Annotated in this window: 59 protein-coding genes (2 of these 59 running past the window's edge); 24 read left to right on the top strand and 35 right to left on the bottom strand. The window is 69.9% G+C overall.

The window, feature by feature from the left end:
• Window positions 1-115 carry the final stretch of a flagellar hook-associated protein FlgK gene (flgK, locus tag ACK41C_RS19060; protein WP_409657763.1) on the top strand. Its footprint begins 1982 nt before the window's first position, so the window shows 115 of its 2097 coding nt (coding positions 1983-2097); the start codon falls outside the window, past its left edge; its stop codon occupies window positions 113-115.
• An 11-nt stretch (window positions 116-126) separates the two neighbouring features.
• Window positions 127-1056: a flagellin gene (locus ACK41C_RS19065; RefSeq protein WP_409657766.1), complete on the top strand. Its 930-nt coding sequence runs from the start codon at window positions 127-129 to the stop codon at window positions 1054-1056.
• Window positions 1057-1065: 9 nt separating this feature from the next.
• Here ACK41C_RS19065 and ACK41C_RS19070 read toward each other — a convergent pair whose 3' ends face one another.
• On the bottom strand, window positions 1066-1251 hold the full coding sequence (locus ACK41C_RS19070; protein ID WP_409657769.1) for a hypothetical protein: 186 nt from the start codon (window positions 1249-1251) through the stop codon (window positions 1066-1068).
• A gap of 208 nt (window positions 1252-1459) precedes the next feature.
• On the opposite strand from ACK41C_RS19070, the gene mnmA reads away from it, so the two are divergent.
• Together mnmA and ACK41C_RS19080 are read left to right on the top strand one after the other, a co-directional pair.
• Window positions 1460-2620, top strand: a complete 1161-nt coding sequence (gene mnmA / locus ACK41C_RS19075; RefSeq protein WP_409657772.1) for a tRNA 2-thiouridine(34) synthase MnmA — start codon at window positions 1460-1462, stop codon at window positions 2618-2620.
• A gap of 75 nt (window positions 2621-2695) precedes the next feature.
• Window positions 2696-3880: an acetyl-CoA C-acyltransferase gene (locus ACK41C_RS19080; RefSeq protein WP_409657775.1), complete on the top strand. Its 1185-nt coding sequence runs from the start codon at window positions 2696-2698 to the stop codon at window positions 3878-3880.
• Between the two features lie 2 nt (window positions 3881-3882).
• On the opposite strand, the gene ACK41C_RS19085 is transcribed toward ACK41C_RS19080, so the two are convergent.
• Window positions 3883-4383: an AAA family ATPase gene (locus ACK41C_RS19085; protein ID WP_409657778.1), complete on the bottom strand. Its 501-nt coding sequence runs from the start codon at window positions 4381-4383 to the stop codon at window positions 3883-3885.
• 11 nt (window positions 4384-4394) lie between these two features.
• Window positions 4395-5192, bottom strand: a complete 798-nt coding sequence (locus ACK41C_RS19090) for an SDR family NAD(P)-dependent oxidoreductase (RefSeq protein WP_409657781.1) — start codon at window positions 5190-5192, stop codon at window positions 4395-4397.
• Window positions 5193-5307: 115 nt separating this feature from the next.
• Here ACK41C_RS19090 and ACK41C_RS19095 point away from each other — a divergent pair, with 115 nt between their 5' ends.
• A complete protein-coding gene (locus ACK41C_RS19095) occupies window positions 5308-5826 on the top strand; it encodes an N-acetyltransferase family protein (protein WP_409657783.1) in 519 nt (172 codons plus the stop codon).
• A 21-nt stretch (window positions 5827-5847) separates the two neighbouring features.
• Here the strand turns inward: ACK41C_RS19095 and ACK41C_RS19100 are convergent, their stop codons facing one another.
• Together ACK41C_RS19100 and carB are read right to left on the bottom strand one after the other, a co-directional pair.
• Entirely contained in the window at window positions 5848-6009 is a 162-nt protein-coding gene (locus ACK41C_RS19100) for a hypothetical protein (protein ID WP_409657786.1), read from the bottom strand.
• A 220-nt stretch (window positions 6010-6229) separates the two neighbouring features.
• Complete coding sequence (carB, locus tag ACK41C_RS19105) at window positions 6230-9520, bottom strand: carbamoyl-phosphate synthase large subunit (protein WP_409657789.1); 3291 nt, start codon at window positions 9518-9520, stop codon at window positions 6230-6232.
• 190 nt (window positions 9521-9710) lie between these two features.
• Between carB and ACK41C_RS19110 the strand changes: the two genes are divergently transcribed.
• Window positions 9711-10088, top strand: a complete 378-nt coding sequence (locus ACK41C_RS19110; protein WP_409657792.1) for a TA system antitoxin ParD family protein — start codon at window positions 9711-9713, stop codon at window positions 10086-10088.
• A 3-nt stretch (window positions 10089-10091) separates the two neighbouring features.
• Window positions 10092-10703 (top strand): zeta toxin family protein, encoded by a 612-nt coding sequence (locus tag ACK41C_RS19115; protein WP_409657796.1) that lies wholly within the window; start codon window positions 10092-10094, stop codon window positions 10701-10703.
• A gap of 75 nt (window positions 10704-10778) precedes the next feature.
• Here the strand turns inward: ACK41C_RS19115 and ACK41C_RS19120 are convergent, their stop codons facing one another.
• Entirely contained in the window at window positions 10779-10985 is a 207-nt protein-coding gene (locus ACK41C_RS19120; RefSeq protein ID WP_409657799.1) for a cold-shock protein, read from the bottom strand.
• A gap of 154 nt (window positions 10986-11139) precedes the next feature.
• On the opposite strand from ACK41C_RS19120, the gene ACK41C_RS19125 reads away from it, so the two are divergent.
• Entirely contained in the window at window positions 11140-11586 is a 447-nt protein-coding gene (locus tag ACK41C_RS19125; protein WP_409657801.1) for a cupin domain-containing protein, read from the top strand.
• A 63-nt stretch (window positions 11587-11649) separates the two neighbouring features.
• A complete protein-coding gene (locus ACK41C_RS19130; RefSeq protein WP_409657804.1) occupies window positions 11650-12114 on the top strand; it encodes a YbjN domain-containing protein in 465 nt (154 codons plus the stop codon).
• Window positions 12115-12130: 16 nt separating this feature from the next.
• Here ACK41C_RS19130 and fixJ read toward each other — a convergent pair whose 3' ends face one another.
• The 7 genes from fixJ to ACK41C_RS19165 form a co-directional block, all read right to left on the bottom strand.
• Complete coding sequence (gene fixJ / locus ACK41C_RS19135) at window positions 12131-12694, bottom strand: response regulator FixJ (protein WP_409658000.1); 564 nt, start codon at window positions 12692-12694, stop codon at window positions 12131-12133.
• Window positions 12695-12728: 34 nt separating this feature from the next.
• Window positions 12729-14132 (bottom strand): sensor histidine kinase, encoded by a 1404-nt coding sequence (locus ACK41C_RS19140; protein ID WP_409658003.1) that lies wholly within the window; start codon window positions 14130-14132, stop codon window positions 12729-12731.
• A gap of 159 nt (window positions 14133-14291) precedes the next feature.
• A complete protein-coding gene (locus ACK41C_RS19145; RefSeq protein ID WP_409657807.1) occupies window positions 14292-16946 on the bottom strand; it encodes a GNAT family N-acetyltransferase in 2655 nt (884 codons plus the stop codon).
• 51 nt (window positions 16947-16997) lie between these two features.
• Entirely contained in the window at window positions 16998-17822 is an 825-nt protein-coding gene (locus tag ACK41C_RS19150; RefSeq protein WP_409657810.1) for a universal stress protein, read from the bottom strand.
• Between the two features lie 28 nt (window positions 17823-17850).
• A complete protein-coding gene (locus ACK41C_RS19155) occupies window positions 17851-18546 on the bottom strand; it encodes a BON domain-containing protein (protein WP_409657812.1) in 696 nt (231 codons plus the stop codon).
• A gap of 11 nt (window positions 18547-18557) precedes the next feature.
• Entirely contained in the window at window positions 18558-19238 is a 681-nt protein-coding gene (locus ACK41C_RS19160; RefSeq protein WP_409657814.1) for a helix-turn-helix domain-containing protein, read from the bottom strand.
• Between the two features lie 87 nt (window positions 19239-19325).
• Window positions 19326-19925 carry an NAD(P)H-dependent oxidoreductase gene (locus ACK41C_RS19165; protein ID WP_409657817.1) on the bottom strand — a complete coding sequence of 200 codons (600 nt, stop codon included), beginning with the start codon at window positions 19923-19925 and terminating at the stop codon, window positions 19326-19328.
• Window positions 19926-20040: 115 nt separating this feature from the next.
• On the opposite strand from ACK41C_RS19165, the gene ACK41C_RS19170 reads away from it, so the two are divergent.
• The 6 genes from ACK41C_RS19170 to ACK41C_RS19195 all read left to right on the top strand — a co-directional run bounded on the left by ACK41C_RS19170 (window position 20041) and on the right by ACK41C_RS19195 (window position 25484).
• Complete coding sequence (locus tag ACK41C_RS19170) at window positions 20041-20490, top strand: host attachment protein (protein ID WP_409657820.1); 450 nt, start codon at window positions 20041-20043, stop codon at window positions 20488-20490.
• Window positions 20490-22010, top strand: coding sequence for a thymidine phosphorylase family protein (locus ACK41C_RS19175; protein WP_409657823.1), 1521 nt, complete (start codon window positions 20490-20492; stop codon window positions 22008-22010). Before ACK41C_RS19170 ends, ACK41C_RS19175 begins: the two co-directional genes overlap by 1 nt.
• A complete protein-coding gene (prs, locus tag ACK41C_RS19180; RefSeq protein WP_409657826.1) occupies window positions 22007-22891 on the top strand; it encodes a ribose-phosphate diphosphokinase in 885 nt (294 codons plus the stop codon). The genes ACK41C_RS19175 and prs overlap by 4 nt, the downstream gene beginning before the upstream one ends.
• On the top strand, window positions 22888-24516 hold the full coding sequence (locus tag ACK41C_RS19185) for an MBL fold metallo-hydrolase (protein ID WP_409657829.1): 1629 nt from the start codon (window positions 22888-22890) through the stop codon (window positions 24514-24516). Before prs ends, ACK41C_RS19185 begins: the two co-directional genes overlap by 4 nt.
• Before the next feature lie 25 nt (window positions 24517-24541).
• Window positions 24542-24850, top strand: coding sequence for a hypothetical protein (locus ACK41C_RS19190; RefSeq protein ID WP_409657832.1), 309 nt, complete (start codon window positions 24542-24544; stop codon window positions 24848-24850).
• Window positions 24851-24917: 67 nt separating this feature from the next.
• Complete coding sequence (locus ACK41C_RS19195; protein WP_409658006.1) at window positions 24918-25484, top strand: LysE family translocator; 567 nt, start codon at window positions 24918-24920, stop codon at window positions 25482-25484.
• Between the two features lies 1 nt (window position 25485).
• Here ACK41C_RS19195 and ACK41C_RS19200 read toward each other — a convergent pair whose 3' ends face one another.
• Window positions 25486-25686 carry a hypothetical protein gene (locus ACK41C_RS19200; RefSeq protein ID WP_409657835.1) on the bottom strand — a complete coding sequence of 67 codons (201 nt, stop codon included), beginning with the start codon at window positions 25684-25686 and terminating at the stop codon, window positions 25486-25488.
• A gap of 123 nt (window positions 25687-25809) precedes the next feature.
• Between ACK41C_RS19200 and ACK41C_RS19205 the strand changes: the two genes are divergently transcribed.
• Complete coding sequence (locus ACK41C_RS19205; RefSeq protein WP_409657838.1) at window positions 25810-26643, top strand: universal stress protein; 834 nt, start codon at window positions 25810-25812, stop codon at window positions 26641-26643.
• 7 nt (window positions 26644-26650) lie between these two features.
• Here the strand turns inward: ACK41C_RS19205 and ACK41C_RS19210 are convergent, their stop codons facing one another.
• Entirely contained in the window at window positions 26651-27112 is a 462-nt protein-coding gene (locus ACK41C_RS19210) for a c-type cytochrome (RefSeq protein ID WP_409657840.1), read from the bottom strand.
• Window positions 27113-27348: 236 nt separating this feature from the next.
• On the opposite strand from ACK41C_RS19210, the gene ACK41C_RS19215 reads away from it, so the two are divergent.
• Window positions 27349-27699: a c-type cytochrome gene (locus ACK41C_RS19215; protein WP_409657843.1), complete on the top strand. Its 351-nt coding sequence runs from the start codon at window positions 27349-27351 to the stop codon at window positions 27697-27699.
• On the opposite strand, the gene ACK41C_RS19220 is transcribed toward ACK41C_RS19215, so the two are convergent.
• The 4 genes from ACK41C_RS19220 to coxB are packed head-to-tail and all read right to left on the bottom strand — an operon-like array spanning window position 27696 to window position 31796.
• A complete protein-coding gene (locus ACK41C_RS19220) occupies window positions 27696-28190 on the bottom strand; it encodes a pyridoxamine 5'-phosphate oxidase family protein (protein WP_409657846.1) in 495 nt (164 codons plus the stop codon). The genes ACK41C_RS19215 and ACK41C_RS19220 overlap by 4 nt on opposite strands.
• Before the next feature lie 53 nt (window positions 28191-28243).
• A complete protein-coding gene (locus tag ACK41C_RS19225; protein ID WP_409657849.1) occupies window positions 28244-28576 on the bottom strand; it encodes a hypothetical protein in 333 nt (110 codons plus the stop codon).
• Window positions 28573-31077 (bottom strand): cytochrome c oxidase subunit I, encoded by a 2505-nt coding sequence (gene ctaD, locus ACK41C_RS19230; RefSeq protein ID WP_409657852.1) that lies wholly within the window; start codon window positions 31075-31077, stop codon window positions 28573-28575. Before ctaD ends, ACK41C_RS19225 begins: the two co-directional genes overlap by 4 nt.
• Window positions 31074-31796 (bottom strand): cytochrome c oxidase subunit II, encoded by a 723-nt coding sequence (coxB, locus tag ACK41C_RS19235; RefSeq protein WP_409657854.1) that lies wholly within the window; start codon window positions 31794-31796, stop codon window positions 31074-31076. Before coxB ends, ctaD begins: the two co-directional genes overlap by 4 nt.
• On the opposite strand from coxB, the gene ACK41C_RS19240 reads away from it, so the two are divergent.
• A complete protein-coding gene (locus ACK41C_RS19240) occupies window positions 31764-32246 on the top strand; it encodes a DUF2231 domain-containing protein (RefSeq protein ID WP_409657857.1) in 483 nt (160 codons plus the stop codon). The genes coxB and ACK41C_RS19240 overlap by 33 nt on opposite strands.
• Here the strand turns inward: ACK41C_RS19240 and ACK41C_RS19245 are convergent.
• Window positions 32213-32704 carry a CopD family protein gene (locus ACK41C_RS19245; RefSeq protein WP_409657860.1) on the bottom strand — a complete coding sequence of 164 codons (492 nt, stop codon included), beginning with the start codon at window positions 32702-32704 and terminating at the stop codon, window positions 32213-32215. The two genes, ACK41C_RS19240 and ACK41C_RS19245, sit on opposite strands and share 34 nt — an antisense overlap.
• 365 nt (window positions 32705-33069) lie before the next feature.
• Between ACK41C_RS19245 and ACK41C_RS19250 the strand changes: the two genes are divergently transcribed.
• Window positions 33070-34032, top strand: a complete 963-nt coding sequence (locus tag ACK41C_RS19250; protein ID WP_409657863.1) for a calcium/sodium antiporter — start codon at window positions 33070-33072, stop codon at window positions 34030-34032.
• Window positions 34033-34060: 28 nt separating this feature from the next.
• On the opposite strand, the gene ACK41C_RS19255 is transcribed toward ACK41C_RS19250, so the two are convergent.
• Entirely contained in the window at window positions 34061-35149 is a 1089-nt protein-coding gene (locus ACK41C_RS19255) for a phytase (protein WP_409657866.1), read from the bottom strand.
• A gap of 233 nt (window positions 35150-35382) precedes the next feature.
• Between ACK41C_RS19255 and ACK41C_RS19260 the strand changes: the two genes are divergently transcribed.
• Complete coding sequence (locus ACK41C_RS19260) at window positions 35383-37527, top strand: arylsulfatase (RefSeq protein ID WP_409657869.1); 2145 nt, start codon at window positions 35383-35385, stop codon at window positions 37525-37527.
• Window positions 37524-38177 carry a 2-hydroxychromene-2-carboxylate isomerase gene (locus ACK41C_RS19265; protein ID WP_409657872.1) on the top strand — a complete coding sequence of 218 codons (654 nt, stop codon included), beginning with the start codon at window positions 37524-37526 and terminating at the stop codon, window positions 38175-38177. The genes ACK41C_RS19260 and ACK41C_RS19265 overlap by 4 nt, the downstream gene beginning before the upstream one ends.
• A gap of 34 nt (window positions 38178-38211) precedes the next feature.
• Here ACK41C_RS19265 and ACK41C_RS19270 read toward each other — a convergent pair whose 3' ends face one another.
• Entirely contained in the window at window positions 38212-39513 is a 1302-nt protein-coding gene (locus ACK41C_RS19270) for an O-acetylhomoserine aminocarboxypropyltransferase/cysteine synthase family protein (RefSeq protein WP_409657875.1), read from the bottom strand.
• A 964-nt stretch (window positions 39514-40477) separates the two neighbouring features.
• On the opposite strand from ACK41C_RS19270, the gene ACK41C_RS19275 reads away from it, so the two are divergent.
• Window positions 40478-40888, top strand: coding sequence for a hypothetical protein (locus tag ACK41C_RS19275; protein ID WP_409657878.1), 411 nt, complete (start codon window positions 40478-40480; stop codon window positions 40886-40888).
• 27 nt (window positions 40889-40915) lie between these two features.
• Window positions 40916-41449: an AAA family ATPase gene (locus tag ACK41C_RS19280; protein WP_409657881.1), complete on the top strand. Its 534-nt coding sequence runs from the start codon at window positions 40916-40918 to the stop codon at window positions 41447-41449.
• A gap of 12 nt (window positions 41450-41461) precedes the next feature.
• Here ACK41C_RS19280 and ACK41C_RS19285 read toward each other — a convergent pair whose 3' ends face one another.
• From ACK41C_RS19285 to ACK41C_RS19310, 6 genes are all read right to left on the bottom strand, one after another.
• Window positions 41462-41860, bottom strand: a complete 399-nt coding sequence (locus ACK41C_RS19285) for a GFA family protein (protein WP_409657884.1) — start codon at window positions 41858-41860, stop codon at window positions 41462-41464.
• Window positions 41861-41940: 80 nt separating this feature from the next.
• Window positions 41941-42549 carry a TetR/AcrR family transcriptional regulator gene (locus ACK41C_RS19290; protein ID WP_409657887.1) on the bottom strand — a complete coding sequence of 203 codons (609 nt, stop codon included), beginning with the start codon at window positions 42547-42549 and terminating at the stop codon, window positions 41941-41943.
• A 74-nt stretch (window positions 42550-42623) separates the two neighbouring features.
• Window positions 42624-43643, bottom strand: coding sequence for a glutathione S-transferase N-terminal domain-containing protein (locus tag ACK41C_RS19295; RefSeq protein ID WP_409657890.1), 1020 nt, complete (start codon window positions 43641-43643; stop codon window positions 42624-42626).
• Window positions 43640-44692, bottom strand: coding sequence for a formylglycine-generating enzyme family protein (locus tag ACK41C_RS19300; protein WP_409657893.1), 1053 nt, complete (start codon window positions 44690-44692; stop codon window positions 43640-43642). Before ACK41C_RS19300 ends, ACK41C_RS19295 begins: the two co-directional genes overlap by 4 nt.
• Window positions 44693-44775: 83 nt before the next feature.
• On the bottom strand, window positions 44776-45537 hold the full coding sequence (locus ACK41C_RS19305) for a hypothetical protein (RefSeq protein ID WP_409657896.1): 762 nt from the start codon (window positions 45535-45537) through the stop codon (window positions 44776-44778).
• A 31-nt stretch (window positions 45538-45568) separates the two neighbouring features.
• Window positions 45569-45916, bottom strand: a complete 348-nt coding sequence (locus ACK41C_RS19310; RefSeq protein WP_409657899.1) for a hypothetical protein — start codon at window positions 45914-45916, stop codon at window positions 45569-45571.
• A 153-nt stretch (window positions 45917-46069) separates the two neighbouring features.
• Between ACK41C_RS19310 and ACK41C_RS19315 the strand changes: the two genes are divergently transcribed.
• Complete coding sequence (locus ACK41C_RS19315) at window positions 46070-47731, top strand: sulfatase-like hydrolase/transferase (RefSeq protein ID WP_409657902.1); 1662 nt, start codon at window positions 46070-46072, stop codon at window positions 47729-47731.
• Between the two features lie 7 nt (window positions 47732-47738).
• On the opposite strand, the gene ACK41C_RS19320 is transcribed toward ACK41C_RS19315, so the two are convergent.
• The 7 genes from ACK41C_RS19320 to ACK41C_RS19350 form a co-directional block, all read right to left on the bottom strand.
• Entirely contained in the window at window positions 47739-48167 is a 429-nt protein-coding gene (locus ACK41C_RS19320) for a type II toxin-antitoxin system VapC family toxin (protein WP_409657905.1), read from the bottom strand.
• Window positions 48167-48424 carry a type II toxin-antitoxin system prevent-host-death family antitoxin gene (locus ACK41C_RS19325; protein WP_409657908.1) on the bottom strand — a complete coding sequence of 86 codons (258 nt, stop codon included), beginning with the start codon at window positions 48422-48424 and terminating at the stop codon, window positions 48167-48169. The genes ACK41C_RS19320 and ACK41C_RS19325 overlap by 1 nt, the downstream gene beginning before the upstream one ends.
• 69 nt (window positions 48425-48493) lie before the next feature.
• A complete protein-coding gene (locus ACK41C_RS19330) occupies window positions 48494-48910 on the bottom strand; it encodes a DUF1330 domain-containing protein (RefSeq protein WP_409657911.1) in 417 nt (138 codons plus the stop codon).
• Window positions 48911-48921: 11 nt separating this feature from the next.
• Window positions 48922-49827: a haloalkane dehalogenase gene (locus ACK41C_RS19335; protein ID WP_409657914.1), complete on the bottom strand. Its 906-nt coding sequence runs from the start codon at window positions 49825-49827 to the stop codon at window positions 48922-48924.
• Between the two features lie 63 nt (window positions 49828-49890).
• Window positions 49891-51633 carry an ATP-binding protein gene (locus ACK41C_RS19340; protein ID WP_409657917.1) on the bottom strand — a complete coding sequence of 581 codons (1743 nt, stop codon included), beginning with the start codon at window positions 51631-51633 and terminating at the stop codon, window positions 49891-49893.
• Window positions 51630-52166, bottom strand: coding sequence for a YfiR family protein (locus tag ACK41C_RS19345; protein WP_409657919.1), 537 nt, complete (start codon window positions 52164-52166; stop codon window positions 51630-51632). Before ACK41C_RS19345 ends, ACK41C_RS19340 begins: the two co-directional genes overlap by 4 nt.
• A protein-coding gene (locus ACK41C_RS19350; RefSeq protein WP_409657921.1) for a TonB-dependent receptor plug domain-containing protein crosses the window boundary here: on the bottom strand, window positions 52163-53988 show its 3' portion. The gene runs 73 nt beyond the window's last position; only the last 1826 of its 1899 coding nucleotides appear in the window; its start codon lies beyond the right edge, outside the window — the gene reads right to left on this strand; the stop codon is at window positions 52163-52165. The genes ACK41C_RS19345 and ACK41C_RS19350 overlap by 4 nt, the downstream gene beginning before the upstream one ends.

Here is a 53988-nt window from a genome sequence, read left to right on the forward strand (position 1 = left end):
GAACCTCGACGAGGAACTGGTGCGGCTGACCACTTATCAACAGGCCTTCAACGCTTCGGCCCGCATGATCCAGGCGGCCAAGGAGCTGTTCGACGTCCTGGTGAACATGATCTGAGGGGGATTGCGATGACCCGCGTCTCGACCGTCGCCAACTACAGCGTCGTGCTCGCCAACCTGCTGGCCGCGCAGAAGCGCCAGCTGGACGCCGGAACCATGGTGGCGACCCAGAAGAAGGGGTCGGACCTGAAGGCTTTCTCGCGCAACGCCGAGATGCTGACCGCCATGCGCTCGGTGGAGACGCGGCTGAGCGGTTTCCTCGAGCAGAACAAGCTGATCGCCGACAAGCTGACCACCCAGGATTTCGCGCTCAACCAGATCTCCGACGCCGCCGCGGCCACCAAGACGGCGCTGGAGGAGGCGCTGGCCACCGGCCGCACCGACACCCTGATGCAGGAGGTCGAGGCGCTGTTCCGCAACGCGGTGAGCGGCATGAACGCCCGCTATGGCGGCAAATACCTGTTCGCCGGCGGCAAGATCGACACTCTCCCGGTCACGGCGGAGTCGCTGGCGCAGCTGACCGCACCGCCGGCCGTGATCGCCGATTTCTTCCAGAACGACGCCTTTCTCGCCGAGCACAAGGTGGACGACGGCACCCTGGTCAAAGCCGGGATCCTGGCCAACGACATCGGGACCCAGCTGCTGACCGCCTACCAGACCATCCAGGCCTTCCAGGAGGGGCCGGATGGGCCGTTCGGCGGCACGCTCACGGACGCGCAACGTGACTTCATCCAGGGGGAGCTCGAGACCTGGAGCAAGCTGCACAGCGACATGGTCGACAAGACCGCCCGCAACGGCATGGTCCAGGCGCGGGTGGAGTCGGTTCGCACCGACCTGATCGCCCGCCGCGACAGCCTTATCGGCATGATCTCCGACATCACCGATGCGGACATGGCCGAGGCCGCCACCTTCCTGGAACAGGCGACGCTCTCCGTGCAGGCCTCCACCCAGGTCTTCCTGAGCCTGAAGGAAAGCTCGCTTCTGAACTTCCTCAAATAGAGGCGCCGCTCAGATCCTGAACTCCTCGCCCAGACGGGCGACGAGGCGCTCGCCCGCCCAGACCTCGACGGCGTAATTATTTTGCTTCAGGGCCTCGGCGTGGGCCAGCGCAGTGTTGTCGTCGGGATAGATGGCTTCCCGCGCATCGGCGACCCGTTCCTGCGGGCTCAGTACATAGAGGCGGTACGAATTCATGAGCCCCTCCTTTCCGGAGTCGTGTTTGGGGGGCGCGTCAGGGCAGCGCGGAGACGCCGCCGTATACTCACCGCTTCTTTTCGCATGATAGGCGAAAACGCCGGGCGGGGGGATCATGATTTCGTGTCGTCTTGAGCGTCGAGTTCCCGACTCTTCAAGAAGGCGCGGCGGCTCGCAAAGCCGATCCCGAAACGCTACATAGCGCCCCATGAACGCCCCGTTCGCCGACATCGCAGTGGAAGCCGCCAAGACCGCCGTGGGCCTGCCCGCCGGCGCGCGGGTGGTCGCGGCCATGTCCGGCGGGGTGGACTCCACCGTCACCGCCGCGCTGCTGGCGCGCGCCGGCTACGACGTGGTGGGCGTGACCCTGCAGCTCTACGACCACGGCGCGGCGATCCAGAAGAAGGGCGCCTGCTGCGCGGGCCAGGATATCCACGACGCCCGCACCGCCGCTGACGCCCTGAACATCCCGCACTACGTCCTCGACTACGAAAGCCGCTTCAAGCAGCAGGTCATCGAGGACTTCGCCGACGCTTATCTGCGGGGCGAGACGCCGATCCCCTGCGTGCGCTGCAACCAGACGGTCAAGTTCCGCGACCTGCTGGATGTCGCCCGCGACCTGGGCGCGGAAGCCATGGCCACCGGCCACTATGTGCGTCGCACGGTCGGGCCCGGCGGCCCGGAACTGCGGCGGGCGGCCGATCCCACGCGGGACCAGTCCTACTTCCTGTTCGCCACCACGCGCGAGCAGCTGGACTTCCTGCGCTTTCCGCTGGGCGGCTTGCCGAAGTCGGAAGTGCGGCGTGTGGCCGCCGAACTGGGCCTGGCCGTGGCCGACAAGCCCGACAGCCAGGACATCTGCTTCGTGCCGGAAGGCCGCTACACCACGGTGATCGACCGGCTGCGGCCGCACGGCGCCGAGCCGGGCGACATCGTCCACCTCGACGGCCGGGTGCTGGGCCGCCACGAGGGGGTGACCCGTTACACGATCGGCCAGCGCCGGGGCCTGAACGTGGCGGTGGGCGACCCGCTGTTCGTCGTCCGTATCGACGCCGACGCCCGCCAAGTGGTCGTGGGCCCTCGCGAGGCCCTGCTGACCTCGGCGCTCACGCTCAAGGAGACCAACTGGCTGGGCGAGGGCCAGAGCCTGGAGGCCGCGGCCGGCCGGCCGGTGCTGGCGCGGGTGCGCTCCACCCGCGAACCGGTTCCCGGGCGCCTCGCTGTCCTCGATGGCGCGCCGGGCGTCGCCCTGGACGCCCCGGAGGAGGGCGTGGCGCCCGGCCAGGCCTGCGTGCTCTACGCGCCCGAGGATCCGGACCGGGTGCTGGGCGGCGGCTTCATCGAGCGCACGGTCCGCGCCGCCGGCTGACGTTGGGGCGCCTTGCGCGGCGTCATGCTGCGGCGCACATGAGGCGGAAAGACACCCGTTCGTGGAGACTGCAGCATGTCCGCCGATCCCGTCGTCATCGCGTCCTACGCCCGCACCCCGATGGGCGGTTTCCAAGGCGTGCTGAGCCCCATGAAGGCCACCGAACTCGGCGCCGCGGCGGTGCGGGCGGCGGTGGAGCGCGCCGGCGTCGCGCCCGACCAGGTGGAGCAGATCGTCATGGGCTGCGTCCTGCCGGCGGGGCTTGGCCAGGCGCCGGCTCGCCAGGCAGCCCTGGGCGGCGGCCTGCCCAAGTCGGTGGAGGCGGTCACCGTCAACAAGATGTGCGGCTCCGGGATGATGGCCGCCATGCTGGCCCATGACGCGCTCGCCGCCGGCAGCGCCGACGTGATCGTGGCGGGCGGCATGGAGAGCATGACCAACGCCCCGTACCTCTTGCAGAAGCACCGCGGCGGCGCCCGCATCGGCCACGACACCGCCTTCGACCACATGTATCTGGACGGTCTGGAGGACGCCTACGAGCCCGGCCGCCTGATGGGCTCCTTCGCCGACGAGACGGCCCGGGCCTACCAGTTCACCCGCGAGGCGATGGACGAGTACGCCATCTCGTCGCTCAACCGCGCCAAGCAGGCCACGGAAAGCGGCGCCTTCTCGCGTGAAATCGTCCCGGTCGAGGTGACCACCCGCAAGGGGACCGAAACCGTCGCCGCCGACGAGCAGCCGGCCAAGGCCGACCCGGCCAAGATCCCGACGCTCAAGCCCGCCTTCGGCAAGGACGGGGCGATCACGGCGGCCAACGCCTCCTCGATTTCCGACGGGGCTGCGGCCCTTGTCATGACGCGGGCCTCGGTGGCTGAGAAACTGGGGCTGAAGGTGGTGGCCCGCGTCGTCTCCCACGCCGCCCACGCCCACGAGCCCGGCCTCTTCACCACCGCGCCCGTCCCGGCCGTCCAGAAGGCGCTGAAGAAGGCCGGCTGGAGCGTCGCCGATGTGGACCTGTTCGAGGTCAACGAGGCCTTCGCCGTGGTCGCCATGATCGCCGAGCGGGAGCTGGGGATCGAGCGCGAGCGGCTGAACGTCAACGGCGGCGCCTGCGCGCTTGGCCACCCGATCGGCGCCTCCGGCGCGCGGATCCTGGCCACCCTGCTGGCCGCCCTGGAGGCCCGCGGCGGCAGGAAGGGCGTCGCCAGCCTCTGCATCGGCGGCGGCGAGGCCACGGCCATGGCCGTGGAGCTGGTCTGAACTCAGGCGCTCTGCGAAATCACGCAGCCTTCCAATTCGGCCGCGTCGGGAGCTTCGAAGACGCCCTCGGCGAAGTCGAACATCTCCGGGCCCGCCGCGGCGACGAAGGCCTCGGTGCGCACCTCGCCGCGGGCCAGCACGCGCTCGCGGCGGACCTCGCGCGGGGCGGTCACGAAATGGAACTGCAGCGGCAGCTCCACGGCCTCGGCGATCTCGGCCACCCGGGCGCGGTCGGCCCGGCGCATGAGGCCGAGGTCCAGGACCACCGAGGTTCCCGTCGCCAGCACCGCCGCGGCGGTGGACCAGATCTGGGCCTCGCAGCGCTCGACCCGCGCCATCATCCAGTCGAGCTCGACAGGCTCGGGCATGTCGGCGGCATAGAGGCGGGCCATCCACTCGTCGATCAGGAAGGCGACCGCCGGCTCGCGGCGGGCGATCTCCCGGGCGTAGGTGGATTTGCCCGCGCCGGGCGGGCCGAAGACGACGTGCAGGACAGCGCTCATGGCCCGGGTTGTTATTTCACCGAGAGCCCGCCGTCGATCACCAACTCCGCCCCCGTGACATAGCGGCTCTCGTCGGAAGCCAGCCAGAGGACGCCGTTGGCGATGTCCTCGGGATAGCCCTTCACGCCCAGAGGCACGCCTTCCAGGCTCATGGCGTCCAGCATCTGCGGGCGGGGAGGGCGTGCATTGTCGCCGGGCTCGCCGGTTCCGACGATGGTGTCCCAGATCGGGGTCTCGATGATGCCGGGATGGACGGAATTGACGCGGATCCCGTCCTTGGCGTTGGCGCATTCCAGGGCGACAGCCTTGGTGAAGAGCCGCACCGCGCCCTTGGTGGCGCAATAGCCCGCCAGGATCGCCGCGCCCTTCAGCCCGGCAACCGAAGACATGTTGATGATCGAGCCGCCTCCGCCCTGGCGCATCAGCGGGATGGCGTGCTTCACGCCCAGGAAGACGCCGTCGACATTGACCGCCACCTGGCGACGGAAGTCGGCGAGCGTCATGTCCAGCACCGAGCCGCCGATGCCGATGCCGGCGTTGTTGACGAGGATGTCGAGGCGGCCGAACTCCGACTTCGCCGCGGCGACCGCCTCGATCCAGGCTTCCTCGGAGGTGACATCGTGGTGGCGGTAGGCGGCCTTGCCGCCGGCGGAGCGAATGGCGGCGGCGACCTCCTCGCCCATCGCGTCCTGCAGGTCGGTGACCAGGACCGCAGCGCCTTCCTTCGCCAGCTTCTCCGCACAACCGCGCCCGATTCCGCTGGCGCCGCCGGTGACCAGCGCCACCTTGCCCTCGACTCGTCCCGCCATTTGATGTCCTCCCCCGCTTGGTGATCGGCGTTTAGTTGAGCCATACGCCTAGCTTAAGCCCACGTTCGAGGCCAGCCTCAGCCGGTTTTGGGGATTCGGAACGGGAGACGCTGACATGGACATTCGCATCCGGCGCTGCGAGGCGGGAGACGAACAGGCCTTGGCGCTGGTCGGCGCGGCGACCTTCCTTGAGACCTATGCCGGCGTGCTGCCTGGGGCGGACATCCTCGCCCATTGCCGGACGGAGCATAGCGAAGGGCTCTATGCGGATTGGCTGACCCGACGCGGCTACTCCCTGTGGCTGGCGGAGGCCGAGGAGGGCGGGGCGCCGGTGGGCTATGCAGCCCTGACTCCGCCGGACCTGCCCGTGCCGACCGGCGAGAAGGATATCGAACTGAAGCGCATCTATCTGCTCAACCGCTTCCACGGCTCGGGCCTAGGGGCGCGGCTGATGACGACGGCCATGGATAAGGCCGCAAAAACCGGCTTCACCCGCATGCTGCTGGGCGTGTTCGGCGGGAACTCCCGCGCAATCGCCTTCTACGCCCGCCAAGGCTATGCCGAGGCGGGCGTCAGAAAGTTCCGTGTCGGCTCCAACGAGTACGACGACCTCGTCTTGGCGCGGCCGCTGTAGCTCGCGGTTCGGTTTAGACGCTTACCAAGTCACCTTGCCGTTGGCGGTCAAGAGGCCGATCAACATGGCTGCGCCGAGCAGAACGATGAGCGCCACCACCAACAGGTCCGTATAGCCCTCGAAGCGCTCGAGGAGGTGTCTGTTCTTGTGGTGGACTTCACCCTCGTGGTGTCCGGTTTGCATGGCTTTCCCTTCGCATACTGTTCTAGAGGACTAGTCCTCCGCCAGACTGCGACAGGCGCCCGTGCGGGCCCTCCGGCTGGTCATCAGGGGCCGCCGGATCGCGCCCGTTTCCGCGCCTGCCGAAGCAAGGCGACTGGAAGAGCGTGCGCCCGAAAAGAACCTTGGTCAATCAAACTCGTAAGCACGCCGCCTCACGACGGCGTGCGGAGCTTCGCCGCCGCTACGCGTAGCTCTGCAGCGGGCGGACGTCCAAGGTGTCCTCCACCGTCGCGGCGATCGCCTGGGCGGCGGCCAAGGCGCCGGCGGCGGTGGTGAAGTAGGGGGTCTTCATCATCAGGGCCGTGCGGCGGATCTCGAAGGAGTCGGAAAGCGACTGCTTGCCTTCGGTGGTGTTGAAGACCAGCTGCACCTCGCCGTTCTTCATGGCGTCGACGATATGGGGACGGCCCTCCAGCACCTTCTTGACGTGCTCCACGGCCAGGCCCTGCTCGCCCAGATAGGCCGCGGTGCCGCCGGTGGCGAGCACCTTGAAGCCCAGGTCCAGGAGGATGCGCACCGGCTCGACGATCCAGGGCTTGTCGGAATCCTTCACCGAGACGAAGACGCAGCCCGTCTTGGGCAGATTCACCCCGCCGCCCAACTGGCTCTTGGCGAAGGCGCGGGCGAAGGCGGGCGCGGCGCTCTCGCCGGGGCGGATCCAGTCCAGGCCCATCACCTCGCCGGTGGAGCGCATCTCCGGCCCCAGCACCGTGTCGACGCCGGCGAAGCGGGCGAACGGGAAGACCGCTTCCTTCACTGCGACGTGGTCATAAGGGGTTTCGACCAGGCCGAAGCTGGCGAGCTTCTCGCCCGCCATCACCTTGGCGGCGATGGCCGCCAGGGGCTTGCCGATGGTCTTGGCGACGAAGGGCACGGTGCGGCTGGCGCGCGGATTGACCTCCAGCACGTAGATCCGCGGATTGTCCGACTGCGGCTCCTCGATGGCGAACTGCACGTTCATCAGGCCGCGCACTTCCAGCGCCTTGGCCATGGCCTCGGTCTGGCGCTTCAGTTCCTCGATCGTCTCCGGCTTCAGCGAGAAGGGCGGCAGGGAACAGGCGGAGTCGCCGGAATGCACCCCGGCCTCCTCGATATGCTCCATGACCCCAGCCACGAAGACCTCGCCGTCGGCGTCGCAGAGGGCGTCGACGTCCACCTCGGTGGCGCGGCTGAGATACTGGTCGATCAGCACCGGGCTGTCGCCGGACACCTGCACGGCGGTGCGGATGTAGCGGTCGAGCTGCTCGTCGTCGCGGACGATCTCCATGGCGCGCCCGCCCAGCACATAGGAGGGGCGGATCACCACCGGATAGCCGACCTTGTGCACCGCCTCGAAGGCTTCCTCGGCGGATCGGGCGATGGCGTTGACCGGCTGGGCGATCTTCAGCTTCTGCAGGAGCTGCTGGAAGCGCTCGCGGTCCTCGGCCAGGTCGATGGCGTCTGGAGTGGTCCCGAGGATCGGAACGCCGGCGGCCTCCAGGGCCTCGGCTAATTTCAGCGGGGTCTGGCCGCCGAACTGGACGATCACGCCCAGCAGCTCGCCACGGGTCTGCTCGACCTTGATCAGCTCCAGCACGTCCTCGGCGGTCAGCGGCTCGAAATAGAGGCGATCGGAGGTGTCATAGTCGGTGGAGACGGTCTCTGGGTTGCAGTTGACCATGATCGACTCAACGCCGATCTCGTCGAGGGCGAACGCCGCATGGCAGCAACAGTAGTCGAACTCGATCCCCTGGCCGATGCGGTTCGGCCCGCCGCCGAGGATGATCGCCTTCCTGCGGTCGGACGGGTCGCTCTCGCAATCGGGCCGCTGGCCGAGCGCGCCGGTCTCGTAGGTGGAATACATGTAGGGCGTCTCCGCCCGGAATTCGCCGGCGCAGGTGTCGATGCGCTTGAAGACCGGACGCACGCCGTGAGCCCGGCGCTGCTCGCGCACCTCGGCCTCGGTGGTGTGGGTCAGCTTGGCCAGGCGGGCGTCGGAGAAGCCCTGGGCCTTCAGCGCCCGGAACTCGTGCGCCGTGGCCGGCAGGCCGTTCTTGCGGACCTTCTCCTCGGTCCGGACCAGCGCCTCGATCTGGCGCAGGAACCAGGGCTCATAGGCGCAGGCTGCGGCGACCTCTTCGACGGAAAGTCCGTGGCGGAAGGCCTGGGCGATGACCAGCAGGCGATCGGGTGTGGGCGTGCCCAGCGCGCGGACGATGGCGGCGTGGCCGGTCTCGGGATCCTCGGCGCCCTCGATGGCGATCTCGTCGAGGCCGGCAAGGCCCGTCTCGAGCCCCCGTAAGGCCTTCTGCAGGCTTTCGGCGAAGGTGCGGCCGATGGCCATCACCTCGCCCACCGACTTCATGGAGGTGGTGAGGTAGGGCTCCGAGCCCGGATACTTCTCGAAGGCGAAGCGCGGAATCTTGGTGACGACGTAATCGATGGACGGCTCGAACGAGGCGGGCGTCGCGCCGGTGATGTCGTTCATAAGCTCGTCGAGCGTGTAGCCCACGGCCAGGCGCGCGGCGACCTTGGCGATCGGGAAGCCGGTGGCCTTGGAGGCCAGGGCGGAGGAGCGCGACACCCGCGGGTTCATCTCGATGACGACCATGCGGCCGTCCTTGGGATTGACCGCGAACTGCACGTTGGAGCCGCCGGTCTCCACCCCGATCTCGCGCAGCACGGCGATCGAGGCCGCGCGCATGCGCTGGTATTCCTTGTCCGTCAGCGTCAGGGCCGGGGCGACGGTGACGGAGTCGCCGGTGTGCACCCCCATCGGGTCGATGTTCTCGATGGAGCAGACGATGATGCAGTTGTCCGCCTTGTCGCGGACCACCTCCATCTCGAACTCCTTCCAGCCGAGCACGCTTTCCTCGATCAGCACCTCGGTCGTGGGCGAGAGGTCGAGGCCGCGCTCGACGATCTCCTTGAACTCCTCGACGTTGTAGGCGATGCCGCCGCCGGTGCCGGCGAGCGTGAAGGACGGCCGGATGATCGCCGGCAGGCCGACGAACTCCAGGCCTTCCATCGCCTCCTCGAGGGTGTGGGCGGCCTTTGACCGCGGGCTCTCCAGGCCCAGCTTGTCCATGGCGTCGCGGAATTTCTGGCGGTCCTCGGCCTTGTCGATGACCTCGGCCTTGGCGCCGATCATCTCGACTCCGTACTTGGCCAGCACGCCCGCGCTTTCGAGGGCCAAGGCCGTGTTCAGGGCCGTCTGGCCGCCCATGGTCGGCAGGAGGGCGTCCGGGCGCTCCTTGGCGATGATCTTCTCGACCATCTCCGGCGTGATCGGCTCCACATAGGTGGCGTCGGCCACGTCCGGATCGGTCATGATCGTGGCCGGGTTCGAATTGACCAGCACGATGCGGTAGCCCTCGGCGCGCAACGCCTTGCAGGCCTGGACCCCGGAATAGTCGAACTCGCACGCCTGGCCGATGACGATCGGGCCGGCGCCGATGATCAGGATCGAGGAGATGTCGGTGCGTTTGGGCATCTTATCCGTTCGCGCGCGAAGGCCGCCGCGCGAACTCGCGCGCCGCCGCCGGTCATATTGCAGGTTAAGGCGCCCGTTTAGAGAGGGAGTCGTGCGGGCGCAAGCGGCGATGGCGACGAGTCGCGACGCGTGGCCGAGCTTGCATCGGGCGCCCGAAGGTGGCATTTTGACACCTCCGATGGAGTCTTTCATGACCGCCAGCAATTTCGCCTCCGTGAAACTGAACCGCGCCCTGGTCAGCGAAGCCCGGCGCGAGGCGGAACTCCTGCAGCGCTCCGTCGGCGGACAGATCGAGCATTGGGCCCGTTTGGGCCGGGCCATCGAGAACGCCCAGGGCTTTTCCATCGAACGGGTGCGCGAGGCGCTGCGAGGCGAGCTGAAGCTGGAATCGCTGTCCCTGCTCGAACAGGACGCGGTGCTCGACGAGCTGGGAGAAATGTTCGACCGGCCTGCGGCGGAGGTGCGCGAGGGCTACGCCAAGTTGGGCGGTAAGGCCGGCGCTGTGGGCGACGACGCGCAGGGGCGGCTCGTGGAGCGAAAGGCCGGAGGCCTTGAGCCGATCGGCTGATCGGTGGCGGCCCCCACCGCACCGCCTGTCCTGCACGTGATCGCGGGACCCAACGGGGCGGGAAAGACCTCCTTCTATGAGTTGCAACTTCGAAGGCTGACGGATGCGGAGTTCGTCAACGCCGATCAACTCGCCCTGGCGCGCTTCGGCCACCCGGCGACGACGGCGGCGGAGTCGGAATACGGGCGGAGGGCGGCGGAGGCCCGGCGCGAGGCGCTGATGGAGTCCCGGACCGGTTTCGTCATGGAATCCACCTTCTCCCATCCGTCGAAAGTGGATTTTGTGCGCGACGCCCTGGCCGCCGGATACCGCGTGATCCTCTATCACGTGAACGTCCGCGATCCCGAGCATGCGGTCCGGCGGGTCCACGCTCGGCGGTCGGAGGGAGGTCATGGTGTTCCGGAGGACCGGATCCGTGCGCGGTACATGCGCAATCAGCCGCTGATCCGCGAGGCGGCGCTGGCGGCGGACCGCGCCTTCGTGTTCGACAACAGCCGCCTGGGTCAGCCGCCGCGGCGGCTGATCACCTTCGCAGGCGGGCGGGCGGTGGAGGTCGCGAACGATCTGCCGGCCTGGGCCTTGGCCCTCTACGGCGGAGATGTGGGCCGCGTCTGAGGAGGGAGCGGACCGCCGTAACGAAAAAGGGCCGGCGTCTCCGCCGGCCCTTCCGAAACGAACCGAGGTTCGTTCCTAGACTTGCAGGTTGCCCGCAGCCATCTTGCCGCTGCGGCGGTCCTGTTCGAGGTCGTAGGTGACCTTCTGGCCTTCGTTGAGCGTGCGCAGGCCGGCGCGTTCCACGGCCGAGATGTGCACGAACACGTCCGGGCCGCCTTCGTCAGGTTGAATGAAGCCAAAACCCTTGGTGCCGTTGAACCATTTCACGGTGCCGGTAGACATAGATCTGTTCGTCCTTGGATAGATATTCCCCGCAACCCGGCTTTCGAGCGACGGATCAAAGTTCGCGACGGCCGGGGAACAGGTTCGGAGCGTCGGAGCGACGCATCGAAGTCAGGCCGAACCAGACGAGTTTGATGGAGGAACGGTAGCCCGGATGCCACGCGACCGCAAGACGAACGCGTTTCCCCTGGCGTGGCTGTCCGCCGCGCTGACCTTGGCCGCGGCGCCGGCCGCCGCCCAAGCCGTGCCGCCGCCGCGCGCGATCGGGATGTTCCACGAGACCCAGGGCGGCCAGCCGATCCTGGCTCCTCAAGAGCCGTTGCAGGTCGCGGCGACCGAGACCGCCATCCCGCCCGGCGGCAAAGTGGTCCGCCACCGGCACCCGCACCAGCGGCTCGTCTATGTGCTGGAAGGCCGCATCCGGCTGGACAATCTCGAGACCGGCACGAGCCAGGAATTTTCCGCCGGCGACCTGATCGTCGAACCCCGCGGCCAATGGCACGAGGGCCAGGTGCTGAGCGAAGGGCCGGTCCGGCTGCTGGCCATCGACCTGACCCCGCAGGGGGAGGGGAACGTGGAGCGCGGCAGATCCTCGCCCTGAGGCTGCACCTTGCCCGCGCGCGGCGATCGAGCTAAGTTCCGGCTTTGTTCGCTGGGGGCGCTCATGTTCAGGACGATCCTCGCGGTGGCCGCGGCCTTGTGCGTGGCGGGCGCGGCGCAGGCTAAGGACCTTCACAAGGACGGCATGACCGTGGCGGAAGTCCAACGGTGGCTGCAGGACGCCGGCCTGCGCGCAGAGGTCATGAAGGACGATGACGGGTCGGAGTTCCTGCTCTCGTCGGCCGAAGGGCTGAACTTCGTGGTCTTCCTTCTGGACTGCAAAGGCCCGCGCTGCGCGTCCCTGCAATTCGCCCTGTTCGGCGCCGAGGAGCAGACGGTGGCTTTCGAGGCGGTCAACGCGTGGAACCTGCAGCACCGGTTCACCACCGCCATGCGCAGCGACGAAGGGCATCTGTTCTTCCGTCAGGACGTCGCCTCAGCCCCCGGCGTGACCGATACTGGCCTGGACGATCAGCTGGCCATCTGGCTGACCAGTCTGCCGGACATGCGGGAGATGCTGACGAAGTAGGGCGGTCTCTTTCGCCTCAGAACCCCGCCAGCAGCGCCATGCGCACCAGTTCCGACAGGCTGGCCGCGCCGGTCTTGGTCATGACGTTGGCGCGGTAGACCTCCACCGTGCGGGCGCTGATCCCGAGCTCGTAGGCGATGACCTTGTTCTGCTTGCCGGCGATGACGCCGCGCAGGACGTCGGTCTCGCGCGGGGACAGGGCGGCCAGCATGGCCTCGAACTTCCGGCGTTCCTCCTGCGCGTGGCTGGTTTGCGCGCCTTCGGTCAGGGCCGAGCGGATCGCCCCCAGCATGGCGTCGTCGTCGAACGGCTTCTCCAGGAAATCGACCACCCCGGCCTTCATCGCCTCCACCGCCAGCGGTACGTCGCCATGGCCGGTGATCACGATGATCGGATGCGGGACGTTCAGCTCTTTCAGGCGGCGGGAGAGTTCGAGGCCGCTCATGTCGGGCATCCGCACATCGGTGACGATGCAGCCAGGCTCGATCTCGGGCAGGGCGTCCAGGAACGCGTGCGCCGACTCGTATGTCTTGGGCGTCAGGCCCGAAGTGGTCAGCAGGAAGGCCAGCGAATCCCGCATGGCCTCGTCGTCGTCGATGACGTGCACGACCGGCTCAGTCGTCTCCGGCAAGGTCGCCCTCCTTTACGCCGCGCAGCGTGAACCGGAAGACCGATCCGCCGCCGGGATGGGATTCGAACCAGATTCGCCCACCATGCGCTTCCACGATCGTACGCGAAATCGACAGACCCACCCCCATGCCCTGGGCCTTGGTGGTGATGAAGGGCTGGAAGAGCTGGCTGGCCACCTCCGGCCCGATGCCCGAGCCCGTGTCGGCCACGGCGATCTCCACCATGTCGCCGGAGGCGGGTCGCGCCGAGACGGTGAGGTCGCGTACGGCGGCGTTCTCCATGGCGTCGATGCCGTTGCGCATGAGGTTCAGCACCACCTGCTGGATCTGCACCTTGTCGGCCAGCACGAGATCGACCTCGGGATCGAGGTCGAAACGCAGGCGCACCCCACGTTCCTTGGCGCCGATCATGGCGAGCGCCCCGGCTTCCTCCAACAGTTTCGGCAGGCTTTCGATGCGCCGCTCGGCTTCGCCCTTGGAGACGAAGTCGCGCAGACGGCGGATGATCTGGCCCGCCCGTAGGGCCTGGTCGCCGGCGTTGGCGAGCGCCGTGCGGATCGTCTCCCGGTCGGGCTCGGGGGTCTCGAGCAGCCGCACCGTGCCCTTCACATAGTTGGCGATGGCCGACAGCGGCTGGTTGAGCTCGTGCGCCAGGGCCGAGGCCATCTCGCCCATGGCCGTCAGGCGCGAGACGTGGACCAGTTCCGACTGCATGTCCTGCAGGCGCCGCTCGGTGGCCTGGCGCTCGGTCAGGTCACGGATGAAGCCGGTGAAGAACCGCCGGTCGGTCTTCATCTCGCCCACGGCCAGCTCCATGGGGAAGGTCGAGCCGTCGCGCCGCTCGCCCACCACCACCCGGCCAATGCCGATGATCCGGCGCTCGCCCGTGCGCAGGTAGCGTTCCAGATAGCTGTCGTGCGCCTCGCGGTAAGGGGAGGGCATCAGCATGGAGACGTTGCGGCCAATGGCCTCCTCCGCCGACCAGCCGAACAGGCGCTCGGCCGCGGCGCTGAAAGATTGCATGACGCCGCGCTCGTCGATCACCACCATGGCGTCGGGCACCGTCGCCAGGATCGAACGCAGGTGCGCCTCGCGCTCAGCCAGGTGGTTCAGGGCCTCCTGGTTCTCCAGACCGCCCCGGCGCATCCGCCACCCGCCCACCGCCAGGGCGACCCCGATCGCCGCGAACAGCAGAGCGGCCGTCAGATTGGCCGGGTCTCCCACGATGTCGTTCCAGTGCAGCCCTAGGGCGACCACCAGGCCCAGCGCCGTGGCCGCCAGGGCTGGGCCGGCCCCGCCCACCGCCGCCGCCGCGATCACGCCCGGCACCAGCACCAGGAACACCACCCGGCCGCCGAAGATCGGCCCCAGCATCTGGTGCAGCAGCATGAGGGCCCCGATCAGGAGCGCCGCCGCCAGGTAGGCATAGGCCGGCCTTATCGGCGCCTGGCGCGGAAGGCGGGTGGATTGATCCTCGTCGATGGCGCGGCTCGGCATGGCGTCTGGCGGGTTAGAGGTGAAGCCGGATCGGGGCAAGGGGCGGGCGCCTCATGTCGGCGGCGGAGCGGAGAAGGTCTTCACCACCCGCACGCGTTCGAATTCCTCGGCCGGCCGGCGTTCGAAGCCGAAACTCCGGGCCATCTCCAGCATCCGCTTGTTCTCGCGGGCGACATCGCCCCAGACCGAGCCCAGGCCCCGCGCCTCGGCGTGATCCAGGATCGCGCCCAGCAGGACGCGGCCCAGGCCCCGCTCCTGATGGTCGCTGCGCACCATCAGGGCGAACTCCCCGGATTCGCCCTCAGGGTCGCAGGCCAGCCGCGAAACCCCCACCACCGCCCCGCCGGGATCCTCCGCCACCAGCGCCATTTCCCGGTCGTAGTCGATCTGCGACAGCCGTTCGGCCCAGCCGGGCGGCAGGGTGCGGAAACCGGAGCGGAACCTCAGGCGCACGTCTTCAGGCGCGCTCTTCTCCACCATCTCGGCCAGCAGCGGCCCGTCCTGGGGGCGGACGGGGCGGAGGGTCAGGGGCTCGCCGCCCACCTCCAGCACCCGCGAGAGGCCCTCGGGATAGGGAATGATCGCCGTCCGCGCCGGCGGTTCGCCCTCGGGCCGCAGGGAGATCCGGGCGTCCAGAGCCAGCACCCCGTCGACGTCGGCCAGCAGCGGGTTGATGTCCAGCTCGGCGATCTCCGGCGTATCCACCGCCAGGCGCGCGAGCGCGATCAGCACGGCCGCCACGGCGTCGAGATTCGCCGGCGCGCGGTCGCGATAGCCCGCCAGCAGGCGCGAGACCCGCGTGCGCCCGACCATGTCCTTGGCCAGCACTTCGTCGAGCGGCGGCAGACCGACCACGCGGTCCGGCGTCACCTCCACCCCGATCCCGCCGGCGCCGAACGCCACCAGAGGGCCGAAAGTAGGGTCCTGGGCCACACCGGCCAGCAGTTCCTGAGCGTGCGGCCGGCGGATCATCGGTTGCACCACGAAGCCCTGGATGCGCGCCTCCGGCCGGGCGGCCCGCACCCGGTCCAACATGGCCTGGGCCTCAGCGGCGACGGACTCGGGATCTGTCAGGCCCAGGGCCACGCCGCCGACGTCGGACTTGTGGCTGATGTCCTGGGACAGGATCTTCAGGGCGACGGCCCGGCCAAAGCGCCGCGCCGCCTCAGCGGCGGCTTCCGGCGTCTCGACCTCCAGGCTCTCCACCGTGGGCACGCCATAGGCGCGCAAGAGGGCGCGGGCCTCCGGATCGGTCAGCACCCGGCGGCCCGAGGCCTGGGCCTGGGCCACCACGGCCCGCGCGGCGGCGCGGTCGGGGGCGTCGGGTTCGGCCGCGGGCGTCCGCATCAGGGCGGCCTGGTTCCGGCGGTGATCGACGAGGTGCATGAAGGCGCGCACCGCCTCGTCGGGCGTTTCGTAGGCCGGCGCTCCGGCAGCGGCCAGCCGGCGGCGGCCCTCGGCCACGGCGCTCTGTCCGAGCCACGCGGCGAGGACGGGGCGGTGATAGCGGTGGGCCTTCAGGGTCTCCACCACCGCGTCGGCGGCCTCGGTGCTGTCGACCACGGCGGTGGGGCAGTTCATCACCAGTATGGCGTCGGCCGCCGCATCGCCCAGCAGGACTTCCAGCGAACGGGCGTAGAGGTGGGCGCGCGCGTCGCCCAGGATGTCCACCGGATTGCCCCGCGACCAGTTGGCCGGCGACATGGCGTCCAGCGCCTCCAGGGTCGCCGGCGAGAGCTCCGCCAGCCGACCGCCGCGCGCCTCCAGCGCGTCGGCGGCCATTACGCCGGCCCCGCCGCCGTTGGTCAGCACCGCCAACCGGTCGCCGCCGACCCGCAGACCCGCGGCCAGGGCCGAGGCGGCGTCGAACAGCTCGCGCAGCTCGCCCACCCGCAGCATGCCCGCCCGCCGGAAGGCCGCGTCATAGGCTAGGTCGGAACCCGCCAGGGCTCCCGTGTGGGAAAAGGCCGCCTTCGCTCCGGAGGCGCCGCGCCCGGCCTTCACCACCACGACCGGTTTGGTGCGGGCGGCGATCCGGCCGGCGGTCAGGAACTTCCGCGCGTCGGTCAGGCTCTCCACATAGAGCAGGATCCCGTGGGTCTGGGCGTCGAGCGCCAGGTAGTCCAGGAGGTCGCCGAAATCGACGTCGGCGGCGTCGCCGATCGAGAGGATGTGCGAAAAGCCGATGCCGCGCGCCTGGGCCCAGTCGATGGCTGCGGCGGCCACCGCGCCCGATTGCGAAACCAGGGCCAGGCCGCCGGGGGCCGGCGTCAGGTGGGCGAAACTGGCGTTTATCCCCTGGGGCGGCGAGATGAATCCCAGGCAGTTGGGGCCCATCACGCGCAGCAGGTGCGGCCGGGCCGCGTCCAGCATCGCCTGGCGCAGCGGCCCGTTCACGCCGGCGGTGATCACCACCGCGGCCCGGCACCCCTTGGCCCCCAGCTCGGCGATCAGGCCCGGAACCGTCGGCGCCGGCGTGGCGATCACCGCCAGGTCCGGAACCAGCGGCAGGTCGCCGACCGAGGCGTAGGCGATGGCCGAGCGGATCGCCTTGGCCCGCAAGGTCACCGGCAGGACCGGTCCGGCAAAGCCGCTTTCCAGCAGGTTGCGCGACAGCACCTGGCCCACCGAGCCCGGCGCATTGCTCGCCCCAACGAGGGCGATGGCCTGCGGGTGGAACAGCGCGTCGAGATTGCGCGTGGTCATGCTTGCTCCTGCGGCTTCGCGCCGGAGCGGCGCGCAAACGTCGAGGCCCGTTCAGTGGCTCAGCAGCACGAAACGCTCGGGGCGCCGCAACAGGTCCTTGGTGACGCCGCCGAACGCCCATTCCTTCAGCCGGCTGTGACCATAGCAGCCGGAGACGATCAGGTCGGCTTCGATGGCCTCGGCCTGGGCTTGCAGTTCGGTGACGACCTGATCGTCCGGCGCCGCGAGCACCATCGGCGTCGCCCGCACGCCGTGGCGGCCCAGATGGGCGACAACCTCCTCGGTATGCAGGGTGGCGGCGTCGACCCGGTCGGCGTCGCAGACCTCCAGCACCACCACCCGCTCGGCGGCCTTGAGGAAGGGCAGGGCGTCGGCCAAGGCGCGCCGAGCCTCTCGCGTGTCCTTCCAGGCCACCACCACGCCCTCGCCCTTGAGGCTCCGCGCCTCGGGCGGCGCCACTAGCACCGGGCGTCCCGCCGTGATGGCCAGCTCGGCCACGTCCAGCGACTTGAAGACGTCCACCATCTCCAGCGGCGCGCCGCCGGCGACGATCAGGTCCGCCCCACGGGCGGTGCGCGCGACGGCGGAGGTCGGCGTTTCGGCGACCGCCCGCCACTCGGCCTTGAGGCCGGCGGCATGGCGGCGGAAGCTCTCCTCGGCGCTGGTGAGGTCGGCCTGAAGCTGCTCGGCCAGCGCCGTGTGGAACTCCGCGGCCAGCATGCCGAAGGGGTCGAAGACGGCGGCCGATTGCAGCTGCTGGGCGCCCACCCCCATCAGGATCGCGTCGAAGCGGCGGGCGAGGTCGGCGGCGCAGGCCAGCCGCGCCTCGCAGCGGTCGCCGGGCTCGGCGTGGACGAGGATGCTCTTGACGGACACGGGGCGCGCCTCCTTCGGGGGCTTGGGATCAGGGCTCGACGTGGATGCGGTTGTCGACGCCGGCCACGCCGGGCGCGGCGCGCACCGCCAGTTCGGCGATCTCGCGCTGGAAGGCGGCCCGCACGCGGCCCTCCAGCCGCACCTGACCGTCCTCGACGACGACCTGCACGGGCGCGGCGTCGGTACGCGCCTGGCGCACGAAGGCTTCCTCGATCCGCGCCGTCAGGTCGGGGGCGGTGGCTCTCGGCCGCACCACAATGTGGTTCGTCAGCCGGCGCACGCCCTTCTCGCCACGCACGCACCTTTCGACGGCGTCGCGCTGATAGCCGTGCTCCACCTCGCCGGTCAGGATCACGTGGCCCTCGTCGACCCGCACCTTGATCATATGACCCGGCGCGGCGATGTCGGCGTCGAGCGCGCGGACCAGGCGGGCGGCGACTTCGTCGTCGGCCTGGGCCGTCAGATCCGGAGTCCGCACCTCCAGCTCCTGGGCCAGGGCGCGCACGCCGTCGACGGCGCGGGCGGCCCGCTCGGCGGCCAGCCGCTGGCCGAAGGTCGGAACGTGGCCCGTCAAGGTGACGACGCCGCCCTTCACCGCCACGCCGATCGCCCGGGCGTCGAGCGCGGCGGCGGAGTCCAGGGCCTGTTGAACCTTGTCCCTCAGCGTCCGGTCATCCATGACCCAAGCCTCCCAGCTTTCCACCGCCGCGTGCAGCCCGCTCATGGCCGGTCCGATCAGCTGGCGGCCATGGTTTCCAGCGCCGCACGATCGCGCACGCGGAAGTGACGGCAGCTCTTGAACTCCACCACGCCGACGCCCTGCAGCTGGGTCACCATGCGCGAAACCGTCTCGATGGTCAGGCCCAGATAGTCGGCCATGTCCTGGCGGCTCATGGCCAGCTCAACCGTTTCGCCCTCGGCGCGTTCGGCCAGGCCCTTCAGGAAGCTCGCCACCCGTTCGCAGGCGGTCTTGCGGACCAGCAGCAGCAGGTGCTCGCGCGACCGCTCCAGTTCGCGCACCGTGGCGTCCCAGATCATCGCCTGGACCCGCTCGTCGCCGACGGCCAGGCGCAGCGCCTTGCGCTTGGCGATCATCACCACGCAGTCGGTCAGGGCCTCGGCGGCCATCAGGTGGGCTTCGCCGGTCTCGACGCCGAAGGTGTCGCCCGGATAGTAGAAGTCGCCGATCTGACGGCGGCCATCGGCGGTGAAGGAGGAGGTGCGGACCACCCCGCTCACCACGCGGTAGACGAGGTCGGCGTCTTCGCCCTGACCATAGATCTCTTCGTCCTTTGCGAAGGTCATCCGCACGCCGATCCCGGCCAGGATGTCGTCGTTCGCGGCGACCGGGCGCGCGGGTTGGGCGGGCCGGGTCGGAGCCGGGCGGACGTCGTCGAATGCGTGGATGAGGGTCATGCGGGCCTCCTGCTTGACCCAAGGCTTACGGGCAGGAGGGACTTCGAAAAATTCGGGAGGGTCCCCTAAGGGTTCTTCCCTACGTAGTCATACGGAGGCGTCGCCGAACAGCCTCCGCGCCGCGTCCGCCGTCTCGGCCAGCAGCGCCTCGGCCGCCTCGGGCGTCATGTTGGCGACGACGCCGCCGATGTGGACATGGTCTGCGACCGACAGGCCCAGGACCCCGGCAAGATGGGCGTCGAAGCCGCGCTTCAGGGTCTCGAGCGCCCCGGTCTGGGCCACCCAGGCGTCCGGCGCGCCGGAGGTGGTGAAGCTGACCAGCCGCCGGCCCGCCAGCAACGGCTGTACGCCCGAAGGACCCGGCGCATAGCCGAAGCCCGGCCCCATCACCCGGTCCACATAGCCCTTGAGGATGGCGGGCGGAGCGTTGAACCACCACGGATAGAAGAAGGCGAAGACGTCGGCTTCGGCGACGAGGGCGCGCTCGGCCGCCACCTCCTCCGCGATCCGGTAATCCGGCGCGCCGGGAATCTCCTGCGCCGGCATCCGGGGGTCGAAACCTGCGGCGTAGAGGTCCCGGCGCACCGTCTCGTGGCCGAGGGCGCGCACGGCGGTTTCGTAGGCGGCGGCGTTGGCGTGGGTGAAGCTCGCCGGATTCGGGTGGGCGAGGACGACGGCGTGCTTCATTGGGGCTCCTCCAGGAACGATCCTATCCAAGCGCGGGCCGCCGGGCGATGGTTTGATTTCGGTCACGGCGCGCCCGCGGCGGCTCGCCATGGTTCACGCCGGAATGGAGGCCCACATGACTGCCGATGTCACCACCTGGATCGTCGCCGCCGACGGCCGCAACGCCCACATCTTCGAGGAGCGCCGTCGCCATGGCCCGCTGCACGAGATCCCCGAACTCGCCCGCAGGTTCGGCGAGGCGGACCGTCCCCCGGCTCACGCCCACGGCGGCACGGTGCACAGCCGCGCCGGCGATGGCCGCTCCAACATGTACGACGCCGACCCGGACGAGGCCGCCGAGCGCCGCTTCCTGACCGCCTTGGCCCGCGACCTGGACGCTGCCGCCGTGCGGGGCGCCTTCAAGCAACTGGTCCTGTTCGCGCCGCCGCGGGCGCTGGGCGTGCTGCGCGGCGCGCTCAAGCCCGCCACGGCGCGCCTGGTCGAGGTCGCCGACGCCCACGACCGGACCCTGGACGGCGCCGAGGCGCTTCGGAGCCGGTTGCGCGACGTGCGGATTCCGGCCTGATGGCCGAGCTTCCGCCCGAGGCCTCGGGCGTGGCCCTGCGCCTGAAGCCGCTCGCCTTCGACACCTATCGCGAGAACGCGGTGTTCCTGTCGCGCGACTGCGTGGCGGTGCGGCCCGAGCGGCTGGCCGGGGCGCGGCGGGTGGAGGTTCATGCTGGGAGCCTGCGCCTGCTGGCCTCGCCGGTGATCTGCGACGATCCCGCCCTGGTGGCGCCGGGCGAGATCGGCGCGCCCCAGCCGCTGTTCCGGCGGCTGGGCCTGCCCGCTGGCGCCTTGGTCGAGGTGGCGCCCGCGCCGCCGGCCCGCAGCTTCGCCTTCGTACGCGACAAGGTGGCCGGCGAGGTGCTGACCCTTCCGCAACTGGAGGCCATCGCCCGCGACCTTTCCGAGCATCGTTGGTCCGACATCGAGGTGGCCGCCTTCCTGATCGCCTGCGCGGCCTTCATGACCCCCGACGAAACCCTGGACATGACGCGGGCGATGATCTCCGCCGGCCGCCGGCTCGATTGGGACGGCCGGACGGTCGTGGACAAGCACTGCATCGGCGGCGTGCCGGGCAACCGCACCTCCCTGATCGTCGCGCCTATCGTGGCCGCCCACGGCCTGCTGATGCCCAAGACATCCTCGCGGGCCATCACCTCGCCGGCCGGCACGGCCGACACCATGGAGGTGCTCGCTCGGGTCGACCTTTCCGAGGAAGAGATGCGGGCGGTGGTGGAGCGTTGCGGCGCCTGCGTCGTCTGGGGCGGGCGGGTCAACCTCTCGCCGGCCGACGACGTGCTGATCTCGGTGGAGCGGCCGCTGGCCATCGACACGCCAGAGCAGATGGTGGCTTCGATCCTCTCCAAGAAGGTCGCCGCCGGCTCCACCCGGCTGCTGCTCGACGTGCCGGTCGGTCCAAGCGCCAAGATCCGCGACCGTCGCGCCGCCCTGAGACTGAAGAAACTGTTCGAGCACGTCGCCGGACGGCTTGGGCTGGAGACCGAAGTGCTCCTGACCGACGTGCTGGAGCCGGTCGGCTTCGGGGTCGGGCCGGTGCTGGAAGCGCGCGATGTACGCGCCGTTCTCCGCGGGCGTCCCGACGCGCCAGCGGACCTGCGGGAAAAATCCATCCGCCTCGCCGGCCGGATCCTGGAGGCCGATCCTGACGTCCGGGGCGGGCAGGGCGAGGCGCGCGCCCGCGAACTGCTGGCCAGCGGGGCTGCGGCCCGCAAGATGGACGAGATCGCCAAGGCCCAGGGCCCCTCTCCGATTTCCGGAGCCCTCGGGTCGCGGGTTCACGAGGTGCGCGCCGCGCGCGCCGGGCGCATCGCCCAGGTGGACTGCTGGCGCATCGCCACCATCGCAAGGCTGGCCGGCGCGCCCACGGATCCGGGGGCCGGGGTCGACCTGCTGCACAAGGTCGGCGACGAGGTGGTGGAGGGCGCGCCGCTGTTCCGCATCCACGGCTCGGAGCCCTCGGACTTCCAGTTCGCCCTCGAGGCCGCCGAGGAAGACCACGGCTTCAGGTTCGCGTCATGAGCTTCGCCGTCCACGCCTTCGCGGAGGACGAAGCGCCGGCCCGGCGCCTGGCCGACGTGCTCGGCCTTCCGTTCCGAGCCGTGGCCGCCCACGTCTTCCCGGATGGGGAAGTCCTGCCGCAGGTGTCGCCGGGGGACGAAACGGTCCTCGCCTATGCCGGGCTGGACCGGCCGAACGGCAAGCTTGTCCGCCTGCTCCTCGCCTGCGACGCCTGGCGCCGGGCCGGCGTGCGCCGGCTGGTCCTGGTCGCCCCCTATATGTGCTACATGCGCCAGGACGCGGTGTTCTCGCCGGGCCAGCCGCTCAGCCGCGACGTGATCGGCGGCCTGCTGGGCGCGCAGTTCGACCGCATCGTGACCGTGGAGCCGCACCTGCACCGTACGGCGGACTTGGGCCCTGTCTTCGCCCCCGCCTCCACGACCGCCGTGTCGGCCGCGGAAGCCTTGGGCGAGGCTCTGGGCGCGGCGGGGAACCCGCTGGTCGTCGGCCCCGACGAAGAATCCGAGCCTTGGGCGCGGAAGGTCGCAGGCGTTCTGGGATGCGACCATGCCGTTCTACGCAAGGTGCGGCTGGGAGATCGGCGCGTGCGCCTGATCCTGCCGCCAGAACTCGAGGTTCGGGGCCGTCGGGTGGCCCTGATCGACGACATCTGCTCCAGCGGCGGCACCCTGGCCGAAGCCCTGCGGCTGTTCGCAGGGCTGGGCGCGGCCGCCCTCGAAGTCGCGGTGGTGCACGCGCTGTTCGACGCCGCGGCCGGCCGCAAGCTGGCCAAGGCGGGCGCCGGGCGGGTGATCTCGACCGACTCCTGTGCGCATTCTACGAACGCCGTAGCCCTGGCGCCGCTCCTGGCCCGGGCGCTCGCCGAGGAGTTCGTCGCTTGACTGTCACCCTAACCTTTCACGGCGCGGCCGGCTGCGTGACCGGCTTCTGCGCGCGGCTGGAGACGGGCGCGGCGACCGTGCTGATCGACTGCGGCATGTTCCAGGGACCGAAGACCCTGAAAGCTCTGAACTATCAGCCGTTTCCATTTCCGGCCGATCAGGTGGACGCCGTCCTCCTGACCCACGCCCATATCGACCATTCGGGCCTGCTGCCCAAGCTCGCCAAGGCGGGTTTCGATGGGCCGGTCTACGCCACCGCGGGAACCCGGGATCTCTGCGCCGTCATGCTGCCCGACGCCGGCAGCATTCAGGAGAGCGAGGTGCGCCAGCTCAACCGCCGCAATCAGCGTCGCGGCCGCCCGCCGGTGGAGCCGATCTACACCCAGCGGGATGCGCTCAAGACCATGGACCTGTTCCGGAAGGTCAAGCTCGGCCAGCCGGTCGAGGTCGCGCCTGGAATCAGCGCCGTCTATTGGGAAGCCGGTCACATCCTGGGCTCGGCCTCCATCGAAGTCCGCGTGGAGACGGAGGAGGGGCCGCTTTCCATTCTGTTCTCGGGCGACCTCGGCCCCGGCGGCCGGGACTATTCGCCAGATCCCGAAGGTCCCGTGGGTGTGGATCACCTGGTGATCGAGTCCACCTACGGCGAGCGCCGCCGGCCCTGGATCGACCCCGAGCGCCGGCGCGAGATGCTGGCCGAGGAGCTGCGCGCCGCCCACGCCGCCGGCGGCCCGTTGCTGATCCCCGCCTTCGCCGTGGAGCGGTCTCAGGAACTGCTGGCCGACATCCTCGCGCTGATGGACGATGGCGCAGCGCCGAAGGCCGACATCTTCCTGGACTCGCCGTTGGCCATCGAGGCCACTGAAGTCTTCCGCCGCCGCGGCTGGAACCGAAACACCGGGCGCAATCCGTTCGAGGGCCTGCACGATGGAGAGCGGCTGAAGTTCCTGCGCCATCCCTCGGAGAGCGACCGGCTGGACCGCCTTTCCGGCTGGCACATCATCCTGGCCGCCAGCGGCATGTGCGACGCTGGGCGGGTCCGCAAGCACCTGAAGCGGCTGTTGTGGCGCCGGCAGGCCACAGTGCTGATTCCAGGCTACCAGGCCGTGGGGACGCTCGGGCGGATCCTGCAGGAGGGCGCCGAGCGGGTCAGCATCCAGGGCGAGCAGATCCAGGTCCGCGCCCGCATTCGCTCGCTGGACGTCTATTCGGGCCACGCCGACGCCGACGGGCTGGTCTCCTGGGCCAAGGCGCGGGCACCTGTCGCCGGCGATGTGTTCCTCGCCCATGGGGAACCGGCCGCCATCGAGGGCTTGCGCGGCCGCCTGACGGAGGCAGGTTTTGCAGCCGACGGCATCCTCAGCCCGCGGCTGGACGAGGGCTTCGTGCTCCACCGTTCGGGTGCTGCGGCCGTGGCGAATGAGCCCCGCATCGATCCCGAGGCGGTGGCCCGGCCCGACTGGCATAACGCCCGCGCCGCTCTGCTTCTGGCTCTGGACGCCCGGCTGGAGGAGGCGGCCGACGACGCCCAGCGCGCCGCCCTGATCGAAGGCCTGCTCGCCCGCCTGGGGCGCGAATCCGTTGACCGGCGTCAAAGCGCCGCAGCCGGGATCGTGGCTCCTTGAGGCCGCACCCAACTGGAGCGCGATCATGAGCAAATCCCTGGTGAAGAACCTGACCGAGAACCTCGAAGAGGCGCTCGAGGAAGTGACCCACGAACTGAAGAAGGCTGGCGCGGCCATCAGCGACGAGACGCGGGACAATTTCGCCCGCGCCGCCGCCGACCTGAACGAGGCGGCCCAGACCTTCGTGACCGAGGCGCGCAAACGTTCCGAAGCGGTCGCCCGCGGCGCCGTGGCCGAGGTCAAGGAGCACCCGATGGCGACGGCGGCCATCGCCGCGGCCGCAGCCGCCCTGATCGGCCTGGCTATCGCCAAGCGGTTCGAGCCCGCCGAATAAGGGGCCGGGCCTGGACGTCCTTCCCGATCTTCCGAGGCTCGCCGCCTTTCTGCTAGCCGTCGGCCTGATCGAGCTAACGCCCGGGCCCAACATGGGCTACCTCGCCCTGGTGGCGGCGCGTCATGGCCGCGCCGCCGGCTGGGCTACGATTGTAGGGATCACGGCGGGGCTGGCGGTCTACATGCTGGCCGCCGTGATCGGTCTTGCCGAGGCGATGACGCGCGCGCCTTGGCTCTACCAAGCCCTGCGCTTCGCCGGCGTCGGCTACCTGCTGTGGCTGGCGGTGGAGGCGTGGCGGGGGACCCCCGACGGGGCGCCCGCGGTCGTGTCCGGCGCCTACGGCCGCTTCGCCTGGCGCGGCTTCGTCGCCAATGTGCTCAATCCAAAGGCCGCGGTCTTCTACGTCACCCTGCTGCCGGGCTTCACCCGGCCGGACGAGGGCGGCGTCGCCGGTCAGATCCTGGCCCTGGGCGCAATCCACCTTGCCGTCAGCATCGCGGTTCACGGCGCCGTCGTGTGGCTGGCGGGGGCGGCCCGCCCGTATGCGGCCGGCGCCAATCCCTGGCTGCGGATGGTTTTCGCGTTGGGCCTCGTCGCCGTGGCCGCTTGGCTGGCCTGGTCGACCCGCGGCTAGTTCAGTCGTGCAGCGGGAACGAGCCGATCTGCTCGGTGACGTCGCGTCGCGTCCTCGGGGGGCGGCGCTGCGCCGGCCGCGGCATCCGCCCTGTCGCCAGCTGAAAGAGGGCCCGTAAGCCTGCGGCGAAGAAGGCGGCGAACTCCCGCGCGCCGCGCCCGAAATTCAGGGGATCCGCATCGATGCCGAGTCGCTCGCCCATGGTTTGTCCTCCATTGGAGACCAAACTTGGAACCGAACCGTCCGGTCGGCCTTGACGAGGGTCAAAGCCTGGCCGTGAGATCCGGCGTTAAAGACGACGAACGCATCAACGGGAGATTGGCCGATGAGCTATCGAGACGTCCTGGTCTATGCCGATGCAGGCGAAGCGGCTCCCTCGCGCTATGCCGCGGCCGCGGCCTTCGCCGCTCGCTTCGGCGGGCGGCTGAAGGGCGCTTTCGTGCTGGAGCCCTTCCTGCCGCCCTATATGGGCCCGACCTACGGCGCCTATCTTCCCGCCCAGGTGATGCAGGACATGCTGGCCGAGCACCGCGCCTACGTGACGAAGCGGGCCGAAGCCGCGCGCGAGGCCTTCGAGCAAGCGGCCGCCAACGCCGGGGTCGCCAGCGAGTGGGTGGTGATCGAGGCCGAAGGGCCCGACAGCTACATGCAGCACGCCCGTCGCGCGGACGTCGTCGTGCATCCTGCGCGCGGCGGGCTCGACGCCCATGGAACCCCGATGGGCGCCGCCGACCTGGCGATGGGCTGCGGCGGCCCGGTGCTGATCGTGCCGGACATGGTGTCCGACCTGAAGATCGGCGACAGGATCCTGGTGGCCTGGAACGGAACCCGCGAAGCCGCCCGCGCCTTGCGCGACGCCATGCCGATGCTGACTGAGGCCGGCCAGGTGACGGTGCTGATCGCCTCGCCCAACGGCGAGGGGCCGGAAGGGGTCCTCCAGCGCCATCTGGAAGATCACGGCTGCAAGGCCGACGTCATTGTCGACCGCACCCGCGGCGAGGAGGCCGACGTGCTGATCCGCCGGCACGCGCAGAACCTTGGGGCAGATGTGGTGGTGATGGGCCTCTACGGCCACTCGCGCGTGCGCCAAGCGGTGCTGGGCGGCGCCAGTCGCGGCATGCTGGACCAGCGCACCCTGCCGCTCTTCGTCTCGCACTGAGCCTGGCTCAGCCGCCGGTCTTCGGGGGAGCGGAGGCCGGGCCGAAGGCGTGGCGGCCGGGGCCGCGGCCGTCGTCGCCACGCCAGATCTGGTTGCGGATCGCCTCGCGGCTTCCGCCGTAGATCCACGCATCATCCGAGAGATCCGGGGTGCGGTTCTCCGAGTTTCCTTCGCCGGCCAGGCCGTGGCAGGCGGCGCAATGGGCCTCGTAGAGCGGGATGGCGCGTCCCACCGCCTTTGCGTCGGTGGCTCGGCCCGAGAGCGCCAGCACGTACTCCGTCAGATCCTCGATCTCCGAGGGGCCGAGCTGCGCCTGCGCCCCGAAACCCGGCATGGCGACGCCGGGGCCCAGAGGCCGGAACGCCGCGCCCTCGGCCTGCGGCAGGCGCGATTCCGCATGGGCCCCGACCGCCAGGGCGGACAGCGCCGCCAAGGCTGCGGAACCGGCGCGCCAGGCGCGGCTCACCATTCGTCCTCGCGACGCCGCGCATCGACCGAGAGGCCGAGGATGACCAACAGCAGGCTGGCCAGACCCGCCCAGAAGGCGGCGAGAAAGATGTTGTGCCCGTTCATGGACCGCTCCTTCGCAGGCGTTATGCCACCTCAGGGCCTCGCCCGGCGCCTTGATCGAGGTCAAGGCCGCTTGCCGACGCCGCCCTAAGGTCCAATCTGGCCGATGTACGCCAGGAACGGGAGGTCGGCGCCATGAGCTTCAGGATCGCTGCAATCGGGTTCGGCTTCGTGGTCGCCGGCTGTGCGGGGCTGGAGAAGCCGGCCGCGTCGCTCGTTTCCGCCAGCGACTTCGAGCTGCAACGCGGCCGCGCCGTCGCCGAGCAGCGGTGCAGCGGTTGTCACGATATCGGCCAGGGGACCTCGTCGTCCCCCTCGAACGGCCCGCCCTTCGCCGTCGTGCGCCTGCGCAGCACTGGTCCCGCCCTCGAGCGCCGCCTCGCCGCCATCTCCCGCGACGGGCATTTCGAAATGCCCCGCCTGCAGCTCCAGCCGGACGAGATCGCGGCCCTGGCCCGCTACATCGAGAGCGTCGAGGCGCCTTAGATCGGCTCGACTTCGAAGTCCTCGACCACCCGCAGCAGCACCTGCTGACCCGGTGGATGGGCGTAGTTCACCAGGGAGATGATCTCCGGCCGGATCTCCAGCACCGCCACGCTGGGCGAACTCGGATGCGGCGCGAAGGCTTCCACTTCCCGGCGACCCCAGATCAGGTGGTTGAGCTCCTCGATCAGATGCGGTTCGGCCACCTCGGCGGCGCGCGCGGCCATCGAGAGGCCGCTGACCGATCTCTCCGCGCCCCGCGGTCCCGCGATGGCTACAGAAACCCGCGAGTCCCGGCGGATATTGACGAGCTTCTGGCTCTCCCGTCCCACCAGGCAGTAGAGCGTGACGCCGCGGTGCAGGTAGTTGACGGTCGTCGCCTGGGGCCAGCCGTCCTCGCGCAGGGTGGCCAGGGTCATCAGCTGCCCGCCGCCAAGGATCTCCAGGATCCGGGCCTTCAGTTCGGCGGGGACGGGGACGTCTTCGCGGCTCACGTTGCGGCTCCCTTGGTCGGCATTCTAGTCCGGGCGGGCGGGCGGCGACAGGCTCATCCGCACGCCCGGGTGGTCAGGATGGGCAGTCCGGTCCAGACGGTGGCGATCCCGGCGGCCAGGGCGAGCATGAGGCTTGTCCGCCGCAGGAACCTGAGATCCGACCGTTCCGTCGGATGGCGTCGGACGATCCAGGCCGCCAGCGCCGCGATCGCTGCGAGGTGGCCGATCCAGATCGCGGCCATCACCCCGTGGGCGATGGCCGGCGGCCAGCCCGGCGCCCGAGCGCAGATCAGCGAGTGGGCAGCATAGAGCGCCACGAAGGCTGAGCTCCAGATGAGGAAGCCGGCGACGAACACGACCAGCAGGACGGGCGGGGGCGGTCTCATGCGCCGCCTCCTGCGAGCGGGGCGTAGAGTGCGGCCAACACGACGCCGCCCGAGGCGGAGGCGTAGCCCTGCCAAAGGCCAAGCGCGCGGAACTCCACGCCGCGAGACGTCGAGATCCAGCCGCGTGCAGCCCTGGCCCCGGCATAGGCGCAGATGAGCGCTCCGATCCCGTTCTGCAGCGCGCCGTAGAGGCAAAGCGCGCCCACGGCCGCGCCATAGGCATGGGCCCTGGGGGAAGGGGCGAGCGCGGCGATGGCCAGGAAGGCGGCCACCGCAGCCAGGTTCAGGACGAGGGCTGCGCCGAGCCAGATCGTCCGCCGAGCCTTGTCCTCCTGCCGATTGGCCCTGGCGGCGAGGGCGGCGGCCGGGACTCCGCCCGCAAGGCTGAACGCGGCGATCGCCAGGATCGGCAGGTTGGGCGCGATCAGGGCCGGCGGCGGCCAGTTCGGCGCCACCACCCACAGGAAGGCGTAGCCGAAGATCAAGGAGGCGAAGAAGGTCCCGTTCGCCATCAGGGTGAAGATCATGCCCCAGAGGCTGGGCGGCGCCTCGGACATGGGATGCAAAGGCGCGGTCTCGCCATTGCCGATGTCCACCGGCGGCAGGTCGAGGCGGAGCCCGCTCGCCCACAGCCAGCGCCAGGCGCAGGCGACGACGGCCGCCAGCGAAAGCGCCGCCAGCCAATAGAGCTTGAAGAGGAAGGCCACGAAGAAGCCGCCAGTGGCCAGCGCCGTGAAGAGCGGGATCCAGGTCGGCCCCGGCAGCAGGATCACCTGTTCGGGCTTGCCGGTCAGCATGTGGACGCCGAGCGTTTCGCGCCAGCCGTTGCGAGGTGTCGCCAGGAGGCCTTCGCCGGCGGCGAGCCGCGCCGGAAGATCCGGCCGCGAGGCGAGCGGATCGCGGTCGGCCACGGTCGGGAGGCTGGCGAGATTGTAGCTCGGCGGCGGCAGGGGCATGGCCCAGTCCAGCGTGCCGGCCTTCCAGGGATTGCGGAAGGTCCGCGGGCCGAAACGGGTCTGGGCGATCACGTCCACCAGCACGAGCCCGAAGCCGATGGCCATGACGAAGCCGCCGATCGAGGAGGCGAGGTTCAGCCCATCCCAGCCCAGGCCCGGCGCATAGGTGTAGACCCTGCGCGGCATGCCGAGCAGCCCCGTGAGGTGCATGGGCAGGAAGGTCAGGTTCATGCCGAGGAAGGTCAGCCAGAAGGCGGCGACCCCCAGGCCCTCGGTGTGTCGCCGGCCGGTCAGGTGCGGCAGCCAGTAGTAGCCCGCAGCCACCATCGGGAAGACGAAGCCGCCGATCAGAACGTAGTGGAGGTGGGCGACGATGAAGTGGGTGTCGTGCGCCTGCAGGTCGAAGGGGACCAGCGCCACCATCACCCCGGTCAGGCCGCCGGTGACGAAGACGAACAGGAATCCGAATACCCAGAGCATCGGCAGGCGCAGCCGCGGCCGCCCCCCGAGCAGGGTCGCCAGCCAGGCGAACACCTGCACCGCCGTCGGCACCGCCACCAGCGTGCTGGCGGCCGAGAAGAAGGCCAGCGACAGGTGCGGGATGCCGGTCGCGAACATGTGGTGGACCCACAGCCCGAAGCTGAGGAAAGCCAGGGCGACGATGGCGCAGACGATCCAGGCGTAGCCCACCAGCGGCCGGCCGGCGAAGACCGGGATGAGGGTGGAGATCACCCCCGCCCCGGGAAGGAAGATGATGTAGACCTCCGGGTGGCCGAACAGCCAGAAGAGGTGCTGCCAGAGCAGGGGGTCGCCCCCGCGCAGGGGGTCGAAGAAGGGCCAGTCGAAGGCCCGCTCGACCTCCAGCAGCACGCTGCCCAGGATCAGCGGGGGAAAGCCGAACAGCATCATGGCCGCGGTCACCCACAGGTACCAGACCAGGATCGGCATCCGCTGCAGGGCCATGCCGGCCGTCCGCACCTTCAGCACGGTGGCCATGAACTCCACCGCCGCGCAGACGGCGGAGACCTCCACGAAGGTCACACCGATGAGCCAGACGTCGGAATTGATGCCCGGGGTGTAGGGTTTGGACGACAGCGGCGTGTACATGAACCAGCCGGCGTCCGGGGCCGCGCCCACCAGCAGGGCCAGGAGGAGGATCGAGCCGCCGAACAGGTAGCACCAGTATCCAAAGGCGCTGAGCCGCGGGAAGGCGAGATCGCGCGCGCCGAGCAGCTTGGGCAATAGGTAGAGCGCCAGGCCCTCGATCATCGGGATGGCGAACAGGAACATCATCACCACGCCGTGCATGGTGAAGACCTGATGGTAGGCGCCAGCCTCCAGAAAAGCAGTCTCGGGCCCGGCGAGCTGGGCCCGGATCAGCATGGCCAGAACCCCGCCGATCAGGAAGAAGATCGCCGCCGTCACCATGAACCGGCGTCCGACGATGGAGTGGTTCACGGCCGACAGGGATCGCCATCCGCCGGGCGTGCCCCAAAGATGGTCCAGGGCCTTGTGACGGGCGAGGGCCGAGAGCTTTCCGGTCATGGGGCGGCTCCCGCGGCCGCCAGCCGCGCGGCGAATTCGTCTGCAGGATGCACCTGCACCTCGAAGTCCATGTCGACGTGGAAGAGGCCGCAGAACTCCGCGCACTGGCCGCGGTAGAGCCCGGGCTCCGGCGCGAACAGACGGATGGTGTTGGCCTTCCCGGGTATGGCGTCGATCTTGCCGCCCAGGCGGGGGACCCAGAAGGCGTGGATCACGTCGCGGGATCGCACCGTCACGTGGACCGGCCGACCCGCCGGCAGGTGAAGGACGTTCAGGGTAGGAGCGGCGGTCTCCTCCGGATAGGCGAACTCCCAACGCCACTGCGAGGCGGTGGCCTCCACGCGATAGGCCGGCTCGTCCGCCCGAGCGCTGGTCGCATCCCCCTCCCGCAGCGACCAGATCAGCAGGGCCAGCAGCACGACGCTCGGGAAGACCAGGCCGCCGCCGATCAGGAAGCCGCGTTCGGAAATTACGCTGGCTCGCCGGCGCAGGGCGTAGAGCGCTGCGGCCATCACGCCGGCCAGAATCACGGCCGAGCCCCAGAACATGATCCACCACAGCAGGGCCACGCGCTCGGCCGCGGGGCTGGCGGGATCAAGGGTGGAGAACGGCCCCGAACAGGCCGCGCAGGCCAGGGCGAGGAGGGGCGCGCCGAACCGCTGGGGCCGCGTGGGCGTTGCACCCCCATGGCCCCACCCGCCCGAGACCCGCACTATCACGAGATCGGCTCGCAGATCGCGCTGGCCGGCCACCCCATTCACGCCATGCTCGTCACCTTCCCGATCGCTCTGGTCTGCGCGACCCTCGGCGGCGATTTCTTCTACTGGCTGACCGCCGACCCGTTCTTCGCCCGGGTCAGCCTCTGGACCAGCGGGTGGGGTTTCGGCCTCGGCCTGCTCGCCGCCGTGGTGGGGACCGCCGAACTCCTGGCCGCCCGCGGCATCCGACGCCGGCCGGAGAGCTGGAGCCACGCCGTGGCGGCCATGATGCTCCTCTCCGTGATCGGCGCGAACTGGGGCCTGCGCCTGATCGACCGCGAGGGGATGGTGCTGCCCTGGGGCGCCTTCCTTTCGGCCCTGGGCCTGGTCCTCGTAGGCCTGGCGGGCTGGCATGGCGGCAAGCTGGTCTTCGAACATCAGATGGGCGTGATGCTGGCCGAGGAGGATTGAAGCGCGCCCGGCGTGGTCAGCCAATGCGGCAGCGGCTCCGTGGCGATGGGCGGCTCGGCCAGCACCAGGAACAGGATGACCCCGATCACCGCCAACTGACCGGCGAAGAGGCCGAACAGCCTCCGCCGCGGCGGGTCGACCTTCTGGTCCGACAACTGGTCGAGGATGTAGCCGTAGTGGACATGGATTCCCGTCAGAACGCTCACCAAGGCCAGCTTGACGAACATCCAGCCGTGCAGGGCGTCGGCGACGAACAGCAACGCCATGCCCGCGCCCACCGCTACGAAGGCGGCCGGCGAGACGATGGCGGTGTAGGCGAACCGGCTGGCGCGGCGCACGCGGGCGAAGTCCTGGGTGTCGGCGACGCGGCGATGGCCCAGCAGAAGGCCGGGCAGGTAGATGAGGCCCGCGCACCAGACGATCAGGCCGGCGATGTGCAGCGCCTTCAGCCACCCCATGCGCGTTCCATTCCTCCCCGCGTTCGAGAGCCGCGCTAACACGCCCCCAGCGACCGTGGACCTGGAGCGTTCAGGCGGAACGGAGGGCGAGCGGGGCGGTTCCGCCGCTTCGCCGCGGGCTTTGCTGTTTTGTCCATTTGGCGGGGCTTGATCGCAGCGAGGGCCGCCCTATCTTGCCGCCACGCGGGCCGGGCCCCTCTGGCGACCTCCAAGGTTGCGATGTCGGACCGCGACGAGCGCCAGTTCGCTCGGGGCCCGCGATGAAGCGTTCACCCCCGTGGGAGCTGGCGAACCGCAACAAGGGGATGTCGCATGCCTAATTTCAATCTTCAGGGAGATGCAGCCCAGCCTGCGTCCGGCGCCGCGTGACGTGGCTTTTCATCGCCCTTGGTTTTCTGCTCCTGGCCGGTGGCGGGGAGATCCTGGTCCGGGGAGCTGTCGGAGCGGCCCGCGCCTTCAACGTCTCGCCTTTGCTGATCGGCTTGACCCTCGTCGGGTTCGGCACCTCCACTCCGGAGCTCACCACCAGCCTCCTCGCCGCTTTTGAGGGCGCGCCCGGGATCGCTGTCGGCAACGTGGTGGGCTCCAACATCGCCAATATCCTGCTGATCCTTGGGGCCGCGGCCATGGTCCGGGCGCTGGCCATCACGCCTCAAGCCTACCGCCGCGACGGGGTGGTGCTCGCCGCCTCGACCGCCGTCTGCGCCGCAGCGATCTTCGCCGGAACGCTGGAGCGGTGGCTGGGCCTCATACTCGTGGTGCTGCTGGTCGCCTACATCGTGCGGGCCTACTTCACAGAGCGCGCCGAGGCCGGGCCGGAGGCCGAGGTTCACCTGCACATCGCCGAGGACGCCCGGCCTGGCCCTCGGAAGGTCTGGCTCTCCTTGCTTGCGGCGCTGGGCGGCGTGGCCCTCACCGTGCTCGGCGCGCGGCTGTTGGTGACGGGCGCCGTCGACCTCGCCCGCGACCTCGGGATCTCCGAAGCCGTCATCGGGCTCACCATCGTCGCCGTCGGCACCTCCCTGCCGGAGCTGGTGGCCACCCTGGTCGCGGCCGCGCGCCGCCACTGCGACGTGGCGCTGGGCGGGGTGATCGGTTCGAACATCTACAATGTGCTGGGCATCCTCGGCATCACCGCGGCCGTCCGGCCCATTCCCGTGCCGGCGCAGATCGCCCAGCTGGATGTCTGGGTGCTGATCGCCGCGAGTCTGCTCCTGCTCCTCTTCCTGCGGACCGGCTGGACCTTGAAGCGATGGGAGGGCGCGGTCTTCCTCGTCGCCTACGCCGGTTATGTGGGCTTCCTGTTCGCTCAGCAGGGGATGATCTGAGACCGCCTCGCCTTGGTTCGCCGCGCGCTCAGAGCCCGAGGGCGCGGCGGACCTCTCGCCAATCGACCATCTTGAAGTTCTGGGCCTTCGGCGCGTTGTCGCCGTCCTGGGCGATCATCAGGCCCTCGGGGAAATCCGACCCGAAGTCGCCCAGGGCGATCTCTATGCCGTCGGTCTCGCTGGTCCCGCCGATCCCGTCCGGGCCTGGCCCGATCCGGAACCGGCCGACATAGGCGCCGTCCTCCAGGCGATAGGCCGCATAGGCTGAGTCCCCTTGGCTGGAGACGATCAGCAGGCCTCCGGATTCGCCCTCGGGCGCGATCGCCACGCCCTCCACGTCGGTCACCAGCCGGCGGCCGTCTGCGGCGGCGAAGAGCACCGGCGCCTCGGTTGCGTCCGGGGCGGCCGAGAGCCGCCAGACTCCGGCCATTTCCTCGCCCACATAAAGAAGGCCGGTGCGGTCGTCGGCCACGCAGCCCTCCGACTGGGTGGCGAGCTTCACCCGCCGCACGATCTCGCCGCGCACCGCTCCGCCGGCGAGGTCGAGCCGAGCCTGAACGATCTGGCCGTTCTTCATCACCAGGAAGGCGAAGACCGCCGCATCCTCGCGCCGGCGCCAGAGGCAGAACCCGTAGGCCTCGCCCGCGCCGGCTTCCACCGCGCCCACCGGCTGCAGCTGGCCGCGGTCGGGATCCAGGCGGTAGAGGGCGATCCGCGCCGCGGCGAGGTCCGAGCGGTCGCTTGCCCCCACCAGCACGCCCGGGCCGCCGTCGAAGGCCACGCCGTCGCGCAGGTCGACATTGTTGACCCGACCGGCAGGCAGGCTCGATCGCACCGCGCCGTTGAGGCCATAGACGAAGAGCCCGGCCTTCTTGTCCGTGGCGACGATCAGGCTTGCGCCTGGGTCCGCTGGATTGCGCCAGATCGCGGGATCGTCGGCCGCGTCCCCGCGCGAGGCTACAGCTTCCGTCTCGCGCGCGGCCGGAACCTGGGCGGTGGGCTCAGGCGTGGCCACGGCGGCGCAACCGGCCAGCAGCGCCGCAATGGACAGGGCGATCCCGGCCCGCAAGCCGCGCTTATCGTGTGCGGCCACGCCGCAGCATTGGTGTTCGGTCACCCCAGTCTCCGATCTGCCGGGAATTCATGCCCGCTCGTCAGGTCCGAGCCTTCCGGAGAACCGGAGCAGAACCCTAGGCGCCGTCGACCCCCGCGTCGACGGGTGCAGGGCTAGCTGCGAAGCTTCACCGTTCGATGACGGTTCGGCGACGGATCGGTGGCGGAGAGCGTCTCAAGGATTGTGGCGCGAACAATGCCATAATATGCTGACGCGATTGCGGAGGGGGAGGGCACATGCGAGGCGCGATCCGGTTGATGGCCCTGGCGGCCCTGCTTCTGTGGCCGGCGACGGTGTTCGCCCAGCCTGGCGAGCGGCCCCCGAACATCGTCATCGTGCTGGCCGACGATGTCGGCTTCACGGACTTCGGCGTCTATGGAAGCGAGATCGCCACGCCGAACATCGATGCGCTCGCGCGGCGCGGCGCGCGGTTCACCAACTTCCACGTTTCGCCGATCTGCGCGCCGTCGCGGGCCATGTTGCTGACCGGCGTCCACAGTCATAGGGCCGGCGTCGGCAACCTGCCGGAGTCGGTTCCGCCGGAACACCGCGGCAAGCCGGGCTATCTCGGCCGTCTGGCCGACGGCGTGGTCACCATCGCCGCCCGGCTGAAGGCCGTCGGCTACGACACCTTCATGACCGGCAAGTGGCACCTGGGCGCGCGCCCGCAGGACCTGCCCAGCGCTCACGGCTTCGACCGCTCCTTCGCCCTTGACGCCAGCGGCGGGGACAATTGGGAGCAGAGGCCGTACCTGCCGATCTACACCGGCCGCGAGTGGTACGAGGACGGCAAGCCCGCGACCCTGCCCAAGGACTTCTATTCCTCGCAGTTCCTTGTCGACCGGATGATCGCCTACCTCGACGCCCGGCCGGACCCTTCGAAGCCCTTCCTCGCCTATCTGCCGTTCCAGGCCGTCCACATCCCGGTCCAGGCCCCGCGCGAGTTCACGGCCAGGTACGAGGGAGTCTATGCCGACGGATGGGAGGCGCATCGGCAGCGCCGGTTCGAAGGCGCCCGCGCCGCCGGCGTGATCCCCCAGGGCGCGCGGCTCGGCCCGCCGCCGGCCGGCCTGCGCCGCTGGGAGGAGCTATCGCCTGCCGAGCGGGCGCTGGCGGCCAAGAGCCTGGCGGTCAACGCCGGCATGCTGGAGGCCATGGATCACCATCTCGGCCGTTTCATCGACCACCTGAAGGCCACGGGCGCCTACGACAACACCGTCTTCATCGTGCTCTCCGACAACGGGCCGGAGCCGAACGACCCCGTGGCCAATCCCGGCTTCCGCCGCTGGCTGCGCACCGTGGGCTATTCCCAGGACCTCGACCGACTGGGCGAGCGGGGAACCTTCGCCGACATCGGTCCGGAGGCGGCGAACGCCAACGCCGCGCCCGGCGCGCTCTTCAAGCTCTACGCCTCCGAAGGCGGGATCCGCGTGCCGCTGATCGTCGCCGGCCCGGGCGTGCGGCCCGAGCAGAGCGTAGCGGCCTTCGCCTATGTCACCGACATCGCGCCCACCATCCTGCAGCTCGCCGGCGCGAGCCCCGCGCCGGCCCCGGCGCCGCAGCTCGTCGGCAAGAGCCTAATTCCCGTGCTCTCCGGCGCAGCCGAGCGGGTCTACGGCCCCGACGAGTCCGTGCCGATGGAGGCCGCCGGCGCCGCGGCCCTCTTCCGCGGGGCCTACAAGCTGGTGAAGAACCCGCCGCCCTTCGGCGACAGCCAATGGCGGCTCTACGACATCGAGGCCGATCCCGGCGAGACGCAGGACCTGAGCCAGGCCATGCCCGAGCTCGCAGCATCCATGCGCGCCGACTATGAGCGGTATGCCAAGGACGCCGGCGTGCTCGAGATCCCACCCGGACACAGCTTCGACCGCCAGATCGCCCGCAACTTCCAGATCGCGCTCCTGAAGGCGAACGCCCCGCGCTTGGGCGTGATCGCCCTTGTTGTGCTGGGGCTCGCCGCCGCCCTGCTGCTGGCCGGCCGCCGCTGGCCCGGACCCGTCAGCCGCGGAACCGCGGCGGTGGCCGGCGCGCTGGCCCTGCTCGTCGCCTTGCGCTTCTGGCTGCGGCCGGAGATGGCGGCCGAGGCCTTGTCGGTCGCTCCGGTGGGCGTGGAGGGGCTGGGAACCCTGCGCGCCGACTTGGGCGGCTTCTTCGGCGCGGCGGGCCTTTTCCTGCTGATCGCCGCCTGGCGCCGCGACCGCCGCTGGCTGGTCCCCCCGTTGGTCTTGCTGGCCCTGGCCCTGGCGGGACGCACCCTCAGCTTCGCCCTGGAAGGACCGACGCTCGCCCAGGTTCCGCCGATGATCGTCGAGGCCCTGCTGATCGTCATCCTGCTCTTTGCCCGCCGCGGCTTCCCAAACCCCGACAAAGGCCCCGCATGACCCTGACCTACGACCTCTACTGGTCCTTCCGCTCGCCCTATTCCTACTTCGTCACGCCGCGGCTGTGGGAGCTGGAGCGGGATTACGACGTGACCTGCAACGTCCGCGTCGTTCATCCGCTGGCGGTGCGCCAGCCGGAGTTCTTCGACAACAACGACCCGCTCTGGCAGGTCTATTTCGCCTTCGACGTCTTCCGCACCGCCGAATACCTCGGCCTGCCCTTCGCCTGGCCGAGGCCCGACCCGGTCCTGCGCGATCCGGCGACTGGCAAGTATCCCAAGGACCAGCCCCACATCCATCGCCTCAGCCGCCTGGGCGTGGCGGCCACCGAAGCGGGCCGGGGGCTTGCGTTTCTGAAGGAGGTCTCGAGCCTGATCTGGAGCGGGAAAACGGAGAACTGGCATGAGGGCGACCACCTCGCCCGTGCGGCCGACCGCGCCGGCCTGGACCTCGCGGTCCTGGACGCCGCCATCGCCGCCGACCCCGCTCGGTACGAGGCGATCATCGCCGAGAGCCAGACGGCCCAGCGGGCCGCCGGCCACTACGGGGTGCCCCTCATGGTCTTTGACGCCGCGCCCTTCTTCGGCCAGGACCGCTTCGACCAGCTCAAATGGCGCATGGAGCAGAAGGGGCTGACGCGGCGGGGGTGAGGGGGCGCTCGCCGACTGCTAGGTCTTGGCCCGCCTAGCCCTTGGACGCCGCCGCGAGCGCCTGATCGAGGTCGGCCAGAATATCGTCGATGTGCTCCAGCCCGATGGAGAGGCGGACATAGCCGGGGGTGACGCCGGTGGCGGCCTGCTCGGCCTCGTTCAGCTGCGAGTGGGTGGTGGAGGCCGGGTGGATCGCCAGGCTGCGCGCGTCGCCGATATTGGCCACATGGTAGAAGAGCTGCAGGGTGTCGATGAAACGCCGGCCGGCTTCCACGCCGCCGGCCAGCTCGAAGCCCACCAGGCCGCCATATCCGCCCTTGAGATAGCGGTCTGCCCGGGCGCGGGCCTCGCCTTGCTGTTGCGACGGGTGGATCACCCGCGTCACCGCCTTGTGCCCGGCAAGACGCTCGGCGACCCGTTGGGCGTTTTGGCAGTGGCGCTCCATCCTGAGGGCCACGGTTTCGATCCCCTGCAGCAGCTGGAAGGCGTTGAAGGGCGAGAGCGCGGGACCCAGGTCCCGCAGCAGGATGACGCGGGCGCGCAGCGCATAGGCGACGGGACCCAAGGCCTTGGCGGCCTCGGTCCACACCGCGCCATGGTAGGAGGGGTCGGGGCTGTTCAGCAGGGGCTGGCGTTCGGGATCGGCCGCCCAGTCGAAATTGCCGCCGTCGACGATCATGCCGCCGATGCTGGTGCCGTGCCCGCCCATATACTTCGTCAGGGAATAGACCACCGCCGCGGCGCCGTGGTCCAGGGGGCGGCAGAGCAGGGGAGCGGCCGTATTGTCGACGATCAGCGGAACGCCGATCGCCCGTCCGATGGCCGCCACTTCGGCGATCGGAAACACCTCAAGCTTTGGATTGGGCAAGGTCTCGGCGTAATAGGCGCGCGTCCGGCTGTCGGTCGCCTTGCGGAAGTTCTCGGGATCCTCGGGATCGACGAAGCGGACTTCGATCCCCTGGTCTTTCAGGGTGTTGGCGAAGAGGTTCCAGGTGCCGCCATAGAGGGCGGTCGAGCTCACCACGTTATCGCCGGCGCGCGCGAGGTTCTGCAGCGCCAGGGCCGAGGCGGCCTGCCCGGAGGCGACCGCCAGGGCTGCAACGCCGCCTTCGAGCGCGGCGACGCGCGCCTCCAGCACGGAGGTCGTCGGGTTCATGATCCGCGTGTAGATGTTGCCGCTCTCCTGGAGGGCGAACAGGGCCGCCGCATGCTCGGCGTCGCGGAACTGGTAGGAGGTCGTCTGATGGATCGGTACGGCGACGGAACCCGTCGTGGGGTCCGCTCGCCAGCCCGCATGGACAGCCAGGGTCTCGGGTCGAAGCGGCGTGGCGGTCATGGCGAGCTCCCTTTTCTGATGAAGGGTCTAGTGGCGCGCGGTGGGCGGAAGGTCAACGCCGCCTCATCTGCGATCGACCGCCGATGCAGGAACTCACCAGGCTGGGCGCATTCACATGGTCGGTGACTTGCTCACCCGGCGAGGAGCCAGTGCAAAGGCCAGACAGCGGCCTTCATCGACGCACGATGGCCTCGCAGGAGGACGCGCCGCGCGCGGATGAGGGAAATGCCGGAGGCGATGCTTGCCGGACCGATGGCGGAATCCTGACTTGGCTGGTCGACCAGGGCTCCGCGAACTCGCTGGCGCGGGGCCTCGGGGGGGCTGATCGCGTCCGCAAGTTCGTTTCCCTCGCCGATGGGAGCCGAGAGCGGGCGGGCTCGACCCGGATAGGCTCGCTATTTGGACGATCGGCTGGGAGGACGGATCCCCCTCCGCCTCAAGACAAGCTCAAGCGTTATCGAGACTAGCCATAAGAGGGAGGCGACCTGAAGTCCCCGGAAGTCCGCAAGTAGGGCGCCGGGTTGGATGATCAGCGTCGCGATGATGACTCCGATGAAGCATGCCAATCCTCCGCTCGCCCCGCCGGGCTGCTTCAGGGATCTGGAAACCAGCAGGGTGAACGTGATCAGCAGGGGCGCGCCAAGCAGCATGAGGAACCCAATCGCCACTTCGGCGCCTGGGGGCAGACTCTCTCGACCGAAAGCTAGGATCCACCCTGCCCCCAGCTGCATTCCGACAATGAGGGCCGTCAGGTTGGTCAGTAGGAGGAACTGCAGAAAGGGCATGGGCACGATCTAGTTGGGACGGACGTCTCCCAATATGTGCGCCGGACCCAAGCGTCCCCCAAGCCACGAAAGCTTGAAGCTCAGGGTGATTTCCAAGGTCGGCTCGTCTCCGCCAACGCCGCCTAACCCTGGCCCCATTCCCCCTGTCAAACCCGTCGCTCAACTCAGAAGGAGAGAGCGTGAAGCTCAGAGCAGCAGCATCCCTCTTTTCGGCGTTCGCACTTTCAGCCTGCGGGCAGGGCGGCGCGGCGAGCGGCCCGGGGGGTGACCCCTATGCAGGCGTGGACGCCGAAATCCGAACCTGGCGTGCGGTGATTGAGTCGGAGAACCCGCTCTGCGCGGCCAAGGTCGAGGGCCAGGGCTGCGAGGCTTTCGAGGTCGCCTGCAAGGGCGCGCGTGAACTCACGCCCGCCGACCGCGCCGCCGGCGTCTCGGCGCGGCTGGTTGCGGCCATGATCTTCCAGGGCCGAGAACCCGACGGCTCCACCAGCCGCCCGGGCTCAGCCTTCGCCACCTTCACCAAGGCCGACGGAACCTGGACCCGGACGGAGTCCGAACCGGTCAACCTCAGCACCTGCGCCCCATTCTAGACGCCGGCCGCTGCGAGGAACCAAGTCATGTCCGACCGCTTCGTCGCGATCTCCGGCTGTTCCGGCGGCGGCAAGTCGAGCCTGCTGGCCGAGCTCACAGCGCGCGGCTGTCAAATCGTCGAGGAGCCGGGCCGGCGGATCGTGCGGCAGGAACTGGCGGCCGGTGGATCGGCGCTGCCGTGGGTCGATGCGGCGGCCTTCGCCCGCCGCGCGGTGGAAGTGGCGCTGGCCGACCTCGCGGCGGCGGACGCCCTTCCGGGCTGGGTGTTCTTCGACCGCGGCCTGATCGACGCGGCTTGCGCGCTGGAGCAGGCGACCGGCGAGCCGGCCGGCCAGACCCTTGGGGTCGGCCGACATTACAACGCTCGCGCCTTCCTCGCCCCGCCGTGGCCGGAGATCTATGTGCAGGACCCCGAGCGCCGCCACGGGTTCGAGGCCGCGCTCATCGAATACGACCGCTTGCTCAAGGCCTATCCGGCCTTGGGCTACGAAGTCGTGCTGCTGCCCAGGGCCTCGGTCGCAGCCCGCGCCGACTTCGTGCTGGGCATGTTGGCGCCGTAGGCGCCCCAGGCCTCACCGGGAACGCTCGTCGAAGTGGCGCACGTCGGGCTCGTCGCGATCCCAGTCCGCCCGTGACGCGCAGAAGAGGCGCGTGCGCACCCCCTTGCCGAGCGGCGTATCCAGCGTACCGGCCGTGACATAGACGTTGGATTCGTCCTCCTCAGCCGGCAGCGGCGTGCCGCAGGTCTTGCAGCGGGTGATCGAATAGGTTGGGCGGAGAGCGAAGGTGACGCCGTGATCCTCTCCCTGCACCCAGCGGAATTGATCCTTCGGCACGATCAGGATCGCATTGCCGTTCGAACCCGAAGCCTTGCGGCAGAGCGAGCAATGGCAAACCCAGACCGCGCCGATGTCGCCGGCGATCTCGTAAACCCGCGCGCCGCAGAGGCAGCTGCCCGTTCGAGTTGTCATGGCCCGCTCCCTCGCTGCCGCGACCGCTTCGTCAATGCTCCCATCTTCGAAGTTTTGCTACACTGTCCGGACACGCAACCTCACGGCGCGCGCGATCCGTCCACGAGCTTCGCCACCGCGTGGACGATGAGACTGCGGGCCTCCTCGACCCCCAGGCCCTGCTCCTCGCGCAGGCGCGACCAGGCTTCGAAGCTCATCAGCAGGTCCAGGATTTCGAACTTTTCACGGTCCTCGGCGATGTCGGCGGGCAGAACCTCGCGCAGCACGCCGCGCAGCTCGGCCACCATGGCGCGGTGGCTCTCCTCCAGGAAGGGCGAGCGGTGGCGGTGGGCGGCGCCGGCGCGCTTGTGGGGGGCGATGCGTTCGAACACCTGGGCGCGGCGCTCGATCAGCTCGTCCAGGCGGGTGCGCCAGTGGTCGGTGCGATAGGGCAGGATGATCGCCTTGCGGACCTCGGCCTCCACGATCAGCGACATCTCGCGATAGAGGCTGTCCATGTCCTTGAACAGGCGGAAGACCGTCCGCAGGCCGACCTCCGCCCGGGCGGCCACCTGTTCGGCGCTGACCGAGACGCAGCCTTCGCGGGTCAGCTCCAGCATGGCGGCCACGATGCGGGCGCGGCTGTCCGCCGAGCGCTGGCGGCGGCCGTCCAGCTTGGCGGATTCGGGCGTCGGGACGGAACTGGCCAAGGGTCGCGGGGCTCCTGAGGGCGCGGGCGGGTGAGGCTGCATATCCGCTCCCGGTCCCTGCCGCCAGACGGGGATCAGGCGAAGAGTGCGGCCAGGCCCGTTCCGCCCAGGATGGCGTCGATCCTGGCGCGAGCCTGGCCGGGCAGGGCGGTGTGGGCCTCGCGCAGGGCCTTCAGGCACTTGGCTTGGTAGGGGAAGGGCGCCTGCTCCCAGCGGGCGCCGTCCACCTCGCAGACCACCCCATCGGCGCCTTGCGCGACGGCTTGCGCATTGGCCAGCATCACCGGCGGATAGACCCGGCCGATCTCCGCCAGCAGGGCGATCAGGGTGGGCGGCGGAGCCCCTGAGTCGAACCAGTCGCCATCCTGGGGCTCCAGACCGGAGAGGTCCTCCATCAGGTCGACCCAGGCGAAGACCCTGGGCGCGATCTTCAGGGTCAGCTCCATCGGCGTGGGATCGAAGTGCGAGAGCTGGGTCAGCTGCCCATAAAGGGCGAAGTCCGCCGCCGCCGGCCGCCCGCCCAGCACGAAGCGGTGGTGACGCAGGTGGTCCTCGAACGCTTCCAGGAACCGGCGGTAGCTGGCCTCGATGATCGGCCCGGTGGTCGGGTTGGAGCCGACCACCCGAAGCCGGCCGATCTGGCGCTCGGCGAACTGGCGGCCCGCCGCCAGCAGCGCCTCGTCCGGGATCTGGGATCGCCGCCAGGCCGGCAGGATCGCCGCGGCGCGGGCGATGTCCGCCTCATAGGCCCAGCGATAGTGGAACATCGGCTTGGTCAGCCACTCGTCGCCGTAGTCCTCGATCAGCGCGTCCAGGAAGGCGAGCGCTGGGTCGGCCGGGCGCAGGCTGCGACCTACGTGCTCGGCTTCAAGCCGCGCAATGATCGGGGTGGAGTCGACCACCGCCTCCAGCGCGCCGTCCGCGCCTGGCAGATAGAAGGTGGGCAGGAGTTGGACCATGGGCCTGGGCAGCTCGGGCGGCTCGGTCCCGCTGATCAGGAACCGGTAGGGGATCCGCCGGTAGCGCAGCACCGCCAGCATCTTGCGGGTGTAGGGCGAGCCGGGCGCGCCGCTGAGCGCGATGGGCGAAGTCATGAGGGCGTCTCCTCGAAGACGGGCGGGCTGCGCAGCACCGTGCGGAAGCCGGTGTGCGAAGCCCCGGTGTCTGGCGGCCCCGCCGTCCGCGCCGGCGGCCGATAGCGGAAGCAATAGTCCTCCGAGCAGAGGAAGGACCCGCCCTTGACGACACGCTTGGCGACGCCGGGCTCGGCGGGATCCAAAGCACGGAATCTCGGCGGACCTCCCGCTTCCAGCACGGAGGCTTCGGCGAGGCCCGGGCGGAACCAGTCCTTGGTCCACTCCCAGACGTTGCCGGACATGTCATGCAGCCCGAAGCCGTTGGCGGGGTAGCAGCCGACTGGCGCGCTTTGCGCCTTGTAGCCGTCCTGGCCCGTGTCGAGGGCCGGGAAGACGCCCTGCCAGGCATTGGCCTTCGGCTCGGCCGCCTGCTGGTCGTCGTCGCCCCAGGCGAAGCGCTTGCCGGCCAGGCCGCCGCGGGCGGCGAACTCCCATTCGGCCTCGGTCGGCAGGTCGCGGCCGAGCCACCGGGCGTAGGCGAGCGCGTCCTCGTAGGCGATATGGACAACCGGCCAGGCGGCCTTGCCCTCGATGGAGCTGCCGGGCCCTTCCGGATGGCGCCAGTCCGCCCCCGGCACGATACGCCACCAGGCCGAGGGGTCGTTTCGATCCACCCCCTTCTTCGCCCCGACGAACACGAGGGAAGCCGGAACCCGCGCCTCCGGCGGCAGGTGTGGATAGAGCGCGGGGTCCAGCGGCCGCTCGGCGAGGGTCTTGTAGCCGGTGGCCTGAACGAACGCGGCGAAGGCGGCGTTGGTCACCTCCGTCCGGTCGATCTGGAAGGCCGCCACCCGCACCGTGCGGGTCGGTCCCTCCTCGGGCCGCAGGGCGCCGGCGCCCATCGCGAAGGCGCCGCCCGGCACGGGGACCAGCCCCGCCAGCGGATCGGCCGGCGTAGGAACGGCTCCCTGCGTCAGGCACGGCTTTGGCGACGCCTGCGGCTCGCCCTGGCAGGCGGCGAGCAGAGCCGCGCCCGCCAGGACTGCAATTGCGCCGAACCTGCCCATGATCCGCCTCCCAACCGCAGGTTAGAGGCGGCTCCGATCATAGGCAAGATATTGGCGCGTATAATGCCGTTAGTTGGCCTTCGTCAGATGTCGCGGCCCGCCGCCGGCCCCGGGCGGGAGGTTCCAAGGCCGCGGCCCAGGTCGTCGGTTTCCGCCCGGCTCGTCCCGTCGTGGGCGAAGCTTCGGCCCTCGGCGTACCGGCTGCGCTCCGTCGCGATCTCGTCGCTGGTGTAGGGCGCAGCCTCCGCGTCGAAGCGGCTCCAGCCCTGCTCGCGATAGGCTTGGCCGCGTGCGGAGGCGTCCACGCCCTGGCGGCCGTGCAGAATCTCCTCGATGCGGGCGGCGTGACTGTCGTCGGCGCGCACGCTGATCAAGGTGCCGCCCCGGCGGACGCCCTCGGAATAGACGTTGGCTTCCTCATCGGAATGACCGGCCTCCTTGAGTGCGCCGAGCAGTCCGCCGGTCGCCCCGCCGATGGCCGCTCCGGCGACCGCGCCTGCGGCTGTGGAGGCGAGCCATCCTGCGGCGACGACCGGACCGAGGCCCGGAATCGCCAGCATGCCGAGACCGGCGAGAAGGCCCGCGCCGCCGCCGAGCACGCCGCCGGTGGCCGCGCCCTTGCCGGCGCCGTCGGCCACGTCGTTCTCGCCGTCGCCGTTGCGGTCGCCCAACGGGCCTGCGTCGGCGCGCGCGCCGCCAGGATGGCGATGGCCGTCATGCCATTTGTCGCTGTTGTTGGACACGATGCTGATGTCCTTGTGAGGGACGCCGGCGCGTTCCAAGTCCTCCACCGCCGACAAGGCTTGGGTGTGGTGATCGAACAGTCGGGTGATGGTACGGGTCATTCTGCTGTTCCTTTAGCTGGGGCGGTGGGGCTCAGCGCTCGGTCACCGAGCCGCGGTAATCGACCGAGACGGTCACCTGGGCGCCGTTCTTGGTCGCGGGGCCCTGCCACAGGCCCTGTTCGTTCTGGGTCAGCGCGCCGACATTGGCGTAACCGGCGGATTCGATCGCGCCGCGGGCCTGGGCCTCGGTGAACGAGCTGGCGCCGGGCGTCTGCGCGGTTCCGGGCGCTGTGGGCGATGTGTCGATGGCCTCGTTCCTCGGCTCTTCCGAGCCGGAAACCACGGGGCCAGCGGTGCGCTCGCCCTCGGCGCGATCGTTTCCCCCGCCGCAGGCGGCGAGCGCGAGGGCGGCGGCGGATATGACTAGGACGTTTCTCATCGGGTTCCTCTCCAAGACGAAGCCGAAAGCCGACGCCGAACCTTCAGTTCCACCCGCCGCCGTTGATCTCAACGACGTGATCGGAAGCGCGACTTGACAGTTCGACATATTGGCGCGTGAAGTGCCAAAATAAGCGCGCAAGGGGAGGGCGTCATGCGCAAGGGTCTCTGGATCGGCGGGCTCGTCGCGATCCTGGTGGTCGTCGCCGGCGTGGCGCTGGCCGCGAACTGGCGCTCGCTGGTGCTGTTCGCCGTCGCCAATCGCGGGAAGGAGCCGGTGGCGGCGAACCGGGAGGTCGTCTGGTCCCAAGGACCCGAGGCGCCCCCGGCGGGCGAACGGCCGCCCAACATCGTCTTCATCCTGGCCGACGATCTGGGGATCAACGACCTTTCCACCTTCGGCGGCGGGGTGGCCGGCGGGCGGGCGCCGACGCCGAACATCGACGCCCTGGCGGCTCAAGGGGCGGTCTTCTCCACCGCCTACGCCGGCACGGCCGCGTGCGCGCCCTCGCGGGCGATGATCATGACCGGGCGCTATCCCACCCGTCACGGCTTCGAGTTCACCCCCACCTTCGGCGGCATGGGTCGGATGCTGGAGCTGTTCTACAACGACGGCTCGCGCCCGCACCGGCTGATCTTCGACCGCGAGGCCGACCGCGCCCTGCCGCCGATGCTGGAGCAGGGTCTGCCGGGCTCGGAAGTGACCGTGGCCGAGGTGCTGAAGGCCCGCGGCTACCACACCCTACACATCGGCAAGTGGCACCTGGGCGGCGCGCCCGAGTTCACGCCCAACGCTCAAGGATTCGACGAAAGCCTGAACATGATGGGCGGGCTCTACCTGCCCGAGGACGATCCGGGCGTGGTGAACGTGAAGCTCGACTTCGATCCGATCGACCGCTTCCTGTGGGCGCGCTCGCAGTACGCGGCCTCGTTCAACGGCGGGCCGATGTTCGCGCCCAAGGGCTACCTGACCGACTACTATACCGACGAGGCGGTGAAGGCGATCCGCGCCAACCGCAACCGGCCCTTCTTCCTCTATCTCGCCCACTGGGGGCCGCATACGCCGATGCAGGCGGCCAGGGCCGACTACGATGCCCTTTCCCACATCGAGGATCATCGCCTGCGCGTCTACGCCGCCATGATCCGTGCGGTGGATCGCAGCGTCGGGCGCGTGCTGCAGACGCTGAAGGAGGAGGGGCTGGAGGAAAACACCATCGTCGTCTTCTCCAGCGACAACGGCGGCGCCGGCTATATCGGCCTGCCGGAGGTGAACCGGCCCTATCGCGGCTGGAAGCTGACCTTCTTCGAGGGCGGGGTGCGGGTGCCGCTGTTCGTCCGCTGGCCCGGCCGCATCGAGCCCGGCGCCCGCTACGCCCACCCGGTCAGCCACCTGGACATGATGCCCAGCCTCGCGGCCGCGGCGGGCGCGCAGATCCCGCAGGACCGCGAGATCGACGGGGTGAACATCCTGCCCTTCGTCACCGGCGCCGCGAGCCGGGATGTTCGCGCGCGCCAGACCCTGTTCTTCCAGGACGGCTACTATCTCGCCGTCCGCGACGGCGACTGGAAGCTGCAGACTTCGGAGCGGCCAAAGAAGGACTGGCTGTTCAACCTGGCCGAGGATCCGACGGAGAAAGTCAATCTCGCCGCCCAGCGGCCCGACAAGGTGGCCGAGCTGAAGGCCCTGCTGGCGCAGCATCGGAAGGGCGGCCGCAAGCCCCTCTATCCGGCCGCCGGCGAGATGCCGGTCAGCATCGACAAGACGCTGGAAGAGAAGGCGACGCCGCAGGACGAGTACGTCTACTGGCCGGGGTGATCGGCAGCTAGGCCTCCCGCGGCTCCCAAGGGTTCACCAGCTCCACGCCGGTGGGCCGAAAGTCGGCCACATTGCGGGTGACGACGCCCATCCGATGTACGAGGGCCGTCGCAGCGATCAAGGCGTCGCGGTCGGAGCGGCGGTCGGGTACGTGGAGGCTCGCGCAGCGTCGCGCGACAGCCTCGTCGATCGGCAGGATACGGCCGGCGAACGCCGGTCCGACTTGGCTCTCAAGCCATGCGCGAAGGACATCACCCTGCCGCGCGTCCCGTCGAGCGACCGCCAGCACGCCGGCCTCAAGCTCCATCAGAGTGATCACCGAGATGAAGAGTTCGGAAGCCTGTCGGCCTTTTGCCCAGGCGGTCACGTTCGGATCCGCCCGCCCGTGCGCGGCCTTGCGCAGTTCGGAGACGACGTTCGTGTCGAGCACGAACATCAGGAGAAGTCGGCGGGGCGGTAATATTCTCCATCGAGCCGTTCCGGTTCGAACGTCTCGATCGGAGGCTCCAGAGCGAGCAGTTCGACGATGTCGGCTTGGCGCTCGCCGACGAGCGTCCGGTAGTCCTCGATCGTCAGAAGGACGTGCGCGGGCCGGCCGCGATCGGTGATGAAGACCGGGCCGCGGGACGCGGCCTTCTTCGCCTTGCCGGCGTCCTGATTGAAATCCCGGCTGGTGATGGTGGTTACCGTCAAGGGCGTCTCCTTGAAGGTACATATCTACAAAAATTGCCGGGTCCCGGCAAGGCGCCGTCGTCAGGGCGCCTAGACACTCTCGTCGGGGCGGGTGCGGATGTTCAGCTGGCCGGCCAGGCCAGCCCGCCGGTGGTGCTCGATGGCCGCCATCTCGGGCGAGAGGGCCATGGCGCGGAAGGCGGCCAGAGAGGGGTACTCGGCGAGCGCCACCATGTCCCAAAGCTCCTCGACCTCGCCGAGCAGCAGGCCGGTGACCTCGCCGCTGTAGCGCACCTTGCCGCCGATGTTCTCGACGAGGGCGCGAACGGCGTCTCCGTAGCGGGCATAGGCCTCGGCGCCGGTCAGGTGGGCGTCGGAGCCGTCGTCGTACTCCGCCTTCGGTTTGAACTTCAGCAGGTTGACCATGACGAAGGGGCCGTTCTCCGGTCCGCCGAAGAAGTCCATCGCCTGCTCGGGCGCAGGAAAGACGGCGTTGAAGACATTCATGCTCGGTTCCTTCAGCCGCGGGTCTGGGCGATGACTTCGAGGAGGAGGTCGGCGATGGCCTCGGGGCTGTCCTCCTGCAGGAAGTGACCTCCCGAAAGGGTCCGGTGCGGCTGGCCGCCGGCGCCTGGAACGCGGTCCTGAAACGCTCTTTCGCCGCCACGAGTGATGGGGTCGCCGTCGCTGAAGGCGGTGACGAACGGCCGCCGGAAGTCCTCGAGCGCCTTCCATGCGGCCAGGTTTTCGGCGACGGAGGCGTGTTCCGGCGTGATCGGCACCAGGGCCGGGAACTGTCGCGCGCCTTCCTTGAAGCTCTCGTCGGGAAAGGGCGCGTCATAGGCGGCGATCTCTTCGGGCGAAAGATCCCGCGCCGTGCCGCCGTTGACCAGCATGCCGATGGGCATCTGCGGGACGTTCTGGCTGAACTCGAGCCAGGCGCGGAAGCCCTCGGTCGCTCCGGCGCCGGCTGGCAGGCCGGTATTGGCCACGACGACCGCTGCGAAGCGTGCGGGCATGGCCGCCACCAGCCGCAGCCCGATGAGGCCGCCCCAGTCCTGGCAGAACAGAGTCACGTTGGACAGATCGAGGCTCTCGAACCAGGCCTTCGTCCAGGCCACATGACGCTCGTAGGTGTAGTCGGACCGCGCCGCAGGCTTGTCGGACCGACCGAAGCCGATCAGGTCGGGCGCGATGGCTCGCGCGCCGCCCGTCGTCAGCCGCGGGATGATCTTGCGGTAGAGATAGGCCCAGGTTGGTTCGCCGTGCATCAGCAGCACCGGAGGGCCTGTTTCCGGGCCTTCGTCCACATAGTGCAGGCGCAAGGGTGAGCCGCCCTCGGCCGAGACCTCGCAATAGTGTGGCGCGAAGGGCCAATCGGCGAGGCTCTGAAAGCGCTCGTCCGGGGTTCTGAGCACGCGCAAGGACGATCCTCCGATATTATGGCATTAGAAATGTCATAATATCGTGAGCGGTCAAGCCCGAGCTCAGGCCGAAAGCGCCTCGTCGACGCAGCGGGCGAGCGCCGCCGTCTCGAACGGCTTGCGCAGAAGGCGCGCCCGAGTCCCCACCGAAGCCTCTAGCGCTTCGGATTCGGCGTAGCCGCTGACGAACAGGATCGGCATGTCGGGACGCTCGGCCCGTACTTGGCGCGCGACGTCGGCGCCGGTCATGCCGGGCATGGCGTAGTCCAGCACGAGCAGGTCGGTGGGCGCGGCGTGGAAGGCCTCCAGCCCGGACGGGCCGTCTGGCGCCTCCCGGGCCTCGTAGCCGAGGTTGGTCAGGGCTTCCAGCACGTAGCGGCGGACGCCGGGGTCGTCATCGATCACCAGGATTCGGGCGCCGGGTCGGGTCGGACTGGGAATGTCGTCGGCCGGCGGCTCGGCCGCCGGCGCGGCCTCGGCGCTGGGCAGGTAGAGGGTGACCGTAGCGCCGTCTCCCGGCGAGCTCTCGATGCGCGCAGTCCCGCCGGCCTGTTTGGCGATGCCGTAGACCTGGGCGAGCCCCAGCCCCGTGCCCTTGCCGACGCCCTTGGTGGTGAAGAAGGGCTCGAAGGCCCGCGCCCGCACCTCCTCCGGCATGCCCGGCCCCTCGTCGGAGACCGAGAGCAGCACATATGAGCCGTCCGCCAGCTCCGGATCGCCCTCGATCCGGGTCTCGTGCGCGCGCACCACGACGAGGCCGCCGTCCGCCATGGCGTCGCGGGCGTTGATGCACAGGTTGAGGATGGCGAGCTCCAGCTGGATAGGGTCGCCGATGGCACTCGTCGCCTGGGCGGGCAGGGCGAACTCGACGCGGACCTGCGGGCCAAGCGTGGTCGGGAGGAATTCGGCCAGCCGCTCCACGACGGCCGTCACGTCGATCGGCCGCAACTCCAGCTTCTGCTGGCGGGAGAAGGCGAGGAGCTGGGCGGTCAGGCGAGCGCCGCGCTCGGCGGCCTTCATGCCGGTGGAGGCCCAGCGTTCGATCTTGGCCGGGTCGTTGGGCTTGCGCTGGATGAGGTCCAGGCTGCCTTGCACGCTCTGCAGGAGGTTGTTGAAGTCGTGGGCGATGCCGCCGGTCAGGCGGCCCAGCGTCTCCATCTTCTGGGCCTGGCGCAGCGCCTCCTCGGCGCTTTCGCGGGCGCGGATCTGGGCCTGGAGCTCGCGGTTGGCCTCGGCCAGATCGCGGGCCCGGGCCTCGGTCTCCGCCGCCGCCGCCCGCAAGGCCGACTGGACGCCCTGGGAGGCTCCCACTACCGCGGCGGCGACGAGCAGCAGCACGAGCGTGCCGGCGTGGCGGGCGGCGAGCACGGCCAGCGGCTCGGGCGCGGAGCGGAGATAGACCGCGCCGATGTGCCCTCCCTCGAGTTCGACGGGCGCCAGCACCGACATACGTCGACCCCCCACCTGGCGCGGCACCGCGGCCACGTGGGACGGTGGTTCCGCGCCGCCGCGGGCGAAGCGCGCCACCCGGGCGCCTGCCGCATCGTAAACGCCCGCGGCCTCGACATTGGGGTCGGCGGCGAGCGCGGCGACGATGTCGCGGGCGGCTTCTGCGTCATCGAAGACAAGGGCCGGGGCGGCGGTGGCGGCCAGCACATTGGCCTGGGCGGCAAGGGCCTGGGCTTGGCGTGAGCGGTGGTTGGTCTCGTTGGCGAGGCCGGCGGCCAGGCTGGCGGCGATGAGCAGGGCGCCGGAGAGCGCGGCGGCCAGTGATCCCCATCGGCGGCGAGGGCGGGGCGTTCTCATCGCACCACCCTCACGGCGAGATTCAGGAGCTTCGACGATATGACGAGGTCACTGCGGCGCGCACGGCGTTCGTCGACGCTGAAGCGGACCCGGTTCGCGACGATCACGAAGTGGATCATCCCCATGGCGCTCGTCTGCTGGTCGTCGGTGACGGTGAGGACGGGCGAGCCCGCCAGGGCGTCGAGGGCCTGTTCGACGGACTGGTCCGGCGAACCGCCCAGATAGGCGATGTGGCACCCGGAGCTTGGCGAAATCGCGGCCATCCGGCGCAGCTCGACGGCGCGTCCGCCGATGCTCTGGTTTTCGAGGGTGCGATCGAGCAAGGCGCCGAACGGATCGCGGCCGACGACGCAGAGGGTCATGGACCGCGAGTCGGCCAGGGCGGCCGGCGGCCACGAGACAAAGGACGCGAAGCGATGGAGGAAGGCCGCCTTCACCGGATATTCGAGCGGCCTCTCGATCGCCAGGGCCGCGCCGGCGGAGGCCGAAAGGAGCGCGGCGGCCGCCATGCCGATCCGGTGGCCGCGCTTCACCAATTCACCCTCAGGCCGGCCTGCACCGATCGCCGGACTTCGGTGCGTCGGGGTTCGCTCGCCTCGGGGTGATGGGCGTCGAATAGATTGAATCCTGCGATCGACAGTTCGACCTGCTCACTCACTCGCCAGGCGACGCGAGCGTCGGCCTCGGTATAGCCCGGCGCATCGAGGTATCCGCCGGTCTGCTCCCTGGGAACTTCGCTGGCGAAGCGCAGGCGCACGTCCAGGTCGATGTCGGGTGAAAGGTTCCACTGCGAATGGACGTAGCCCGTCAGGTCTGCGTCGTGGCCGGCCGCGGCCAGATTGGAGCGGTCGTTGCTGCCGTCGCTGCGGCGGAACGCCCCGTCCAGGGCCGTGAAGCCGGCGCTCAGCCGCCAGTCGGGGGAGACGTCGAAGTCTCCCCAGGCCTCGAGACCCCAGGTTTCCCCTTCAAGGCCGTTGCCGATGCGCAAGGGAAAGATCGTGTCGGGCGTCGGCTCGGTCGAACGCAGGCCCGAGTATTCGTGCCGGAAGACCGTGGCGGAGAGTGCGACGCGCGGCGTGGGGCGCCCGCGATAGCCCAGTTCGTAGGCGATCAGCCGCTCCGGTTCGAACTGCGAGCGTTCGAGGAACGGACGAAACGTGAGATCGCGGTCGAGGCGCGAAGGGCTGCGTACGGCCCGTGAGGCTGCGGCCCAGAAGGTGGCCGCCTCGGAAGGGCGCCAGGCCGCCCGGATGCTCGGCATCCATTCCGGATCGCCGAAGCTGGAATCCTCGACCTTCAGGCCCAGGGTGACGGCGACGTCGCCGAGCTCGATCTGGTCCTGGACGAAGAGATTGCTCAGCGTGAACTCGCGGGCGGGTGGATCCAGGACGAAACCGTTGACGAAGTTGGCGAAGCGATCGCTCCAATGGCGATGGCCGACCCCCGCCACCCAGCGATGCCGCCCGCGGTCGAAGGCGTATTCCGCCTGGATGTCGTGAGTGATCACGCCGTCGAGGATGCCGCGCGCGATGCGTTCGTAGCGATCGTAATAGGCCTGGACCTGGAGGCTGGAGCCGTCGTCGAAGGTGCGCGTCCACCGGGCGAGGAGGTTGGAGCCTTCGAGCTTCCCGTCGGGCCGCGTGGGCGCCTGGGAGGGGACGTCGTCGCGATAGGCGTCGCCCTGAAGGGTGAAAGTCGATGCCTGCCCTTGGAAGTCGGAACGGAAGCCGACCTGGCCGCCGCGCCAGCCGTCCTCCACCGAGCCGCCGGGCAGGTAGGAGTCCACGGCTTCGTAGCCCCGGACATAGACGCGGACGGCGCCGGCCGCGCCGAGCGGCGCGCCGTGGCGCAGCGTCAGGCTGCGCTCGAACGAGCCGACGCGGGCGTTCAGCAGGGTTCCGAGAGTCTCCTGGGCAGGACGGGTGATCACCTTGACGACGCCGTTGACGGCGTTTGCGCCCCACAAGGCTCCCCCGGGGCCGCTGACCACCTCGATCCGGGCTATGTCGGCCAGCGGCGTATGGTGCTGGCTCCACTCCACGCCGCTGAAGAAGGGGCTGTAGACGCTTCGGCCGTCGATCAGGACGAGCAGCTTGTTGGCGCTCTCGAACCCGTTCAAGCCGCGGGCGGAGATCGCATAGTCGAGCGCGTCCACTCGCTGGACGGCGAGATTGGGCGCCAGGCGGAGGACTTCCGGCAGAGTCGGGGCTCCGCTGCGGCGGATGTCGTCCTGGCTGATGACGAAGGCCGAAGCCGCCGCGCCGGCCAGGCTTTCCGGGCGGCGCGAGACGGTAGTGATCTCGAGTTCGGCGAGTTCTTCGAGGCTGAGCCGGGAGAGGTCGCGGAGCTCGGCGG

The organism is Phenylobacterium sp. (assembly GCF_046290725.1).
Classification (GTDB): Bacteria; Pseudomonadota; Alphaproteobacteria; order Caulobacterales; family Caulobacteraceae; genus Phenylobacterium.

Excerpts from the sequence above, each read along its gene's own strand:
- ACK41C_RS19260 (WP_409657869.1), top strand. The coding sequence starts at position 35,383 with ATGCGAGGCGCGATCCGGTTGATGGCCCTGGCGGCCCTGCTTCTGTGG.
- ACK41C_RS19270 (WP_409657875.1), bottom strand. The coding sequence starts at position 39,513 with ATGACCGCCACGCCGCTTCGACCCGAGACCCTGGCTGTCCATGCGGGC.
- ACK41C_RS19280 (WP_409657881.1), top strand. The coding sequence starts at position 40,916 with ATGTCCGACCGCTTCGTCGCGATCTCCGGCTGTTCCGGCGGCGGCAAG.
- ACK41C_RS19340 (WP_409657917.1), bottom strand. The coding sequence starts at position 51,633 with ATGAGAACGCCCCGCCCTCGCCGCCGATGGGGATCACTGGCCGCCGCG.
- ACK41C_RS19320 (WP_409657905.1), bottom strand. The coding sequence starts at position 48,167 with ATGTTCGTGCTCGACACGAACGTCGTCTCCGAACTGCGCAAGGCCGCG.
- ACK41C_RS19240 (WP_409657857.1), top strand. The coding sequence starts at position 31,764 with ATGGCCCCACCCGCCCGAGACCCGCACTATCACGAGATCGGCTCGCAG.
- carB (WP_409657789.1), bottom strand. The coding sequence starts at position 9,520 with ATGCCCAAACGCACCGACATCTCCTCGATCCTGATCATCGGCGCCGGC.
- ACK41C_RS19200 (WP_409657835.1), bottom strand. The coding sequence starts at position 25,686 with ATGGGCGAGCGACTCGGCATCGATGCGGATCCCCTGAATTTCGGGCGC.
- ctaD (WP_409657852.1), bottom strand. The coding sequence starts at position 31,077 with ATGACCGGAAAGCTCTCGGCCCTCGCCCGTCACAAGGCCCTGGACCAT.
- ACK41C_RS19100 (WP_409657786.1), bottom strand. The coding sequence starts at position 6,009 with ATGCAAACCGGACACCACGAGGGTGAAGTCCACCACAAGAACAGACAC.
- ACK41C_RS19305 (WP_409657896.1), bottom strand. The coding sequence starts at position 45,537 with ATGACCCGTACCATCACCCGACTGTTCGATCACCACACCCAAGCCTTG.
- prs (WP_409657826.1), top strand. The coding sequence starts at position 22,007 with ATGAGCTTCGCCGTCCACGCCTTCGCGGAGGACGAAGCGCCGGCCCGG.
- ACK41C_RS19120 (WP_409657799.1), bottom strand. The coding sequence starts at position 10,985 with ATGTCTACCGGCACCGTGAAATGGTTCAACGGCACCAAGGGTTTTGGC.
- ACK41C_RS19315 (WP_409657902.1), top strand. The coding sequence starts at position 46,070 with ATGCGCAAGGGTCTCTGGATCGGCGGGCTCGTCGCGATCCTGGTGGTC.
- ACK41C_RS19080 (WP_409657775.1), top strand. The coding sequence starts at position 2,696 with ATGTCCGCCGATCCCGTCGTCATCGCGTCCTACGCCCGCACCCCGATG.
- ACK41C_RS19155 (WP_409657812.1), bottom strand. The coding sequence starts at position 18,546 with ATGAGCGGGCTGCACGCGGCGGTGGAAAGCTGGGAGGCTTGGGTCATG.
- ACK41C_RS19130 (WP_409657804.1), top strand. The coding sequence starts at position 11,650 with ATGTTCAGGACGATCCTCGCGGTGGCCGCGGCCTTGTGCGTGGCGGGC.
- ACK41C_RS19190 (WP_409657832.1), top strand. The coding sequence starts at position 24,542 with ATGAGCAAATCCCTGGTGAAGAACCTGACCGAGAACCTCGAAGAGGCG.
- ACK41C_RS19170 (WP_409657820.1), top strand. The coding sequence starts at position 20,041 with ATGACTGCCGATGTCACCACCTGGATCGTCGCCGCCGACGGCCGCAAC.
- ACK41C_RS19225 (WP_409657849.1), bottom strand. The coding sequence starts at position 28,576 with ATGAGACCGCCCCCGCCCGTCCTGCTGGTCGTGTTCGTCGCCGGCTTC.
- ACK41C_RS19145 (WP_409657807.1), bottom strand. The coding sequence starts at position 16,946 with ATGACCACGCGCAATCTCGACGCGCTGTTCCACCCGCAGGCCATCGCC.
- ACK41C_RS19165 (WP_409657817.1), bottom strand. The coding sequence starts at position 19,925 with ATGAAGCACGCCGTCGTCCTCGCCCACCCGAATCCGGCGAGCTTCACC.
- ACK41C_RS19125 (WP_409657801.1), top strand. The coding sequence starts at position 11,140 with ATGCCACGCGACCGCAAGACGAACGCGTTTCCCCTGGCGTGGCTGTCC.
- ACK41C_RS19085 (WP_409657778.1), bottom strand. The coding sequence starts at position 4,383 with ATGAGCGCTGTCCTGCACGTCGTCTTCGGCCCGCCCGGCGCGGGCAAA.
- ACK41C_RS19175 (WP_409657823.1), top strand. The coding sequence starts at position 20,490 with ATGGCCGAGCTTCCGCCCGAGGCCTCGGGCGTGGCCCTGCGCCTGAAG.
- mnmA (WP_409657772.1), top strand. The coding sequence starts at position 1,460 with ATGAACGCCCCGTTCGCCGACATCGCAGTGGAAGCCGCCAAGACCGCC.
- ACK41C_RS19285 (WP_409657884.1), bottom strand. The coding sequence starts at position 41,860 with ATGACAACTCGAACGGGCAGCTGCCTCTGCGGCGCGCGGGTTTACGAG.
- ACK41C_RS19300 (WP_409657893.1), bottom strand. The coding sequence starts at position 44,692 with ATGGGCAGGTTCGGCGCAATTGCAGTCCTGGCGGGCGCGGCTCTGCTC.
- ACK41C_RS19310 (WP_409657899.1), bottom strand. The coding sequence starts at position 45,916 with ATGAGAAACGTCCTAGTCATATCCGCCGCCGCCCTCGCGCTCGCCGCC.
- ACK41C_RS19245 (WP_409657860.1), bottom strand. The coding sequence starts at position 32,704 with ATGGGGTGGCTGAAGGCGCTGCACATCGCCGGCCTGATCGTCTGGTGC.
- ACK41C_RS19160 (WP_409657814.1), bottom strand. The coding sequence starts at position 19,238 with ATGACCCTCATCCACGCATTCGACGACGTCCGCCCGGCTCCGACCCGG.
- ACK41C_RS19205 (WP_409657838.1), top strand. The coding sequence starts at position 25,810 with ATGAGCTATCGAGACGTCCTGGTCTATGCCGATGCAGGCGAAGCGGCT.
- ACK41C_RS19110 (WP_409657792.1), top strand. The coding sequence starts at position 9,711 with ATGACCGCCAGCAATTTCGCCTCCGTGAAACTGAACCGCGCCCTGGTC.
- ACK41C_RS19140 (WP_409658003.1), bottom strand. The coding sequence starts at position 14,132 with ATGCTGCTGCACCAGATGCTGGGGCCGATCTTCGGCGGCCGGGTGGTG.
- ACK41C_RS19065 (WP_409657766.1), top strand. The coding sequence starts at position 127 with ATGACCCGCGTCTCGACCGTCGCCAACTACAGCGTCGTGCTCGCCAAC.
- ACK41C_RS19215 (WP_409657843.1), top strand. The coding sequence starts at position 27,349 with ATGAGCTTCAGGATCGCTGCAATCGGGTTCGGCTTCGTGGTCGCCGGC.
- ACK41C_RS19070 (WP_409657769.1), bottom strand. The coding sequence starts at position 1,251 with ATGAATTCGTACCGCCTCTATGTACTGAGCCCGCAGGAACGGGTCGCC.
- ACK41C_RS19090 (WP_409657781.1), bottom strand. The coding sequence starts at position 5,192 with ATGGCGGGACGAGTCGAGGGCAAGGTGGCGCTGGTCACCGGCGGCGCC.
- ACK41C_RS19095 (WP_409657783.1), top strand. The coding sequence starts at position 5,308 with ATGGACATTCGCATCCGGCGCTGCGAGGCGGGAGACGAACAGGCCTTG.
- ACK41C_RS19210 (WP_409657840.1), bottom strand. The coding sequence starts at position 27,112 with ATGGTGAGCCGCGCCTGGCGCGCCGGTTCCGCAGCCTTGGCGGCGCTG.
- ACK41C_RS19295 (WP_409657890.1), bottom strand. The coding sequence starts at position 43,643 with ATGACTTCGCCCATCGCGCTCAGCGGCGCGCCCGGCTCGCCCTACACC.
- ACK41C_RS19265 (WP_409657872.1), top strand. The coding sequence starts at position 37,524 with ATGACCCTGACCTACGACCTCTACTGGTCCTTCCGCTCGCCCTATTCC.
- ACK41C_RS19330 (WP_409657911.1), bottom strand. The coding sequence starts at position 48,910 with ATGAATGTCTTCAACGCCGTCTTTCCTGCGCCCGAGCAGGCGATGGAC.
- fixJ (WP_409658000.1), bottom strand. The coding sequence starts at position 12,694 with ATGCGGGATTCGCTGGCCTTCCTGCTGACCACTTCGGGCCTGACGCCC.